We start from the raw sequence: 57,671 nt of genomic DNA, 5'->3' as shown, positions 1-57,671 counted from the left end.
TTAATTGCATTGCTATTTTTGCTATTTTTATCCCTTCACCTTGGTAAGGTGCGTAGTCTGCACCTTACTTTAATTTTACTTTAAATGGATTTCAAAATCTCATCATCGACAGAAAAATCTATCTCAGCTTTGTCACGTCCTGAAACGAGATAATCATTGTGAAAAGAATCTTTCAATCCCGAAACTAAGTCAAATTCCGGCTGCCAGTTAAGCTCGGTGACAGCTTTATTAACTGAAGCGAAAAAGTGCTGCAATCTCATCGGGAAAGCTTTCTTTTTGCCGAAGTCAAATTGTTTCGGATCGTAGTGTACAATCTTAATCGCATCGGGCGATTTGCCTGCGGCTTGAATGCAGGCGCGGGCTAAACCGTCAAAGGTGACAAATCGATCGCCCGAAACGTTGTAAATTTGCCCGATCGCCCTAGAGTTGCCCAAAACCGCCGCCATTGCTTTAGCCAAATCCTGACAGTGCCCCAACTGCGTGAAGTGCATTCCGTTACCGGGAATCGGAATCGGTCGATCGCGCGCAATGCGATCGAAAAACCAAGCCTCTAAATCGTTATAATTTTGTGGGCCGTAAATGTAAGTCGGGCGAATCGAAGTCCAAGGCAAACCGGACTCGGCCAAGTAATTTTCGGTTTCGCATTTACCCAAATGCCGGCTTTTAGGATCGGTAGCGTCCCCTTCAATATGAGGCATTTGATCCGACTTCAAATAAACCCCCGCAGAGCTCATGTAAACAAAGTGCTGCACCCGCCCTTTAAATATTTCAGCTAAAGGCTTTGTATCGCTGAGTTCGCGGCCGTTGTTGTCAAAAACGGCGTCAAACTCGACCGTCGATAACTTTTCTTGCAGTTGTTCGACATTTGTGCGATCGCCCTGAATCTGTTTCACGCCCGCAACCGGTACAGGCTTGTTGCCCCGGTTAAACAACACGACTTCATGCCCTTGTGCTGCTAAAATCTTAGTAAGATAAACCCCGATAAACCGAGTACCGCCCATCATTAAAATTCGCATTATTTTCGATGCTCCTTACAGTTAGTGTAAATATCTTACAATAAAGTTATGCCCTAGGCAGAAACCGGGTTTTTTACCAAAAAACATGGTAACAGCCATTGGCCCTGGTATAAAAACCCGGTTTCTTGAGCTTTTGTGCGCAATTCCTGAAAGTCAGTCCTGTGCTTTACTAAAAATGTGCGATAGCTCAAAATAAACATATAGCAATCCCTAAGACGATTAACACTTTCTCAATTACTAAAACCCTTGCTTGTCTTCCTTCTTCCTTCTTCCTCCTTCCTTCTTCCTCCTTCCTCCTTCCTTCTTCCTCCTTCCTTCTTCCTTCTTCCTCCTTCCTTCTTCCTTCTTCCTTCTTCCTCCTTCCTTCTTCCTTCTTCCTCCTTCCTTCTTCCTTCTTCCTTCTTCCTTCTTCCTTCTTCCTTCCGCTATACTTTCAATTTGCCTAAAATAGCCCTATGCAAGTTCCCCGGCTGCATCCAGAAACAATCGAAGAAGTCAAACAAAGAGCCGACATAGTAGATGTCATTTCCGGTCGCGTCGTGTTGCGTAAACGCGGGAAAGAATTCGTAGGTTTGTGTCCATTTCACGACGAAAAATCTCCCAGCTTTACAGTCAGTCCCGGCAAACAAATGTACTATTGTTTCGGCTGCGGTGCAGGGGGCAATGCTTTTAAGTTTCTCATGGAATTGGAGAAACGCCCTTTCAGCGAAGTAGTATTAGAACTAGCTAAAAATTATCAAGTTCCCGTCAAAACAGTCGAACCGGAACACCGACAAGAATTGCAGCGCCAAATTTCTCTGCGGGAACAACTGTATGAAATCTCAGCACTAACAGCCAAGTTTTACGAACACGCTTTGCGGCAAACCCAAGGAGAAGAGCCCTTAGCATATCTCAAATCAGAGCGCAAGCTGGGCGAAGAAACTATCCAAAAATTTCAATTAGGTTATGCACCCCAAGGTTGGGAAGCACTTTACACTTATTTGGTAGAACAGAAAAACTATCCGGCGCAATTAGTAGAACAAGCTGGATTAATTGTACCGCGCAAATCAGGAGGCAGCGGCTATTACGATCGCTTCCGCAATCGCATTATGATTCCCATTCGCGATACCCAAGGCAGAGTCATCGGTTTCGGCGGCAGAGCTCTCGGCGACGAACAGCCGAAATACCTCAATTCTCCCGAAACAGAACTGTTCGACAAAGGCAAAACTTTATTCGCCTTAGATACAGCAAAAACAGCCATTAGCAAAGCCGATCGCGCAGTGGTGGTAGAAGGGTATTTTGATGCGATCGCACTTCAGGCCGCCGGCATCTCCAACGCCGTCGCTTCCCTCGGCACAGCGTTAAGTTTAAACCAAGTGCGGCAGTTATTGCGGTACACTGACTCCAAACAAATTATCCTCAACTTCGACGCCGACAAAGCAGGAACTCAAGCAGCAGAACGCGCGATAGGAGAAATAGAAAAACTCGCTTATCAAGGAGAAGTGCAACTGCGGGTGCTCAACATTCCCGACGGCAAAGATGCCGACGAATATCTCAAAACATACTCCCCAGAACAATATCGAGAATTGCTCGAAAATGCTCCGTTGTGGATCGACTGGCAACTGCAACAAATGCTCCTCAATCAAGATTTGAAGCAAGCAGATACTTCCCAGCAAGTTACAAAAAAAATCGTCAAATTATTAACAAATATCACTGACGACAATCAGCTAGCACATTACCTGCAAAAGTGCGCCGAAATTCTCAGCAAAGGAGATTATAGACTCACCAAAATGCTCGCAGAGAACTTGCTCAATCAAGTAAGCAGCGATTGGGCCAAGCGGCAGAGTCAAGACGAATCTTTGACAATGCCCCTGTTAATAAGAAACAAGCTGAAGCCGAACAAACAATATAAAAAGCAGCGTGCAACCAGCGAAAATACAAGCTCAAAATCAAGCTTATCTGCCGTTGCCCGCAGTCTTTTAGAAGAAGCAGAAGCGCAATTATTGCAAATTTACTTGCACTGTCCAGAACACCGCCAAGATGTCAGGGAAGCAATAGAAGCTAGAGACGTGCAGTTTAGCCTTTCTCACCACAGATTTTTGTGGCATCAGATTGTGAATGCAGAAATATTGCACAAAATGTCTTTACAAGTAGCGCCTTCTGAGTTAATATTAAAATTGCAAGATAGCTTCATTGAATATCCCCATCAACTCCATCAAATTTCTCATTTATTTCACTTAAACGAGTTCTCACAAAGAAACGTTTATCGCGCCCCTCTAGTAATTAGATCTGCCCTCGCCTGTATCGAGCAAATTATCAGCATGAAGCGCCGCCGGATTGCACTCAATATGTGGGAAAAAGCCAAGGCCGCTAGCAGTGGCGAAGAGGCTATAGAATATCACCAACAATTCTGTGCCGAACAAGAATGGCTCAAGGAATTAGAGAGGCTGCGTCAAGTTAATTTTTACGATTTAACATCCGTACCTTGGGGAGGAAATTTCTAGGAGTTAAGGACTTTAGTCCTTGTTATGAACCAAAATCAGCTACGAACGAAACAGCCAGAAGATGGAAATGGAAGCAAACTTAGATGGGATATACGATCGCCCTTAGCACCGTTGTTGTTCGAGGATGACGAGTGGTTAGATCCTTCGGAGTCTGGTGCGGTGGTTGTCCAGGTTTTGTCTGCCACTCCGGCGAAACGGAAAGCTTCAACAAAGCATACTTTGGAGAAGTTTCCCGTTCAAAGTTTTCGGACATTACTGACTAATTTATCGACGATCGCTAAAAATCGAGTGCAGCCTAAACTAGCGGGTGTTTCAGTTAGTTTCGACCTGACTGCCCCAACTTCTTTACAGCAGAAAGCCTTCGATTTGCTGGGGGTTTCGCTGACATTCCAGTCATGTATCCGGCGGGGGCTAAAGCCCGATCGCCCTACTGATGGGGGCAATACTAGGAACTTTAAGATCGCGCGGGGGAAGTTCCGTTTCAGGTGCCGTTACTCTGAGGTAATCGGCGATAAACTCACCATACGTTTTCTTGATTTCGTCAGGGAGAAACTTATATCCAAGGATCTGCGATCGACATTCAGGGGAGCCACAACAACATTCTGGAATGGCAAGGGAAATATACTCCGTTGTCTCGTAATAAATTGGGAACCAGAAGTTAAGTATTATTAATCATATAATCCTGTTACTCTATCTGTATTAACTACTTCTAGAGTATAACCATAGTCGAACCCAACCATAGCCCTCTTCTCATTTTCTTTTTTAAGAGGAGTTACTCGATGCAATACTTGATTTGCTCTCATTAAATAGGCGTCACCTGGAGCATGGTAATACTCCTGAACTAAATGTTTTTTTCTACATTTTTCTACATAATTCCCTATTGGTTCATTTTGCTGATAACCCATTTTTTGAGCATAAGATACCCAGTTAGGAATACATTCCACAGTTCCTCCGTTACTTTTTGATGGAGCATAAAATATCATGATGAGTATAAAAGGGTTATCATCTAAGTGCCATCCATGAGTATTACCCGTTTCTAATAGATAATGTAAACCTACAATTTCTTCATTAGTACTATGATAGATAGGCCCATCAGTTATTTCTTTAAGTAAGGTTCGCAGTTCATGATGAGTATAAAGTATGCTAAGTGCAGGAGATTTTTCAAATACCTTCATCCCACCAAATACCTTCATGTTACGAGCAGTCTCTATTCCGTTTGTCTGATAGTTTTTATGTGTAGCAAATTCTTCTAATCTATCAACCTCCGATCTTAATATAGAAAATATTGTTGGAGTAAACAGATTGGGTAAATAAACATACTGATTTTTAGCAAACTGATGACGTAATTCGCAAAGCTGCGATGTTTGTTTGTATTCATCATTTAAAATGAATTGGTTGATTAAAGGTTTCATGCTTACTCCTTATGTATAAAATTTCTGTTGTAAAATTGTGTTGCAAGAATTAAAACAAATGATAGCACAAAAAACTTCTACTCTTGTCAAAAAAATTAATCACCTCGTGGCTCTCCAAAAATAATCTGGATTTTCTAGCAGTGCAAAGTGCTGTAAGAGAAGGCATTCTGGAAACCTTGCAGTGGGTACTGCCCATCAAAGCTTTGCAGTCTAAGCAATTCGATGAGGGTGGGCAATACCTACCCTACAAAATCTCAACAAGATGTTTCTCACTCAAGCGAGAAACACTATATTTATTTAATAGCCAAATCCTTCATAGGGAAACTTTCACGCTTAGTTACCTTGAGGTAATCGGCGATAAACTCACCATAGTTTTTCCTGATTTCGTCAGGGAGAAATTTATATCCAAGGAGCTTCGATCGACATTCGGTGGAGCCACAACAACATTTGGGAATGTCAATGAAACTGTACTCTGTTGTAGAGTAGTCCCAGGTAAGTTCGCTTCCAGAAGGAATATCAACCAATGCCACGAAATCGTAGGCTCCGAATTGATTATTCCTCACCCCTGTGTTTGGGCTACAAGAATGATTGATCAGTGATCCCGGTTCATCTGATTCTATATGCAGGTCAAAGTCCATCTGAAAGGTGTGAGTAGTTCTTTCGGGCAAGATATCGACTCGGCGTGCAACCACCACAGTCTCACCTTTACGGAAGCCTCGGCTGGCAAAAACGCCTCTACCTTTCTCTGTTTGCTGGATAAAAATATCGAAACCCATTTTCCTCACTCTTAATACAAATTACAAATCTAATTCTAATTGCACGAGGTTACTCTGAAGCGACACGGGAGCGTTAATGGGCTCAGTATCCGAATCTGGCAGCGCTGCGACTATCGACTCGTTAACCTGGATTTCGCCATTGTGCTCAGCGTCCTGAGATTTGCTTTGACCAAAAACCATTGCCACCAGTACAAAAGCTGCGCCAATCAGACCGCGTACTCCCAGTTTCTCTCCCAGTAGTAGAAACGAGAAAACCGCTGCGAAAATCGGATCTAGGGTATAAATTAGCGCCGTCTGGTAAGCGTTAACCCATCGTTGAGCTAATACTTGAAGCACAATCGTAGCAGCAGTATCAAATAAGCCAATGTATAAAAGAATACCAAGATTCGCGCCAATTGCTTCCTGTTGTGTAACCAGATCTGGAGCGGCCCAGATTAAAGAAAATATTGTTATCACCCAAAGCTGGATCGCGGCAAGTGGCAAAATGGGATGGCGCAACGTGGTGGACTCAAGCTTAAGAGTGTAGATCGAGTAGAGGAAGGCGTTGCCCAAGATCAACAGATCGCCGATCGCGAGTTGTTCACTCTCCCAACACATCACTCCAATGCCAAAGATGGCAAGTCCTGCGGCGAGGAAAGTTTTTAGCAACACCTGCCGACCTAGCAGTTGCCCTAGCAGAGGAACTAGGAGGACGTTGAAACTGGCAATGAATGCAGCACGATCGGCAGAAGTCGTCTCAAGGGCAACGGTTTGGAGGACTGATGCAGGAAACAGTATGAGTGATAAGAAGACTCCATCCCGTAGCAGGGAAAAATTCAGGAAGCGCAAATAGGGGGTAAACGGCAACGCTGCTATTACGTAGCGGGTTGCAAATATTGCAGAAGGAGAAAGACTGCTGAGAGCTCCCTTGATAACCGGATAGCTTGTACCCCAAATTAGGGTGACGACAAGCAACACTGCTATACCCCAAGCATGGAGAGTGTTTGGCGATCTTTGAGAACCGCTATTTAATTCTGTAGTCATTGAGCAGCCTAATCCATTAGCAATTGAACTAAATTCCCGTTAGTTAACCGTACAGAGGTTGACTAGAGTAAGAAATCTCAATATTTTAAACTCGAATGCAGCCTAAACTAGCGGGTGTTGCAGTTAGTTTCGACCTGACGAGTCCAACTCCTTTACAGCAGAAAGCCTTCGATTTGCTGGCGGTTTCGCTCACATTCTAGTCATGTATTCGGCGGGGGCTAAAGTCAGATAGCCCGACTGATAGGGCTTTAAAACTAGCGTTTCAAAGCCTGTGGGGTAAGTTCCGTTTAAATGTAAGTTTGCTATACTACTAATTGAACTGCGAAATGTTGGAATTCAAATATTAGTAGAACAATAACAAATAAAATCAGATATTTGGGAATTACCAAATCCACACAGGATTCAAGGCTGCAACGCCAAAAATTGATAAAAGTTAAGCGTAGGAAAAATTAGTAATGCAGCTATAAACCACATAATGCAGCCAATAATAATGTCAAGAATTCGCCACGCAGATGGACGTTGGAAAAATGGCGTTAGCCAAACAGCGCCATATGCAAGTGCAAAAAACCAGATAAAGGAAGCAAGAATTGCGCCAAGTGCGAAAAAAATGCGTTCACTCACCGTGTATTGAGCTGCCAAACCACCAACCAGTACCACAGTGTCAAGATAGACGTGTGGGTTTAGGAGGCTGAGTGCCAGCGTCGTCAGAACAGTGCTCCAAAGACTTGTTGGTTGAATATCCTGTTCATTTATATCTATCGCTGCTGGAGCAAAAGCAGATTTAAATGAATATAAGCCATAAAATAAAAGAAACACCACGCCAGCCCATAGAGCTATATTAGTTAGTTCTGGAATATTCGAGCTTAGTGTACCGAACCCTATAGTACCGATGATAATTAGAGTGGCGTCACATAGGAAGCAGATGCTTGCAGTCGCGAAAACATGTTCGCGTTTGAGACCTTGACGCAAAACGTAGGCGTTTTGAGCACCAATGGCGACAATTAGTCCAGCAAATAAGGTAAACCCGTTAAGGAATACAATCGGGAAAAACTCAGACACTTTACACAATCTCCTTTAGCATTTGGACTTTGGACAAAAAATATTACGTTCGTCGCGTAAATTATGATTCTGTTGGCGAATTGCAATATATCTCTGGCGTCTGCCCTTCGGGCAATCGCTATGCTCAACCCCTTGAAATATCATAGCCGCTCACACCAGAAATTGCGGTTTACATGAATTCGCCAACAAAGTCAAATTATCCACGAACTAGGAACGATTACTCGTAGCTTTTTGAAATATTTCCACAAATAAATCGAAGTATGACACGCTCAAGTATTCAATCTTATGACGAATGGGATGATGAACTTTATCAAGATTATGTACCGCTACACTAGGATAGAGATGATGTTCAACATGATAGTTATTGCCATTTGTAATGTAACTAATGATTGGATGAGTTTCAACAGAACGAGTATTTAAGAAAACATCTGTTGTCGTCTTATTGCAATATATATGTTCCGGTAACTCTATAAGAAAATGAAACAATTCGCCAAAAACTAACCACGGTATAAACCAGATTTTGAGAGGTATTAAGGACACGTTAAACACGGTAATAGAAAACAGTGTTAGAAAAATTGTGACTAGCACAAGATATTCAATTAAAACATCCTTTTTAGCCTTGTCAGTAGAAAAAACTTCTGGGTATTCACCTTTCATTAAGCTAAATAATGTCGAGAAAAAAGTTGGTATTCTTGCAAAATTCCAAGCTCTAACGAAGAGTTTATTGAAGCTTTCTAGTGAAGACTCATCATAGTCAAATATCTCAGCATTCTTTTCTGTGCCTAAATATTTATGATGGTGTAGATGCTGGACTCTGTAATGGGTGTATGAAACAAGCATTGGAACACCAAACAAAAAACCGAAAAAGCGGTTTAATATCTTTGAATTGAAAAAATTGTGATGAAGACACTCATGTTGCAATTCTAAGCCATGAGCAAATGTAATTCCCAACACTAATTGGAGTATAATAATTAATTTCCAATCCTGAAAAACAATAATTCCAACACTCAGAGAAACTAGCAAAGCAAAATAAGTTAATAGCTTTGCAAAAGAGCGTATATGGTCAACTTTAGATATGCTTTTTAATTCAATACCAAAGTTTTCAACCTTCTGAGAAATTTCGGCAGTACCGCTGATTTTTTCCATTACTAGCACCTATCTAAACTATTAAAACATTTTCGTATCCGCTCAATAATCCGGGGTAAATCGCTCAACGATGCACCTCAAATGACGCAAAATCCTTCGTGAGTGGGTAGTCCGCCCCGAATTATTGAGCGGATACAAAAATATTATACACAAAATTGGAGTATCCCAAAAAACTTAAGTTATAGCGATTGGCAGCCTCCGCCCTCTTCCCATCTACGATTGTCATTTTTATTGAGACAATTTTAAGTATTTTAACTGATTGACAAAATGTACTTTATTTTAATTTCTCACGATATGGTGCTGACAGTGGACAAAATGATTGCTGATGGAGTGAGAGTTTACATGGAACTTAGCCCCCACGCGGGGTAAGTTCCGTTTAATTAGCCTTTTAATAATCGCAAAAAAGAGTTTCGCGAGTATCTCTACCCGTCACCGGATTAGTACCTTTTGCCACTTGACAAAGTTTTTCTATCATATCGTCTCGCAGCAGTGTATCAGTAAAATCAGCACCGTCAATAACAGCTCCCTCGAGTCTGGTATTGTAAGCGAAAGCACCCTCAAGGATAGCATTAGTTAAATTTGCTTTCATCATGCGAGCTAAATCTAAAGTAGCACCCGTTAAATTAGCGCCTTCAAAATTTGCCTCTTCCATATTGGCAGCAAAAAAGCTGACGCCGCGCAAATCTGCATTAGTAAAATTGCTGTTGCGAAGATTAGCTTTATTAAAACTGTCGTCAGTCAGAACTTTGCCAGTAAAATCAGCGCCGACTAGGATTTCTTTGTCGCGATCCAAAGCGAAAGCAGGTGCGGGATTAATGCCGATCGCCCCAGCGGCAATTACTGCTAAAATAACAAAACTCAGCAAGAAAGTATAAATATTTTTGCGATGTTGGCGAATTCGAGAAATCATCATACAAGTTCAAGCTAATGGGCAGTCGTGACAGTTCAGAATTGAATTCTACCAGAAAGCGCGTCAAGCGTAGCTATCCCGTAGGGAATCGCACGATCGCCGCGGCCCACTCCAATTCCCCCCAATCCCCAAACTCTCGGGATATCGGCACATTAGGAGAAAACTTAGTCGCCGAGTGGTTGCAGCAGCAAGGTTGGGAAATCCTGCACCGCCAGTGGCACTGTCGGTGGGGAGAGATTGACATCATCGCACTCGGAAGAGATGAAGAAAGCGAAATCAACAGAGGTAACGAAAATTCCCCATTCCCCATTCCCCATTCCCAAACATTAGCATTTGTAGAGGTAAAAACTCGCCGCCTGGGAAATTGGGATGCCGGTGGAATGCTAGCTGTTAGTACCACAAAACAAGCCAAACTTTGGCAAACAGCCGAAATATTTTTAAGCACTCGTCCAGATTTAGCAAATAATTCTTGTCGCTTTGATGTCGCCTTAGTCAGATGCGAACCTTCACGACCAAACACTAAGCAAACATTACCACCATTAACAGCAGCGAACTCTCAATCCGCCGTTGCAGAAAACTACCGACTCACCCTGCAAGAATACATTCGATCGGCTTTTAGCAATTAAAAATATCTAATTAAAAATTAGAGGGTACAACTAAAAAGCAATGCCACTAGGTAATTTTTAATTGTTAATTTCCCTAGGCTGTGGCGCATTTCTCTCTTCATCTTTAACGGACGTGAAAAAACCGTTAAATCTTCTCCCCCTTTCCCCTTCTCTCCCTCTCTCCGTCTGTCATAACACTTAATTTACATCAGTAGCAGTCTAGGCGAGAGTTTCCGGGCAATATCCCAGACCCTTGACAAACTGCTGGCGAAACGCTTCAATTTCCTTGCGGTCAGGGCTGCCGTGACAAACCACGGCCACTTGGTAGCGGCGCATCACGCTCAGCGGCGACTGTCCCGTTTCCAAACTCCAAAGTGCCATTTGCAAGCGAATTTCAGGATCGTAAGGAATCCCGAGTTCGTTCATAAAAGCCCGAAAATCCCCGTGCATTTCTGGAGTTAAATATTGGCTCATTTTCACCTTTACTACCCAGCCGTCAATTTGGTGAATAACAGTGATAAATTGCAAGGGAAGATGACTGGCCATGCGCAGGTAATCCACGACTCTGAGAGTGAGGCTAGTATTGGCGATGTAGTAGAGGTATTCCATAACTATCCTTTGAGCAAAGCTGATGCTACACCTCTATCCTCGCGGGCTATATCCGCTACCACAAGGGGAAAAGCACCCGACTTTGGATGGGGGTTTTTACCCAATTTGTTACCTAGTTGACAGATTGATTTGATAGGAATTCACTCGATGACAGAGATGGACTGGTCTTTGGACGGCTACGACTACGAACTCCCGCCCTCGCGCATTGCCCAAAATCCCGTAGTGCCGAGGGACAGTTCTCGCTTGCTGGCTGTAGATTCTCCCAGCAGCCACCAACACCGGATTTTTAGGGATTTACCCGATTTGCTGCAACCGGGCGACTTGCTGGTACTGAACAACACCCGTGTGCTGCCAGCGAGGCTCTACGGGCACAAACCCAACGGCCCGGCTGTGGAGATATTGTTGATGGAAGAACGGCAGCACAACTGCTGGCTGGCTTTGGTGAAACCGGGGAAACGCTTAAAGTTGGGGTCACAAATTGAGTTTGACCCGATCGCCCCTGCCTGTGAGGACTCCACCACAGCTCCTTGCTGTTGCCTTCCCGATGCCACGATGCCCAATCATCGTCGTCGATTGACTGCAACAGTTATAGAGAGGGACGACGCAACAGGGGGACGGCTGCTGGAGTTTGACATCCCCACAGATGAGAATCTGGTGAAGTTTTTGGACGAATACGGCCACGTACCCCTGCCGCCCTACATCGAAAATTCCCAAGCTTCAGCGGAACAGTACCAGACTGTTTATGCCGATCGGCTTGGGGCGGTGGCGGCCCCCACAGCAGGCCTGCACTTCACCGAAGAATTGTTCAGCCGCTTGGAACAGCGGGGAATCGAAAAAACTTTTGTCACCTTACACGTCGGAGTAGGGACGTTTCGCCCGGTGGAGGTGGCAGACGTGACAGCTCACAAAATGCACGGCGAATGGGTGGAAGTACCCCCCGCCACCGTTGAAAAAATCCGGGAAACTAAAGCCAGAGGCGGGCGGATCATTGCCGTGGGTACCACAGCAGTGCGAGCTTTAGAGGGAGCCGCAGCCGCGAGCGGCGATTTTTCCTTGCAACCTTTTTGCGGCCCGACCAATTTGTTTATCTACCCTGGTTACAAGTGGCGGGTTGTAGAGGGGATGATTACCAATTTTCACTTGCCCCGCTCTACTTTGATGATGATGGTAAGTGCGATGATTGGAAGGCTTCGGCTGTTGGATTTGTACCGAGAAGCGATCGAGCAACAGTACCGCTTTTATTCCTTTGGCGATGCGATGCTGATTTTACCAACAGCAAAAAAGGATTGATCGATCGGGCATCGGGTTCGCCCTATGCCCGGTATTCCGTTTCTATTCTTCCTCCTCTTCTTCATTGCCGGGATACACGAAGCTGTTGGAACGCCCAGTCAGAACAGATTTGCCCAGAGACAGAGCTTTCTGAGCTGCCACTACAGCTTTGCGCTTCCATGTGGCCTTACGCATATTCTTCTTGGATTTGGAGGTTTTCTTCTTAGGGACTGCCATGACGCTAAATACTTTTTGCTTGCTTATATAGACAAACAAACATTCTAGCCGATTTTGCCGGCAATGCTTACTCGAAAAACGGCAACAACTGCTCGGTCAGCAATATCAAGTAGTAGGGTCCGTCAGCGATTAGCTTCTGGAAAAATAGACAAAATCCCCTAGGTAACGCACCTGCAGCAGCTAAAGTTCGTGAAAGTGGTAGATCACGACGCCAGTTACGGCATCGTTCTCGATACTCACATAACCCGTTTTGAGCATTGCCGTGAAAGCCTCTTCCACTTCGGCAAAAGTAGCGCCGGTTGCCATCACCCCTTGGGTGACAGATAATCTTCCGTTCTTGGTATAAGCCGCCTTCAGGAGTTTAACCCCTAACTGGTCTGGAGTTTGCTTGGGATATGTCGCGGCGATCGCCCCGCTGACTGGATATAGCGGTATACCTTCGCGAGATACGCCGAGTTTGCCCCTGAGACTGGCATTGCGTTCGTCCACCATGTTTGGTAGCAGCAGCAAGTCAAACAATTGCCCAAACCCAAACAAACCAAAGGTAAACAGCCACAGCAAACCCGTACCAATCTTGCCGTTGTAGAGGCGGTGGAGTCCGAAGGGGCCGAAAAAACAAGCTGCCCATAAAAGGTAACTAACACCTAAATTGCTCATTTTCTGACCGTCCTGCCTGATTATTCTAAGAATTGGAGTCCCTTTATACATTTTGTACTTTCTATCTGCTGTTTAAACAGCTTGACATGGGAATTTATTTGTGTGGTACCCTAATAAACTGACAAAAGGCAGTATTTGGTTTCCCAATACCTTGTCTGGAAGCCCATGAGTAATTTTGCGTAGCAATTCTTAACGCCAGCAACATATTTTCGCGGGCGAGAGCTTGGTAAACTGGAGGGCGTGGAAATTACAGCAGCTTAGACCGGGATTCCACACGGAGCGCCAAACGAAGCGCGCCGCCAGCCCTGGCCGGACATACACGAGCGCGATCGCCCGCAGTACCCGACAATTGAAACAAGCGAGTAGTTATAAGCAGAAATCCAATAAACATATGGTAGATTCCCTCAAAAAACCCACTTTTGAAGAACTGCGGCCGGGAGTGAAAGCCCCAGCCAAAGAAACTATTCTCACGCCGAGATTTTACACAACAGATTTTGACGAGATGGCCAAAATGGACATCTCGGTAAATGAAGCCGAACTAGAAGCAATTATCCAAGAGTTCCGCGTTGACTACAACAAAAACCACTTCGTGCGGGATGAAGAGTTCGCTCAATCTTGGGATCACATTGACGGCGAAAAACGCCAGTTGTTCATTGAGTTTCTAGAACGTTCATGCACCGCTGAGTTTTCTGGGTTTTTGCTTTACAAAGAATTGGGACGCAGGCTCAAAGACAAAAATCCAGTGCTCGCCGAGGGTTTCAACCTGATGTCGCGGGACGAAGCGCGGCACGCCGGATTCCTTAACAAAGCGCTGTCCGACTTTAATTTGTCCCTGGATTTGGGTTTCTTGACAAAGAGCCGCAGTTACACATTCTTTAAGCCGAAGTTTATTTTTTACGCGACTTACTTGTCGGAAAAAATCGGTTATTGGCGCTACATCACGATTTACCAGCACTTAAAAGCGCATCCTGAAGACCAGATTTATCCGATTTTCCGATTCTTTGAAAATTGGTGCCAGGATGAAAACCGCCACGGAGATTTCTTTGATGCGGTGATGAGAGCTCAGCCTCAGATGTTGAATGATTGGCGCGCTAAGCTTTGGTGCCGTTTCTTCTTGCTGTCAGTGTTCGCGACAATGTATCTCAATGATATCCAGCGCGCCGGTTTTTATCGATCGCTCGGTCTCGATGCTCGCGAATACGACATTGAAGTGATTAAAAAGACCAACGAAACAGCAGGCCGCGTATTCCCCGTGATGCTGGACGTGAACAACCCAGAATTTTATGAACGCCTGGATGTTTGCCTCAAGAACAATCAGCAGTTGACTGCAATTGTTGCTTCTAATACTCCGAAATTCTTGCAATTCTTCCAAAAATTGCCTTTGTATTTGTCGAACGGTTGGCAGTTGTTGAAGCTGTATTTCATGAAGACGATCGAATCACCTTCAGTTGAGGGTGCAGTCCGTTAATTTTTGATTTTTCATCCTCTGTGACGGCGGTTCTGCGACAAGCGGAGCCGCTTTTTTTTGGTATGATGTTAGATTAGTTTTCATGGGCGGGCGTGCGATCGGGTTTCAAATTCAATTAAGGAACTTTATGAAGGAGTTAATTGTGAGATGAGGAATGAGTGATATGAGTTCGGGAAGACGCAACTCTTTTGCAGACTACAAAGCAGATGGACAGAACTGGATCACCTTGACGGCCGGAGAATACTATCCCGATATATTGCAGGAGGCTTGCCAACTTTACGAACCTGTTCTAGTAATGTTTGGGCAATTACTCAGGACTTCTGAATCATCGGTGCGTCTATTTATACAGATTTCAGAGGTTCCCAGCACATGGATGCGAGTTCAACTTTTTAGGGTGTTTCGCAAGTATGTCAGCCCTGAGCTTCCCGTGGAAATGCTCAGAAGGAAAAAAAAGGCAACGGAAATTTGCAATCAGTTCGGAGTACGTTTTAGGTCTGTTCAAGAAGTTCAAGCTGCTTATATGACTCGTCCAATTCCCGATGAGGCACTGTCGGCTTTATTGTGGGAATACAAAAGTCGCGGAAAAAAGGGATACGACTTAACTGAAAGATTTTTCTCCTTATTCCGTTTACACTTTCCCTACTTGGCAATCAGAGGGCCAGAGCGAGCTGGAAAAGATATCCTGATGGGAAATGTCTTCGCCAACTATCCCAACCCGAAACGTCCTGTTGATTTTGTGATTTACGATATTAATGAAAATGACTTGCTGGCAATAGGATTGGCAAGATATGATTCAGATAGAGGCGGTGGACAAGAAGACGACCGAACAGGTGGTTATCGTAGCTGCGCTGATGAAATCCTCAGCTATACACAAAATCATAACTTAAGAACTAAAGTAATTTTCCTGAATGATGGGCCTGGTCTCTTACTCGGATCGATGTGGGATGACTACGCAAATATTGAAAATAGCTGGCAAGATAAGATTATTGTATTGACACTGCGTATGGTTCCCGATCGGATTACAGTGGAATGGCTGCGTTCTTGAAAATAGGAGTGACAATGGCTACTGGTATTTCAAAAAAACAATCGCAGGGTCAAGCTGCATCTAATTTTAGTGAAAGCCAATTAAACAATAGCTTGGATGCGTGCTTTTCCTATCCAGGAAAAGTGCCTGCAAGTGAAGTTTTAGACACTCATCAAGCTGAATGTGTAAAACTGTGGTCTAGCAATGAACAGCTAAGTCTGGCAAATGAAAACCGTCTTTACTATGGTGATAATTTACCAATTTTAGCATCTTTACTTAAAGATAGTTCAGTAAAAGGTAAAGTAAGATTAATTTATATAGATCCGCCTTTTGCAACTAAAAGTGTGTTTCAATCGCGTTCTCAGACTGCGGCTTATTCTGACTTATTAGGAGGGAACAGTTATATTGAATTTATTCGTCAGAGGTTGATACTATTGAGAGAGTTATTAGCTGATGACGGCTCAATATATGTCCATCTTGATGATAAAATGGCATTTTATATCAAGGTGATTATGGATGAAATTTTTGGTCAACGAAATTTTAGAAATTGGATTACTCGCAAAAAATGTAATCCCAAGAACTACACAAAAAAGACTTACGGCAATGTTTCAGATTTTATCCTGTTTTATAGTAAATCAGATACTTATGTCTGGAATCGTCCTGTTGAAGAATGGACAGATAAGCGCGCCAACAAAGAATATGAATATATTGAAAAGGAAACTGGACGGCGATATAAAAAGGTTCCGATTCATGCGCCGGGAGTGCGAAATGGCGAAACTGGAAAGTCTTGGCGAGGGATGAATCCGCCACCGGGAAAGCATTGGCAATTTCCACCTCAAACACTAGATGAAATGGATGCTAGAGGGGAAATATATTGGTCTGCAACAGGAAACCCCCGTCGCAAGATATATTTGGATAGCAGTAGCGGGATTCCCGTACAAGATATTTGGCTAGAGTTTCGCGATGCTCACAATCAGAATATAAAAATTACAGGTTATCCAACTGAGAAAAACCGTGATCTAGTTAGTAGAATTATTCGAGCTTCATCAAATCCTGATGATTTAGTGCTCGATTGCTTTGCCGGTTCGGGTACGACTTTGAGTGTTGCTTCGGAGTTTGGGAGGAGATGGATAGGAATTGATAATAGTTCTGAGGCGATCGCAACTACTTTACGCCGTTTTGCTAAGGGTTGCGAACGGATGGGCGATTTTGTCAGCCAGCAAACATCGCTACACCAGAATCCACCGGATGACGAGTCTCGCCAATTATCGCTTTTTAACTTAGATGAATCTCTATTTCAAGCTGAGTTTCCCTTAGCAAAAAGCGAGATGATTAATAATTTTGGTCTTTATGCAATTAATTCGTTTGCTGGGGAACTAGAAGATATTGTGAGCCAATGGATAGAATGGCAGTAGCAGCGTACAAAAAAATCACAAAAAGCATTCTGCCACATCGCAAAAATTGGCTCGACTATTACCATATAAGATTTATCAAAAATTAACCTGACTTAATATCATAACTGTTTTCCCTAAAATTTATCGCCATTCCCCCTGAAGCGTAAAAGCCGCCCAATAATAAGGAGAACGCCACTCTTCCTGCTTCCACATTTCCAGTTGTGCCGCCCTCAATGCTGCCGCTGGCGTTAACCCTTTTTGCAGCATTCCCTGATAGAAACTCGACATTAACGTAGCCGTTCCTTCATCGTCCACACTCCACAAACTCACCACCACTCGCTGAGCGCCAGCATACATAAATCCCCGTGTTAATCCTACCATCCCCTCGCCTTGAACGATCTGCCCCATTCCGGTTTGACAGGCACTTAACACTACTAAATCTGCTGCTAACTTCAGATTGAAAATATCAGTAAGTCGCAGGAATCCGTTTAAAGGATTGCCCTTTTCATCTACCAATGACAAGATGATTCCCGATAGTTCCGGGTTAGTGCTATTCGCTAAACCGTGAGTGGCAAAATGAATGATTTTATATTGGCTTAAATTGTGACTGGTTGCTGCGGCGCGGCTGGCTGCAAAATCCAAAGATTCGGTGCGAGAATTGGCAGGAACTAATGCTTGAATGATTTGAGCTTCTTGGCGAGTGAATTTTAAACGGCTCAACTGTAAGTTATTGTCGCGGCTAGAGCGGCTTAAACCGAGATTTACTGATTCTATTGCTTCCCGATTGGTGGCGGTTGACTGGTTTTTGAATCGTTCATCTTCCGGGCTAAAAACTGGATCTGCGAGCATTGCTAAAGTCCGAGTTGGGGGTTGTCTGTCATTGTAGTTTTGTCTTAAGATTCCCAAGGTGGAAGCGGAAGGCAGCAGCACAATTTCATGTTCTACTATTAAAGGCGAATTCCGATTTTTACCGGGTGTTTTGGGGATTGAGAGGGCCGCAAAGGGGAGGTAATTGAGAATGCCATCGCCAACTATCAGCAGGCGTTTTTGAGCGAGTTGTTCTGCTGCGGGCTGTAAAATAATTTGACTAAGCGTGTTGTTAGCTTCAGCAACTCGATCGGGAATTTTTCGGTAGCGCGGGTTAGTCACAGCATTGCGGAAATTGCGGGCGGCTTTTTCGATGTCGGCCCTAGGAGGCAATTCATAACTGGTGATACTGGTTTTAGTCACAGCCCACAGATAGCTGCGCTCTTTCCCTAAAGAATACTGGAGTAAAATTGTATTTTCATCGAGGATTTGTTGTTGAATCTGGGCCAGGGTTAAAGGTTGCGGTTGGGTGAGGGCGGCGTACCGGGGACTGGTGGAGCGGATTTGGGCTTGAATGTCCTGATATTCTGCTAGTAAAGTTTGGCGTTTTTGGTCTAATTCTGCTTTTTGTGCGGGGGTTGAATTGGGGCTGCTTGTAGTTTCGATTCGGCGTGTTTCTAAGGCATCAAGTTGCTGTTGTAAATTGCGTTCTTGCTGCAATAATTCCGGGGCGACACCTTGGCGAATATCGGCGTTTGCTTCTTGAAGAAGTTCGAGGAGGCTGCGGGCACGGGAACTTTCGCTGGCTTCTAAGGCTTTAATATCATAACCCGAATATGGTTGCGTTTTGTGCAGTTCCATTAACAGGTGAATGTAGAACTGGTAATAGTCTTGTACCGTGGCAAAGTATGATATGCGGAGCTCGTGGTTGGTAATTTTGGTGCGGAGGTTTTCGATGATTTTGATGGAGGTTTCAATGTCAGTGAGGGCTGCGATTAAATTGCCTCGATCGCCTTTGATATTAGCCATATTGTAGAGGGTGAGAGCTTCTCCAGGACGATCGCCCACAGCGCGAAACAGCGGCAGGGCTTGGTTGAAATATTCTTCTGCTTTCTGCTGTTTTCCCAATTCTGAGTAAGTAGTACCTGTATTGTTGAGGGTGAGGGCTTCTCCACGCCGATCGCCCGCTTTTTGTCTCAAATCGAGGGCTTGTTTGTAGTAGTCGAGGGCTGTTTGTTTTTCTCCCAAATCTGAATAGACTAAGCCAATATTGGTGAGGGTAGTTGCTTCTTTAGCCCGATCGCCCACAGCGCGGAATAAGGGAAGGGCTTGGTTGAAATACTCTTTTGCTTTCTGTTTTTCTCCCAAATCGTTGTAGGCTAAGCCGATGTTGTTGAGTGTGGTGGCTTCCGCAGTGCGATCGCCCAAAGATGTGTCGCTGTTTGCGGGTATGTTCGAGATGTTGCTGAGGTTGATACTTGCTTCAGGGCGATCGCCCATTTCCCGAATTAAGGAAAGGACTTGGTTATAGTAGTCGATGGCTTGCTGTTTCTCTCCCAAAGCATAGTAGACGGCGCCGATATTGTTGAGGATGACGGCTTGTTTAGGGCGATCGGCTACAGTCTGATTCCAAGAAAGGGCTTGCTTGTAGTAGTTCAGGGCTTGCTGTCTGTCTCCTAATCTATTAGTAATGAAGCCCATTTGATGCAGCGTGTAAGCTTCCTTCTCCCCATTTCTAAGCATTTGATAAAGCGAACGCGCTGCATCAAACTTTTGCAATGCCTCCTGGTAAGATGCGGCTGTTTCCTGAGCCAATAGTCGCTTAGCTTCCTGAAGCAATCGCTCTGCTTCATCTGTTTTTTGATTTAATCGTTGTTTGTTTTTCTGAATTAAGCGATCGGCTTCCCCATCCGGGATTGGATTTCTACTGAGATCGAGGGTTGTCAGATTTACCAATCCCGCTAAAGGTTTGGCATCTGCGATTTGATTGCTACTGAGGTCTAGGGCTGTCAGATTTGTCAATCCCGCTAAAGGTTTGACATCTGCGATTTGATTTGATGCGAGGAAAAGCAGTATCAGATTTGTCAATCCCGATAAGGGTTTCACATCTGCGATTTTATTCCCACTCAAATAAAGAAAATTTAACTCAGTCATTCTCGATAAAGGTGTCACATCTACAATTTGATTAGATGCGAGGGACAGCCCTGTTAGATTAGTCAATCCCGCTAAAGGTTTTACATCTGCGATTTGATTGGCTTCGAGGAAAAGTTGTGTCAGATTAGTCAGTCCCGATAATGGTTTCACGTCTGAGATTTGATTGAAATTGAGGACGAGAAATCTCAGATTAGTCAGTCCCGATAAGGGTTGCACATCAGTTATTTGATTTAAACTGAGGTTGAGCTTTCTCAGATTGGTGAATTTTGATAATGGTTTGATATCGACTATTTGATTGCGAATTAGGGAAAGTTCTGTGAGATTAGTCAGGGTTTGTTGAGCGCGATCGCACTCTTGTGTTTTTGCTTTTGATAGCAACACCTCCACCGTATGTCTGGCTTCAGGGGTCAAATTCTCTTTGTTGGTACAGAAATCAGCAAAACTTTCAAATGTCTGGGGATTTGGCGCGGCGGCAGAGCCCATCAGGATAGTCGCACCTACAGCTAACCCCCAAGGCCCCCAAATCGAAAGTATGGGATTCATAAGCACTCGCTCAAAAAATACCTAATTAGCTGCTATCATAATCTATCGCACCTTGTGATGCACCCTTTTCCTTCCTGCTTGCCAATTAGATCGGGAGCATTTGGTGAAACAATAGTCGCTACTGCTTCTCGCTGCACTCTCCAAGCATTATTAGAAACCGGGTTTAAGAAACTGGGTTTTTCCCAAAAAACTGGTTTATTATCAAAAATTCGGTTTCTGCACAAGTCCTATTTTACGTTACTCTCAAATTAGGAATTTTTAATTAGCGATCGCCCTCAAATTTAGTATCTATTATTTGCTGCTGTTTTATGAAAATCAAGAAAAAACAATTTAACAAATCGAATGTTATTTTTTCCCTAGCAATGCTCGGTGTCTTCCTCCTATCCTTAACTCTCCGCTTTTGGGAACTAGAGCGATTTAACAATTTAGTATTTGACGAGGTTTATTACGCTAAATTTGCCAACAATTATCTCACAAAAACTCCTTTTTTCAACGCTCACCCACCTCTGAGCCAGTACATAATTGCGATCGGCATTTGGATCGGCACTCACCTTCCCTTCGGACAAACAGCCGTCAACACTAAGGCTGGCTCCCTGCTTTCCCCTTGGGATTACCGCTGGCTGAATGCTCTCACAGGTTCCTTTATTCCCCTAGTTGTGGGATCACTAGCTTATCAGCTAGTTCGGCGCCACACCTTTGCTTTTATTGCTGCTTTATTTATCGCTTGCGACGGTTTGTTTTTAGTGGAGTCTCGCTACGCGCTGAACAACATTTATCTAGTTTTATTTGGAATTTTAGGTCAGTTATTTATTTTAAAAGCCGTAGAAGCAGAAGGCAAAAAACGCTGGCTTTGGCTGGTATTCGCCGGAATAGGCTTCGGCGCATCTGCAGCTATCAAATGGAACGGATTGTGGTTTCTTTTCGGGACTTACCTAATTTTAATCTGTGCTTGGGCAGTTCGTTTAATCCAGGGGAACAGAAGAAATGAAGAACAAAGCCGCGAGGTAGATTCACCTCTAATTCCTGCCGAAAGTCCCGTACAAAAACTGACTAAACTCAATTTTATAGAACTCTCCTTAAGTCTAGCTATTATTCCTATTCTAGTTTACAGCATCTCTTGGATTCCTCACCTGCACTTTAATCCAACTCCCAATTTCTGGCAGATGCAAACGGAAATTTTGACTTATCACCAGCGGATTAAAAGCGGCCCAGATGTACATCCTTACTGTTCCGCGTGGTACAGTTGGCCGTTGATGCTGCGCCCGATAGTTTACTTCTTCAAAAAAGCTAGCAACAATGCCCAACCAGATCCGGAGTTGCCGCCTTTACCTGAAGGTGCAACTCAGGCAATCTTTGACGTTCACGCAATGGGAAATCCATTGCTTTGGTGGCTGTCAACCTTAGCTTTACTGCTAGTAATAGGAGTTTTAGTTCACCGGGTTTTGGTGTGGCTGCAAACGCGCAGCGAGGCTTCTGTTGACACGATAGAACAGCAGCAGCCGATTTTGTTTCCGCCGACTGCCCAAATGTGGCTGGCGTTATATTTAATAGTTAATTGGGCCGCTAATTTGCTGCCTTGGGTGAAGGTGACTCGCTGCATATTTCTGTACCATTATATGGGCTGTTCTGTGTTTGCAGCTTTAGCACTTGCTTGGTGGGTTGACAGGTGGCTGCACAGCCCTCAAACTCGACTCCGAGGGATGGGGGTAACAATTATTTTTCTAGTTTTGGGTGCTTTTATTTTCTGGATGCCTATCTATTTGGGACTGCCTTTATCGCAAATAGAATGGCAAATTAGGATGTGGCTGCCGTCTTGGGTTTAAGTTAGATAAGACTTACGCACAGACTTTACTTGTAGGGTGCGCAGTGCGCACCTTACGACTTCGAGCAAGTAGATTACTTGGCGGTGAGATAAGATAGCATTATTTTTGATAGAGTGCTCTATAAACTGGTTCGCCCCGTTTCAGAGTGGCAATTTCTCTTTCAGTAGCCACAGGCAGGGGATTTTCTGCTAGCCAATTATCGCCGTTTAGACGTTTAAAACTGGGGTGAGATGAAAAGCGATCGCACATTTCCCTTTCTACTTCCTCAATATCAGATTGAATAAAGACTTCGCCGCCAATTGCCAGATAAATTGCCAATTCGTTGACTAATTCCTGCTGCACCACCCGCCGTTTATGGTGCTTTTTCTTGAACCACGGATCGGGAAATTGAATGCTAACTCGTTGCAAAATACCTGCGGGTAAAGTTTCTAAAATTGGTTTCAGAGAACTATTCGCATTGCAAAACAAATAGTGCAAATTTGTCAAGCCTTTTTCGTCCCGCCAAAGATTCGCCTCCTCTACCAGCGGTTCCCGAATTTCTAATCCGAGAAAATTCCAGTCTGTTTGGATTTGCGCCATGTGCCACAAAAACCGTCCTCTGCCGCAGCCGATATCTAAATGCAGCGGTAAATTTAAGTCCGCATAGATTTTAGTCCAATCCGGGGGACTTGCAGATGCTTGATATCTAATTGATAGGGGATTGACGTGTTCCCGCACTCTTACTCTTGCCAATTTTGCTGTCTCCTGAATGTAATTTTTAACCGCTGATGAAGGCAGATTAACGTGGATTAACGCAGATAAATATTGATTTTTCCGATGTTGTTCAATACTTTTTAATTAATGAGCAATCTTAAATTGCACAGGGACAATTTAAAATTGCTCATTATTGCATTATGCCTCTGGTTCAATGCCTGCTGCTCTTAATTGTGCAGCTAGTCGATCGGCTCGCTGCCTTTCCCTTTCTACCATCTCTGCTCCCCACAATAACATCTCTCCGCTTTCATCCCACCAGCGCAACCAATATCCGGTTCTTTCGGCCTTTGTTCCCTGCCAAACCCCCAGAAACAACCCAACTCCTGCGATCCAATAACGGCCGTTTAAATCTGGTGGTTGTACTTCATACTTTCCTGATGAATCCAACTGGTAGACTTCTAACACTCCAGCGGCTGGCTCAAAAAGTGCATAGATTGGAACTCGCAATACTTGTCCGTAAAAAAACCATTTTCCAGGCGGATAAGTTTGTTTACTAGAATATTCATCGTTGGGACTAGCTGACAAAAATTCCATCACGATCGCCGGAATGTCTCCTTCTAAGTTGGGAGTGTAACTGCGGCGAATTTCTTGACTAGAAAGCGGTTGTACGTTGCGGGCATAAAACCAATCTGGAGCTTTGATAACTAGCTTGCCGTTTAATGTAGCGCAAATTCCCATGTTTGGGGCAACTAATATTCCTGTTAAAATTAGCCCTGCGATTTCTAAGATTTCGCGCAAGGCGGCGGCTAGCAAGGGTTGGTCTATATTTTCCACAGGTTCCTCGTCTAAAATGAAATCGTCTGGCAATTTTTCCCAGGTAATTTTTAAGTCGGCTGTACTGACTGTCATTGTATTTCACCTCTCAATGAGATTACTGGAGCGCGACTCGCAATACTTCGCGATGAAAGAGCGATCGCTCTACTATAAATTTTATCCTGTCTGGCGATAAGGCGTCGCCGTTAGCATAGTGTTCGATCCAGGTTTTGCTGATTAAATAAGGATCGTCTGGCAATTCCGATAATAAGTATCCAGGCATTTCTAGCTCTTCCATTAACTGGCTGACTTTGGGATCGTAGCTGAGGGCAAAACAGCGGCATTCTTCGGATGCTGCCATAATTAAACTGTGGTAGCGCATCCCGATCGCCATTTCGACTCCCCGGAATACTCCTTTCAATTTTCTCGGATCGTCTAAGCTGAGGATGCGGCTCCTTTTGGGCAGGGCTTCGTGCAAATGTTTGGCAATTTCTAAGTCGTGAGACGCTTGAAAAGGCAGCAGTAAAATCAAGGTGCGAGTTGCTTTTTGAAAGTCAACTAAAGCTTGAGTTAAGATTGACAAACGGGCGGGAGTTAGTGTAGAATGAGAACGCAAACAAACAGCAACTCTCGGCGCAGGTAAATCCCACAAACCCGACACGGGGGAATTCTCCAAAGCCCACACGGGATCTGGCGCTAAAGTAAAGGGAATTTGCCAATCTGCAAGTAAAGTAGCTGAACCTTTATCCCGGACGCTGACGGCGGTGCATCCAGCAAAACAGCGCTGAGATAACTTGCGAGTGATTTCGCGCTTCAAAGGGCCAATTCCCTGGGCCCAGGCAACAGTTTTTAAGCCCATTCGCTGCGCTATTCCCATCAAACCACCATAATAGAAAGGGCTCGCAATGCTAGTAGCGTCTTGGATTAAACTGCCGCCGCCCCAGATTAGGGCGTCGGAGGTGCGGAGTGCTTCGAGAACTTGAAACGCATTCATGCGATCGCGCGCAGCTACCCCGTACCGTTGATTTGTCTCGACAGGATTGCCAGACAGGACGATCGGCGTCACGCCATCTGGTAACATTTGCAGTAGCGATGCCAACAGCGCCTCGTCGCCGCCGTTGCCTTTACCGTAATAGCCGCACAAAATTGCTCGCATTTCTACTCTTTTCTTTGTTTGTAATGGGGAATCTAACGATTTTAGATTTTAGGTTTTTTTGATATTTGAGATTTGAAATTTGATGCTACTACCAAAAAAATGCTACTGTCATCAAGCTTCAAGGCTTTACGTCATCATTCAGCTCAAATCGCAAATCTAATAAAATCTCGAATCGCTAATCTAAAATTGTATGACCAGCCCAAAAACAGGTACAAGCCCCGACTTAAGTCGTGGATGCTCCTAAAATTTTAGACCAAAGCTCAAGCTCCAAGATTCATCTGTGGAGTAAATCTAAAATCTCAAATCTCAAATCTCAAATCGACTGACTCATCATACTTTATATGACAGTTGCCTAAGTCCCGATCGATAAATCTTCCATCTTCGTTATCGATAAATCTTCCATCTTCGTTCAGAATACAAAAAATGCACGTTTTGTCAATTCCCACCTGGATTATTCACGTCTCTAGCGTCGTCGAGTGGATTGCCGCCATCTGGTTAATTTGGACTTACGGCGAAGTCACTCAAAACCGAGCTTGGTGGGCCCTTTCCGCCGCAATGCTGCCCGCTCTCGTCAGCGCTATGTGTGCCTGTACGTGGCACTATTTTGACAACTCTCCCGCCCTAGAATGGATCGTTACCCTGCAAGCGGCGATGACTCTCTTCGGCAATTTTACTTTATGGGCGGCGGCTTGGTGGATTTGGCGATCGGCTCAGCCAGCAGAGAAAATTAAAGATTAAAAAAGGGAGAAACTAAGTGAAAAATAGCACTATTTGGATAAAATTTGTCGCAAGTTTGCTGTTGTTGACAGCCGGATTTTTGCTTCCCAGCAAAGCCAGCAACATTCCCGTACAAGTCGCCCAACAGCCTAACTGCAAAAATCCTCAAACCACGCTAGAGATGAATGTCTGTTCCAGTCAAGAGTTTGAGGCTGCCGACAAAAAGCTCAATCAAGTCTATCAGCAACTGCAAGCAAAAATCAGCAGTAGACAAAAGCAGAGATTGACGGTGGCACAGCGTACTTGGATAAAATTTCGAGATGAAAATTGTGATTATGCAAAAGGGCAGTTTGAAGGCGGTAGTTTGGCTGCTTCTACCTACGGTTATTGCAGGGCAAGAGTGACGCAAGAACGGATTAAAGATTTGGAAGGTTATTTGAAACAAGCAAATTTGTAAAAGTTCGATCGCGATCGAGAATAATTTACCCATTCAATCATCAATACCGCGACAACCTCATCTTTTGCACTTTTAGAAGCCCCAGCTCAAACCAGCTCAAGATTGATATAAAGCTTTGTTTTTTATTTTACGCTTTGACACGCCGATGGTGTAAAATCTAAATTCTCAAATCTTATATTTTAAATCCCTATGTCCTTCGTTGGTTTGCACATTCACAGCGATTATAGCTTACTAGATGGGGCTTCTCAGCTACAACAGCTCGCAGAACGGGCGGTGGAATTGGGGATGCCCGCGATCGCCCTTACAGACCACGGGGTGATGTACGGGGCGATCGAGCTAATCAAAGTTTGCCGAAATAAAAATATCAAGCCGATTATTGGCAATGAAATGTATGTCGTCAACGGCGACATTGAAGTAAAAGTTAGAGGTAGAAGAAAATACCATCAAGTTGTTTTAGCTAAAAATACCCAAGGTTATAAAAACCTCGTCAAACTCACCACAATTTCCCATTTAAAGGGAATGCCAGAAAGAGGTATTTTTGCCAGACCCTGCATCAACAAAGAACTGCTAAAACAATACTCCGAAGGTTTAATTGTCACCAGTGCTTGTTTGGGCGGCGAAGTTCCCCAAATGATTCTGCAAAACAAGCTAGATGCTGCCCGTGAAGTAGCCACATGGTATAAAGAAGTATTTGGGGAAGATTACTATATAGAAATTCAAGACCACGGTTCCCCGGAAGACCGGATTGTTAATGTTGAAATCGTCAAAATTGCCCGCGAACTCAAGATTAAAATAATTGCCACCAATGATTCTCACTATATTTCCTGCAACGACGTAGAAGCACACGATGCTTTGCTGTGCATTAACACCAACAAACTGATTGAAGAAGACAAGCGGATGCGCTACAGCGGTACTGAATATCTTAAGTCTGCAGAGGAGATGGCGCAACTGTTTCGAGACCATTTGGACGATGAAACAATCAAAGAGGCGATCGACACCACTTTAGAAGTAGCAAATAAAGTATCGAGATACGAGCTCACAGGAGAAGTTCGAATTCCCACAATTCCAATTCCCCCAGAACATACAGCCGATACTTATGTAGAAGAAATATCCTGGCTGGGACTGTTAGAACGCCTCAAAGCCCGCACCAGAAATGAAATCCCCCCCGTCTACAAACAAAGACTAGAATACGAACTGAAAATGCTTCAGCAGATGGGATTTTCGGAATACTTTTTAGTAGTTTGGGACTACATAAAATATGCTAGAGACAACGATATTCCAGTAGGGCCAGGACGCGGTTCTGCCGCAGGTTCTCTAGTTGCCTATGTCCTCAAAATCACCAATATAGACCCCGTACACCACGGACTACTATTCGAGCGATTTCTCAATCCCGAACGGAAATCTATGCCAGATATTGATAGCGATTTCTGCATAGAAAGGCGGGACGACATGATTAAATACGTTACGGAAAAATATGGTAGCGACCGCGTAGCGCAAATTATTACTTTCAACAGAATGACATCAAAAGCTGTTTTGAAAGATGTTGCCAGAGTGTTAGGTATTCCCTACAAGAAAGCAGACGAAATGGCAAAATTAATTCCCGTGTCCAGGGGAAAACCGGAAAAACTTAAAGTGATGATTTCCGATGACACACCTGCACAGGAATTTAAAGAAAACTATGAAAAGACAATTTGCATTAATGAAGAAACAGGGACAGAAGTCCCCGTTCGTCAGTGGATTGACATGGCAATTCGCATTGAAGGAACCAACAAGACCTATGGAGTTCACGCGGCAGGTGTAGTAATTTCTTCAGAGCCGTTGGATGAAATTGTACCGCTGCAAAAGAATAATGATGGCGCTGTAATTACCCAATATTTCATGGAAGATTTGGAATTTTTGGGGTTGCTGAAAATGGACTTTTTGGGATTAAAAAATTTAACAACGCTCCAGAAAACTGTTGATTATATTAAGCAAACCCAAAATCAAATAGTCGATCCAGAAATGCTACCTTCGGATATAGAGCGCAGAGCTCAAGAAACTTTTGGCAGAATCAAAAAGTTACCCGATGATGTAGATAAAACTTATAGACTTTTAGAAAGAGGAGATTTAGAAGGTATTTTTCAGCTAGAATCATCTGGAATGCTGGATGTAGTGAAAAAACTCAAACCTTCCTGTCTGGATGATATTTCTTCTATTTTGGCACTTTACCGACCTGGGCCGCTGGATGCAGGTTTGATTCCTCAGTTTATTGACTGCAAGCACGGTAAAACAGTTGAGTACGATCATCCGCTATTAGAACCGATTTTAAAAGAGACTTACGGAACGCTTTGCTTTCAAGAGCAAATTATGCGGATGGCTCAAGATTTGGCGGGCTATTCTTTGGGTCAAGCTGACTTGCTGCGGCGCGCAATGGGCAAGAAGAAAGCTGATGAAATGCAGAAGCAAAAAGAAACGTTTATCGACGGTGCAACTAAGAATGGAGTCAGTCAAAGAATTGCTGAAAAGTTGTTCGCGCAGATGCTGCAATTTGCGGAATATTGCTTGAGCTATGACACGAAGATATTGACGGTGGAATATGGGCCGATGGCTATTGGCAAAATCGTTGAGGAAAAAATTGAATGTACTGTTTATAGTGTTGATAGCAACGGTTATATTTATACACAGTCAATTGCACAGTGGCATCGCCGGGGGCAGCAGGAGGTCTTTGAGTATTGTCTGGAAGATGGCTCGATAATTCGCGCCACAAAAGATCACAAGTTTATGACTGTTGGCGGTCAAATGCTGCCCATTGACGAAATCTTTGAACAAGGATTAGACTTAAAACAAATCAACTCTAGCTCAGATATATAAAATGTATCTCGACTACAGGCAGCTAAAATCGGAACACAAGGAACAAATCATTTCTGCTTTTAATCAGGGCATGGAGTGTCGAGACATTCCTAACTACCTTGGTGTGAGCGAGAGAGCAGTTTTAAGGGTTTTAAAAGAAGCGGACATTAATACTAAGCGGCGAAACCGCTATACTTTAAATGAGAGCTATTTTGATGTAATTGACTCTCAAGTTAAAGCTTATTTATTAGGATTGATAGCTGCTGATGGCTGCGTTACTCAAACTAATTATGTAGCTTTTGAATCTATTGACAAAGAACTCACAGAAATGCTCAGCATAGAGCTACAATACTCTGGTGAGATTAGAATTGTTCAGCCTCAAAATTATGCTCCTCACTACCGAATAAATTTTTCTTCAGAAAAGCTGGCAAGCTCTTTACAGGGCTACGGCATCATAACAGGAAGAACTTTTTCAGAAGTTACCTATTTCCCTAACTTAAAATATTTAGGGTCTTATGTGTTAGGCTATTTTGACGGTGACGGTTGTGCTTATGCAAACAAAGGTAGAAGTGGCGGTTTAGTCTGCATTGTTGGTTCCTTTGAATTTGCCCGCGAACTAGCAATGCACCTAGGGATGGGTTCTGTACAAGAGCATCAATTAAAAAAAGTTTATTATTGGAGAATCTTTAGTCGAAAAAATATACAAGCATTCTATGATTTTGTGTATCAGTATCCTCGATTGGGGTTGCAACGAAATAAAACTAAAATAGAGGCTATTCTCAGGAGTTACAAACATGGTTAAAATTATTAGTCGAAAATCACTAGGAACTCAAGAAGTCTATGACATTGGCGTTGAACGAGAACATAACTTTATCCTAGAAAATAGTTTGGTGGCATCTAACTGTTTTAATAAATCCCATTCAATGGCCTATGCCTATATCACTTATCAAACGGCCTATTTAAAGGCGAATTATCCTCTAGAATACATGGCTGCACTGCTGACTGCTAACAGGGGCGATCAGGATAAAGTACAGAAATATATTGCCAATTGTCTCAAGCTGGGTATTGAGGTTGAGCCGCCGGATATTAATAGCTCTGAACTTACTTTTACACCGCTTCCCAAACAGATGACTGGCTCCGCAAAAGATAAAATTTTGTTTGGGATTTCGGCGGTGAAAAATGTGGGAGAAGCGGCAATTGAAAATATTTTGGCGGCGCGGCAGGAAGGTGGTAAGTTTAAATCGCTGGCTGATTTGTGCGATCGCGTAAATCTCCATTCTGTGAACCGCCGCGCTCTAGAAGCTTTAATTCAATGCGGTGCTTTTGATAAAATTGAAAACAACCGTCATCAATTAGTAAACGACCTCGAAGGGGTGATTAAATGGGCCCAAGAGCGCAAAAGAGACCGAGAAAGCGGCCAAGGTAATCTTTTTGACTTGTTAGGTGCGAATAGCTTTGGCAAGTCAGTCAATACCTATGAGTCGGCACCGAAATCTAAATTAGTAAAAGATTATGAAAAACAGGATAAATTGCGTTTAGAAAAAGAACTGCTTGGCTTTTATGTATCAGAACATCCCCTAAAGTTTCTCATGCAAGTAAACGAAGACCCCGATGTGGTGACTCTCGAACAGTTAGCAGAGAAAAAGGGTAAAGTATCAGTTATTGTCATGCTCAGCGCTATCAAAATGGTAGTGACTAAAAAAGGCGATGCGATGGCAATTTTGCAATTAGAAGATTTGACAGCTCAAATAAAAGCTGTGGTGTTCCCCAAGGCTTACGAACAAGTGAAACCTTACATTCTAGAGAATGCGATCTTACTGATTAGTGGAAAAATTGAGAAAGATGGGGAGGAAATTCAGATAATTGTAGACACTGCCAAGCCGGTTGAAACAGTACAGGTTGCAGAGGAAATCGAGAGGGCGGAACCGGAAATAAACAACCCTTGGCCGGCGGAACCAGTCAACGTTGTACGATCGACAAAACCTGTGGAAGTTTTAGAAATGGTGATTGTCAAGCTTACACCGCAGCAAGTACAAGACGGGAAAAAACTTAATTCTCTCAAAGCGATTTTACAAGAACTTTCCAATCGTGGAGAAGGTGCTAGCGTTTCTGTGGGGGGAATTGTTGTCGGTGAATATTCCTGTCAACCGCTTCGTATTAGCCCTCAATTGTGGGTGCAAGATGGCGAGGGAACTGTTAGCCGTCTCAAGTCGGCTGGATTTGATGCTTTGGTTTTTCCTCTAGGCAATCGCGGGGATGCTGCGGTGTTTCGAGAAATGCGATCGCAACTTAATGTACATTCTTGGGCCAGTCGCTTACTTGACACTAACACCGATCGCCTTCACCAGTATGTCACTTATCTCGCCCAACTAAACAGACGCCCGCCAAATTAACACTTCGCCGCCATCCCCACCGGTGACTAAAGTTTGACCGTCAGGACTAAAAGCCACCGGATTGTACCCAGCAAGAGAGCACAAACATTCTCCTGTTTCCAGGTTCCAGAGTTTCACCGTACCGTCTCGACTGCCGCTAGCCATAGTTTCGCGATCTGGACTAATCGCCACCGAAATCACCGCATCAGAATGCCCCCTCAAAGTATTAATCAATTCCCCTGTATCGGCATTCCACAGTTTAACAGTAGCGTCGGCACTTCCACTGACAATCATCTTGCCGTCTTGACTAAATGCGATCGCATAAACCCAATCTGAATGACCGACAAAAGTCCGTATACTCTCCCCAATACCTACAAGCCACATCTTGATAGTTTTGTCAGCACTCCCGCTGGCAAGCATCATACTTTGAGGCCGAAAACTAACAGATAAAACCTTGTCAGAATGTCCCGACAGTTTTTGAACCAATGCTCCGTTGCGCTGGTTCCACAATTTAATACTCTGGTCCCCGCTAGCACTCGCGATCGCTCCAGAGTCGCAACTAAAAGCCACCGAGTACACGGAGCCGTATCGGTGACTGTACGGCGAACCAAAATCGCTGTAAAATTCGCGAATCATCGCCTTTTTATCCAGCTTCCACTCAATAACTTTTCTGTCAAAACTGCCGCTAACCATCATTCTCCCGTCTGGGCTGATTGCCACAGCATCAACCGTTGCGGAATGGCCGAAAAAAGTATGGATGAATTCACCTGTTTGCAGATCCCACAGCTTAATTGTTTTATCGTCGCTGGCGGTAGCGAGAATATTACCTTGAGGATTAATAACCACAGCATTAACCGGGGCTGAATGACCGTGGAGAATGCGATCGCACCGCCAGTTATTAGACGGCAATAATGTCGGATTGTTAGCGGATGGTACAACATGAATCTTCTGGGGCGGCGCGGTCGAGACGGCGGTTGCTGTATTGGGCTGCGAGTTAGTTACTGGCGAATTAATAGCTATTTTAGTTGGCGAATTATAACTGATTTGAGAGCGGGGATATTGCCCAAAATTTACCAAGTCTTGCAACACTTCAGCAGCGGATTGATATCGCTCTCGTACCGAATCTTTGAGCAATTTGTTCAAAATAGTTGCTAATTTTTGGCTGACTTTTATGCCTTTTTGCGCCAAGTGCGATCGCCAAATCCATTTGCATTCCAAAGCATCGAACAAATCCTTCAATACCGCCCCAGTTAGCAGGTGAATGCAGGTGACACCCAAACTGTAAAGGTCGCTCGCCGGATACGCCTTGCCGCTGCGAATTTGTTCGATGGGCGCATAGCCAGCAGTTCCAGTTATCGTCCCAGTTTGCGCCTCAGAAAGGCCGGTAATGTGCTTAGCAACTCCAAAATCTACTAGCACAAACTGACCCCCCCTGGCTTTCCCCTGTACAGCAGGAGATTCAGCGACAATTATCCCTTTCATACCACCAGAAGATTGAGGTAAATTTACCCCTCCTTTTTCTTTACCAGGAGTTGAGGTGCCATATCCCGCTGCTGCCCACAAAGTTTGGGGAGTTCTCCGCACAATATTTTCCGGCTTAATATCCCGATGAATCACCTGCTGCTCGTGAACAAATTGCAAAACAGGCAACAAATTGATCAACAATTCCCAAATCTGTTCCTCGCTAAAAGCTCCCCGCTGCTGCAACTCCTGAAACAAATTATTTCCCTCGATTAACTCTTCCACAAGATACAGACGTTTGGCTTGTTCAAAAGAAGCCAGCAAACTTGGAATCTGCGGGTGCTCTCCGAGTTCGTGCAGTCGGTGAGCTTCTTGTTTGAACAGTGCAGTTGCCTTTTCTAATTCGGCCTTTTCTTGAACTTGGGGGAAAAATTGTTTGATGGCGCAGCGAGTTTTCAACCTATCTTCATCGACAGCTAAAAAAGTTCTGCCAAATGTTCCTTCACCGATAGGTTGAATGGCGCGGTAACGCTCTTTCAGTAGCAATTTAGAGCCGCACGCCAGACAAAAATTGGTTGAGTCAGCATTCTGCGGCTTTTGGCAATGGGGATTGAGGCAATAGCTCATCTTTTTTCCGGCCTGGAGATTCCCACCACAGCTAAACTTAGCAACATGGTAGTCTGTTTCCACTCACGTCCAGAGCACCATTCTCGATAATACCTGAGAAACTGGCTTTCTTAACCCAAAATCTCGGATCTCAGGTTGATCCCGTGGCAAGAAACCAAGGTGACGACACTAGAAGTGCTTGATGTGAGTTTCCATATATTGTAATGCTTTCCTAAAATTTGGCAGGTTGGCCGATCGCAAACTGGTATGTCAACCGTTAACTGTTAACTACGGCTATTCTGGAGCATTTATGCGGAGAGTAAATATCAAACTGAGACGATCCCGGCTATTCTCCCCCATCTAAAAGACACCCTTGCTCCTCGCCGCCCTTCTGTGAGGATGCTTTGGCTTTAATCACCGCTTCTCTAAAGCCTAAAACTAATAAAATATTGGCAAGTGTTAAGAATAGTTCCGCAGAACCGTGCAGCCAATCGACATTTGCCAGTGACTCGTTGTAGGCAACTTTTGCGTAAATTGCGGCGGGAATCGTCACCGCTACAAAAACGAGAGTCCCGTAAAACCCCATCAGAGCTAAACGGGGTGTTTTTCCCGATCGAGTCAAAAACCAGAGAAATCCCAAGTAGGGAAAGAGAGACAGAACAAATAAAGTTTCTTTGGAAATCATTAGTAATTGGTGAGCGACCAGATACTATGATAAATTAAAAGCTCAAAAATTAGTGTGAATAATTTTTAACTTTAAATGTTGAGTTTTTAATATTTAATTAGACAGATGCACCCGTTTCTATCGAACCGCTATAGAATCACCCAAGACCATAGCTCTTAACCCAAGCCGCAGCAGGTCGGCATTATTCAAAACCCCTCACCCACGCGGAGACAAAACCCGTAACTTTTCCCCTAACACCGTTTTTAACATAACACATTTTTAACCGTGCCAGTCTGTTAATTTTCCCTCACTCCCAAGCTACCCAGCAATTAGAAATAGAGACGGTTCCAAAGTTTTTTGTCTGCTAGGCATCAAGCAAGCATCGTTCAAAACCTCTAAATCCAAGCCGTTATTTCTATCTGCTGCCCTAATTTCCTTGAGTTTAGCATCAAAATCAAAACACGGCCCGCAATCCCAAACTTTGAGTTCCAACCGTCCGTTAAACACCCTAATTTCGAGTTGCAAAGGAGTTTCTACTGGCAGATTTTTGTGAGCGTGGCGAACTGCATTAGTGAAACCTTCAGCCAACGCCAACTGAAACTTACACCAAACCTCATTGGGGAGCGATAAATCTTTCAACTGCTCAAACCACAACAAAACTTTAGTTAAAGCATTGACATCTGTATTGACTTGCAGGCTAATGTGTTGAACACAACTTTCATGCAGCTCTTCTTGCTGCTGTGTTTCAGTCTGCCAATCCCAGGTGTTTAATAAATTCATTAACCCCTCTAAAACGCTAGCCTTTTTTATATTTTGGGATCGATTGCGACCTTCTACTTCATAAGTTTTGCTCAGCGACAAACAGTTTCGACCGTCGAAAGTCCGGGTGTAACTGAGCTCGTCTGCAATCTGCCACATGAGTTTGATCCCCCTGCCACCTTCTGCAAGTTGATCTATGCTGTTCGACATCTATTTTCCTCGTCTGAAAGTATTAGCTGTACCCTATTTTCTCACCCGCCGAGACATTTGGTATTTTTTTTATACTTGCTTGCTCGGTATTATTTCGGGGATCACACGAAAATGGTATCTTTTTTAGAGAAGGCAGCGCATCAGCAATATGTCTTAAGAGTCTAAGCTAATTGGCTTATTTACCGATCGCCTGTACGGAGAACGATCGCCCTCGGCAGCAAAATCCAACTGCATCGATTACAAATACTTATCCGCTGTCGGAGTCAGCCACTTGTTCCAGCCGTCGCAAACTCCAGAGTCCCTGGTATTCAGCGCCGGCTTCGGGCCGTTGGGAGCTGGAAGCGATCTCATCCCCAAGCCGTAAGTAATATCCGTGAGGGCGATCGAACCTTACACCGTCGAGTCACGTCCATCCACTAGACTAGGACTTACGCAAACAACTCTGTTTCTGCTTAGAATATTGGGTTTGACAGCGAGGAATTAACGAGGAAACCGGGTTTTTGGTCCCCCGCGCGTAAGTCCAGCAGACAAATCGGTGATGAAAGGCAGTTACAGGACTTACCAAGACTATGACCAAAATCAAACTGAAAATTCTGACGGCAGCGATAATGCTACTCCCATTTTGCGCCGCACTTCCCTTACCTGCTCAAAATCTGTCTCTAGTCAAGCGGCTGCTAGAAACCAGAGGATGTCCCGGATGCGACTTATTTGGCGCTTCCTTGAGCCGTGCAGATTTGTTTGGCGCTTCCTTGAGCCGCGCCACTCTCAACAGGGCCGACTTAGTTGATGCCGACTTGACTGCGGCTGACTTAATGGAAGCTAATTTAAACAACGCCAACATGAGAAACGCCTTTTTGGCAAACGCCGACCTCAGCAAAGCCGACATGAGCAGGGCCGACATCAGGGGAGGCAACTTAGAAAATGCTAACCTCAGCGAGAGTTTTCTGCGAGACGCATCGCTCCAGTTGGCTAACTTAAAATGCAGTAATTTGAGCGCCGCTAAACTAACTCGAACCGACCTGAGAAATGCCGATTTAAGCGGTGCAAATCTGACCGGTGCAGACCTGAAAGAAGCTGATTTAAGCGGTGCAAATCTTAGCGGTGCAGACCTGAGATTGGCCGACTTGAGGGATGCGAGATTGAACAAAGCTAATCTCACAGATGCCAATCTCTGCGGCGCCCGGATGCCGAACCAAAAAACATCTCGGCGAGGCTGCGAAGTTAACAAAGAACAAGCGATAAACACGAACAATTACTGCAATTACTGCTATGCCTTGAATGACTGGTGGCTGAATGTATTAAGGTTCTACTAAGCAGTCTCGTCGCGATAACTGCTCTGTTTCAGATATGTACTGTTAGAAAAAAGTGCGATCTGGCGGTACAGATATCAAATTGAACCTGTTACCGCCAACAGCTTTTATCTAGTTTGAAGAACCTAAAAATTGGCTCACTATTTGCAGATATTCTGCGCCCCCGATCTGTGCCACATTGGTGTGACCTCCATCAGGAACTATGTAAAGCTGTTTGGGCTCAGGTGCTGCATCAAACAGTTTTTTGCTCATTTGGGCTGGAACTACACTGTCAGCAGTGCCGTGAATAAACAGCACGGGCATTTGCAGGCGATCGACTTTTGAAAGAGAATCAAACCGCTGTGTCAGCAAAAAATCGATCGGAAACATCCAAAACAAGCCTTTTTGGAAATCCACCATCGCCCGCGTCGAAGTAAAAGAGCCTTCTACAATTAACCCCGCCGCCTCCGGGTGGCGCACTGCCAGATCGATCGCGATCGCCCCTCCCAAAGAATGACCGTAGAGATAAATTTGATTCGGGTTAATCCCCCGCTGTTTCACCAAATAATCCCAAGCAAATTGAGCATCCTCATAAACCTGAGATTCACTGGGAAAATCGCCCTGGCTTTTTCCATAACCGCGATAATCGATCGTAAATACCGACAAACCTAACCCATGAAATCGATGAGCGTGTTCGACATTTGATCCCACATTTGAAGCATTGCCGTGCAGGTACAAAACTACCCTCCCCAACCCCCCCTTATTAAGGGGGGGAACCGGAGCGACTGCCCGTCTCTCACTTTGCGGGGACGTTCCGACTCCTCTAGCTCCCCCCCTTGGCAAGGGGGGGCTGGGGGGGGTATCCGAGTCTGCGGTGTTAACAGAGGGAACAGCCTCTCCCTTTCTCGCTCCCCCCCTTGCTAAGGGGGGGCTGGGGGGATTTTCCGAGGCAGGAATCCACCACCCGTGAACGCTTTCCACCGCGCCTGTTTTAGTTGGAATTGGCAGCCAAACATCTTGATATTTCAACTGAAAATCATCTGGCGTAGTTTCGATCGCCCGCGCGGGAAAAAAGATAAACTTACCTTGGGCTACAAAGAGGAATACACAAGCAGCGGAATAAGCGACCGCCAAAACTATCCCAAAAGCTATAACCGATTTAGACCAAAGGAATACTAGCAACTTGTTCATAGATAGAGCACGCGGGAAATTAGAGATCGGTCAAAAGCTAATGGCCAATGATTAATTCAGACAATTAGCCAAGATCGATTACTAACTTCCGCCGCCGTATTCCGCCGATTTTCAAAAATTAATCCAATTCCGGGTGGTGCAAGTGCCAATTCGTAGACTGTTCGTAAGCGTGAGCCACTTGAAACAGGCGAGATTCTTGCAAAAGATTGCCAATCAGTTGTATGCCCACCGGCATTCCTTTATCATCAAATCCGCAAGGCAAACTCAAAGCTGGCAAACCAGCAAGATTCACCGGAATAGTCATCAAATCTGACAAATACATACTCAGGGGATCGTTAAATTTTTCGCCTGCTTTAAATGCGGTAGTAGGGGCAGTGGGACAGACTAAAACATCAACTTGAGAAAAAGCTTTTTCAAAGTCTTCTTTAATCAAAGTCCGAACTTTTTGAGCTTTTAGATAATAGGCATCGTAATATCCCGCCGACAATACGTAAGTGCCGATCGCAATCCGGCGTTTAACTTCCGCGCCGAACCCTTGAGACCGAGTTTTGGCATACATATCCAAAAGATTATCGGGGTCTGGAGAGCGGAAACCGTACTTGACTCCATCATATCGCGCCAAATTCGCCGAAGCTTCTGAGGGAGCAATAATGTAGTAAGTGGGCAAACCGTAGCGGAACCGGGGACAAGAAATGACTTGAATTTCTGCGCCCAATTGTTGAAATTGTTCGATCGCCTTAGTAACGGCTTCTTTAACCCCCGAGTCCAACCCTACACCAAAAGTTTCTTTAATTACACCAATTCTAATCTGACCCTTAGGTCGCAAACTGGGTCTCAAAGCTTGGGCGTAGTCAGGAATTGGAACATTCAGACTCGTAGAATCTCTCTTGTCGTAACCGGCGACGGCCCCCAACAAAATCGCCGTATCCTCAACACTCCGGCCAAAGGGCCCGATTTGATCGAGAGAAGAAGCATAGGCCACCAAACCGTAGCGAGAAACTAACCCGTAAGTGGGTTTCAGGCCCACCAAACCGCAAAAAGAAGCAGGTTGGCGGATCGATCCCCCAGTATCCGAACCCAAACTCACGACGCATTCTCCAGCGGCTACCGCTGCGGCAGAACCGCCAGAAGACCCTCCGGGCACGCGCTCCAAGTCCCAAGGATTCGCGGTAACTTGATAAGCAGAAGTTTCTGTCGAGCTCCCCATTGCAAACTCGTCCATATTCGCCTTACCCACAATCACCGCACCGGCTGCTTGGAGTTTCGAGACGACTGTTGCATCGTAGGGAGGCACAAAATTCTCCAAAATCCGAGATGCACAGGTTGTGGGAATGCCCTCGGTGCACATATTGTCTTTAACGGCGATCGGGATGCCGGCCAACAGGCCAATTTGCTCTCCGGCTGCGATTTGAGCATCCACTCTATGGGCCTGCGCCAATGCTCTGTCTGCCGTCACGCACAGAAAGCTTTTCAACTTCGGCTCTAGCTGGGTAATTCGGTCTAATGCTTCTTGAGTAATTTCCACAGCAGAGCGTTCTTTATTGACCAGTTGTCGGTGCAACTCGCGGATGGATGCCATGCTCTTACCTTTATTATTTCTACTTTGAGACAATACAGTTAATATAGCTGGCAATTGTACCTGCTTACAGCCCGAAGGCAAAGTCTGCTATTTTTGTGGCGAAAGTTCGAGCCTCGAAGAGGGCTCAGCTAACGCGCGATCGGTCATTTTATATACAATAGATTAAATTCCCAAAATCCCACCGGACACAAAATAGCGATCGACTTTTTCACCTACTCTTTAAAAAAGAGAACTATGCCCTAACTCTGCAACGATTAATATCGCTTTTGCTTGCATCGGAATCATAATCTTTCGAGTGCAGCGATAGGAGTGCAAGCTCGCGAGTTCTATCTTCTTCGGATGTAAGCAGCGCTCAGGTTTATCTCGCGAGCTTCTCGCACGCACTCTCGGTATTATTGGGATCTAACCGGATTTTATATAACCTCGGCAATGTCCAGGGACTGAGGTAACAAATATCGATCAAATCCTTCAATAAAAACTCGCAAACCGTCGATTGTTTATAGTAAAAAATACTACTTGTTTCCCACTAAAATTTTCCAATCAAAGCGGCACAATTCAAACATTTGCCAGACATATCTTTGTTAAAAACAATTGATTTTTAAGCTTAAATATAAATGGTGTAAAGCATAAGTTTACTGAGCGAAATAAAAATTGAGAAAAAAATCACCGCAACCTTAAAGTAATTACCGATATTTTTGGCTATATATATGAGTAATATGTCCAGATTTTATTGGTATTTTTGAACGGTAAAAATTACCATTTTCTCGATATTCGATCGTTTTCAAGCATATTCAGAAGCATATCTAGCAGGTTTTAACTGGGATTACCCGCCTAACACCCCAGAACCAACAGAAGAAGAAATAGAGAATTATGAATAAGGAATGAGAATTAAATAACTTACAATGCGTGATGTTCTTGTGGGATGGGCCCATCCCGCCCGTCCAGAAAGGGCGGGCTACGAGATCCCACCCCACTTTCAAGAGTGTAAATTATTTAATTCGCGATCCTAAGAAGGTATTAGCTTCTGGCTGCAAATTCAAAAAAAATTATGGCTAGATTATGAAGAACACTATTTTAGTCAAAAATTACTGAAAGTTATCAGTTATCCGATTGAATAAATGGCTGCGGCGCGATCGGAGAAAATAGCGATCGACATTCTCCCATCGGCGTTGATTGGGGGACGAGCCAAAAAGCCTGTGAGAAATTTGCAGTTCACAAAAAAGGTCGATCGCCCGTTCATCGATCGGAACAAAAGAGCATCGCGCTTACTGTAGCCTATTGGTCAGAGGTTTAGCTGCCGGGACGATCGCAGCTTGTCGGAGTTGCGACGGATCGGAACGCTCACAGCCACGCGGACGCCTCTTGTTCCACACATGCAAAAAAACAGCAGCCCTTCTTCAACTCCGTGCATCTGCGACCAAAAAAGCTACGCATTTGCCCCAACGATCCCCAGCCTCAAAATTTCATCCGGAATTATCCCCAAAACCAAAGATATATGGTAAGAAGTTCCCGATGCCCCGTTGGAGGAATGCCACCTAAAGCTCACTTAGAATCCCACCTGACGGCAGAGGAACTCAAAATTCGCTACCGGCAGGCACAAAACACCACAGAGTCGCGCCGCTGGCACTTGCTGCTGTTAGTTTCCCGAAATTGGACGATCAAACAAGCAGCCCAAGTCGTAGGCCTCAACTACGACTACGCCAAAGAAATTGTCCAGCGCTACAACCGAGAAGGGCCAGACTCTGTGAGAAACCGCAGCGGAGACCGTCAGCCCCCTCCTGCAAAATCCTTGCTGAATCCAGAACAGCAAGAAGAACTGCGACAAGCGCTGCAAGGCTCTGCCCCCGACGGCGGAGACTGGACAGGCCCCAAAGTAGCTCGCTGGATTGCCGAAAAGACCGATAGCGCTCATGTCTGGCCCCAACGCGGCTGGGATTACCTCAAGCGGTTGGGTGCTGACTGGCGGCGGCGGCGCAAAAAGTAGATAGTTTGCAATATTTAGAGGGGGTTGATTGCCTTCACGCGATCGCTCCCTTTATTTTGGTTATTTTGCCGCGATCTAACTTTCCGATTTCACATTGTAGATTGTAGATTTGTTCTGTAATCTAAAATCTAAAATCTAAAATCTAAAATCGTTTGACTCCTGTAACAATAGCTGCTTATATTGAATTTGGTTGTGTTGAGGATGTTGAATATGCGAGAGTTCAAGCGTTTTTTGTCGATCGCCAACAAGATGGCGGCAGTAGTATTCGGCATTGGACTGGTTCAGATGTTAACCATCGCAAGTTCATTCTCTCAATCATCAAACCCGCGTTCCCTAGACGAACTCTACAAAATTCGCGATCGGCTGATCGCCGAATTAGAACAACCCTCCTCTCCCTCGCCAGAACCAACCCTGCTCTCGCGCTTAGTTCCCCTCGCCGCCAATCCTCAAGAACAACTGCTACAGCAGTTGCAAGCGGTGGAAGCTCAAATATTAGTAGAACAGAGGGCTAACGATAACTTACAGCAAGCAGTCCGTTTAGCCAACCGAGCCGTAGAAACTAAACGGCAGCAAAATAAGTCGATCGAATCTTCACAGCAAACTCAATTTTTGTGGAACCAGGCCCTCAACAACTTGCAGGAAGTCCCTCAATATTCATTTTTAGCTTCCCTCACGGCCTCAAAAACTCAAGAATACCGGGAAAATTTAACAGCAGCAACCTTTCAACTGCAGCAAGCAAAATCTGATTTTTTGGCTGCGGTTGCCCGGGAAAGCGGCTTGTCTGAGAAAGCTTCGATCGGTGTTTGCAACCTTTCTAGAGAATGCGTAAACCTCCGGGGTGATGTGCCTCCTGTCAGTCCGGCCAGCTTAATTAAATTGCCGATTGCTGTTGCCCTGATGCAAAAAGTCGAAAAAGAAAAAATTAGTCTAAACCAGGAAGTATTCGTCAGTCGCGGTAATTTTACCGAAGACGCATCGGCAAAGATTACCTCCAATCGCAATTACCCGCTACAGCTACTGTTAGAAGAAATGATCGATCGCAGTAGCAATATTGCCACCAATCAACTAATCGATTATTTGGGTTCGGATTACATCAATCAATTTTTAGATAATCGCGGCTATGAAGTCACCCGCGTCAATTTCAAATTAATGGGGGAAAAGATTATGCCCTCCAACCCCGGTTCGGGTCGCAACCGCGTGACTGCTAACGAACTCACCGAAATGATGGTGCAAATTTACAACGGCGAAACACCCGGTGCTAAACTATTAATAGAAACTCTCAACCGCCAGTACGATCGCGCTCTGGGATTTGCCGCCTTGGAAGGAACTAAAGCTCAGTGGTTGGGCGAAAAAACAGGCCAAAATTCCCTGGTTCTGGGCACAACTTTAGCGATGAGCATTGATGGCGAAGCCTATGTGATGACTGTGATTGACACCCGCAGCAGCGATCTGCAAATGCGCCAGTCTATTTCTAAAATTGCCGATTACATTAGTAATAATCCCAGCTTTTAACGCTTGGAACACACAATTTATAGCGGGGGACGACGCACCCCCCAAACAGTTAAAAAATGGCGCATCAAAAACTAAGCGTTTCCGTCAAAGGCGAAGGGTTTCCGATTCTCTGCTTGCACGGTCATCCAGGTTCCGGCGATTGTATGTCCGTCTTCACAGAACACTTATCAAAGCGGTTCCAGACGATCGCCCCCGACTTGCGCGGATACGGCAACAGCCGCACTTCAACTTTCTTTGAAATGACCGACCACCTCCTCGATTTAGAGGCACTGTTAGACAGATTGGGAGTCGATCGGTGTTTGGTGCTCGGATGGTCTTTGGGAGGGATTTTAGCCCTGGAATTAGCCATGAAATATCCAGGGCGAGTCACCGGTTTGATTTTACTCGCGTCCGCCGCCAAACCGCGAGGAAGTCACCCTCCCATCTCTTGGCAAGATAACCTTTACACAGGTTTAGCCGGAATTATCAATTGGGCGATACCCGGTTGGCAGTGGAATATCGATACTTTTGGCAGGCGATCGCTCTTTCGCTACTTGATACAGCAGCATAACGCCACCCCTTACCGCTACTTAGCACAGGCAGGTACCCCCGCCTACCTCAAAACTTCCAACACGGCCACCAAGGCTTTAAATACCGCTCTGAGGGCCGGATACGATCAGTTACTGCACCTCGGCGACATTCAATGTCCCTGCTTGGTGCTCGCCGGAGAGGCCGATCGGCACATCACCTCGGCATCCAGTTTAGAAACAGCCCGCCACCTCCACGAATGTCAGTGGCAGTGCTATCCAAATACAGCCCACTTGTTCCCTTGGGAAATTCCCGATCGGGTACTCGCAGACATCGATCGCTGGATTGAATGTTTCCCCGAAGCAGTTGACAATTGCGAGTGTTGAGTTTTTAGTTTGTCAGAAGCAATTTATGCCCAACAGTCAAGAGTTTTGGATTTACCACCCAAAACTCAAAACTCCCAACTCAAAATTCCCTCTGCTTCTACTGACCGCTCAAAACAGGGAACAGCCCTCCCTCACCAAGCTTTCCCAAATCATCTGCCACCGTTAAAGTAATAGGTTTGCAGCGGTGAATCGAAACACTAATACCTTCTGCACCTTCATTTTCTATGTCTTCTACATATCCTGCTTTTGCACCTTCGGCCTCTTGAGAAGTCAAGAACGGGCCAAAATAGTAAATGCACCGCGGCGCTGAAGTTTTAACTTCAACCCACCAAGCCAATCCGAAGAAGTTGAGCAAGCTAATCAAGAGTTCTTTCATGTGATTTTGTAATGTATTTTACGGTTTTTTCAGAGTGGTGCAGGCAAGGCCGAGACCTTGGTTATGCACACTTTGTTATACTGTGTTGCATTCTTTTTTTCAATCACCGAAGATGGGAAGCTTGGGGGGCAAGAAACCCCCGGCTTTAGGAGGTGGGGCTAATTACCCTTACGATCCGTGTACGTGAAACTTTTTGGGCCCGCGCTGGCGGTAAATTTCGTATAGAGCCATCCCCGTGGCTACGGAGACATTAAGGCTAGGAGTATGGCCCCTTAAAGGAATTGAAACTAATCCGTCACAACCGCGCTGTATCAAAAGGCTCAAACCGTCAGCTTCACCACCCACCACTAAAACAGTGGGTCCTGAGAACTTGACTGTCTCTACCGATTGACCGACGCCTGCTGCAGTGCCATAAATCCAGAATCCAGCCTCTTTCAATTCTTCCAGCGCCCGGTTAAGATTGACAACCCTTGCCACTGGCAGGCTTTCCAATGCTCCTGCTGCCACTTTTCTCACTGCCGAGGTAATCCCAACAGCCCGCCGCTGCGGAATCACCATGCCCTGAGATCCCAATGCTTCTGCGGTGCGAATAATCGCCCCTAGATTGTGGGGGTCGTTGAGTCCTTCTGCTACCACAATTACTGGATCTTCGCAAGCAGACTTAGCCTTCGCGATCAGTTCGCTCAAATCCAGGTATTCGTAAGCTGATACTTGAGCTGCTACGCCTTGGTGGTTTGCTTTGCGCGTGATGTAGTCGAGGCGCAAATCGTCAACTTCGTCAATGATGCTGCCGTTGGCCTTGGCTTCGGTTAGCAAGCTGTGAAAGCGGGGATCGTAGCGCAGGTGCGGGACAACCCAGATCCGGTTGAGCACTTGGTTTGTTTCTAAAGCTGCTTGCACCGCATGGCGGCCGTAAATCATGTCTGTGTCTGTGTCTGGTTGCACGACTGTATTCGAGGCACTGTCAACAGGGCGAGTGTCTCTCTCTTTGTCTCTGTCTCTGAAATGGTGGCCCCGGAATTCCTGCGGGCTACTGTCTTTGTCTCTATCTTTGTAATAATTGCCCCGCGATTGCTGGGGGCTGCTGTCTCTGTCTCTGTCTCTGTCTCTGAAATTGTTGCGGGCCGGCTGGGGGCTGCTGTCTCTGTCTCTGTCTCTGTTTCTGAAATTGTTGCGGGCCGGCTGGGGGCTGCTGTCTCTGTCTCTGTCTCTGTCTGTGAAATTGTTGCGGACCGGCTGGGGGCTGCTGTCTCTGTCTCTGTCTTGGTAATAATTGCCCCGGGATTCCTGCGGGCTACTGTCTCTGTCTTGGAAAGGATTATTCCTGCGAAGGGACGGTTGGCTGTCGGAATCGACTCTCCGTTTGAAAATTGCTCGCACGGGCATTTCTCGGGATTGGGGGGAGAAGGTCGATCTTTTTTGAGGCGCGTCTATTCCGCCAGTGTCGGGACGGGGCTTGCGTTCAAAACGGGGAGACGATGGTTCTGAGTCCTGACGGCGGCCTTCGCTTTTGAAGGGCTTGCTGTCGGAATGCGATCGCGAGGAGTTTGGTTTGGTAAATTTTCTCATGGGTTTCTTGTGGCAGTCAAAACGATTTTCGATTTTCGATTTTCGATTTTCGATTTTCGATTTTTGATTGAAGAATTGACGGAGCAATCTTGGGGATGTGAGATTTTAGATTGGCTGGAGAGGAAGCATTGATTGAATTATTGAAGAATTAACGGATGAATCTTGAGGCTTGGAGATTGTATATTGGCTGGATAGGAAGCAAGGATTTTACTGTGATCGAGTTGCTAATTAATGGCTGATAAATCCTGTTTTCCCGATCGAGATTTTTGCTGTTTTATGTTACCCGCCGTGCCAGGATGGTTAATTAATCCTCCCCATTCCCAACTCTTAACTGCTACAACATCCTTTAAGTCTCAAGTTCTAAAAGTGCCAAAAGTTCGGTCAATCTTTCGGGATCTGTGAGGTACAAATATCCGACCAACGTTTCTAAGCTGCTGGCTTGTTGGTATATTTCTGGATCTGCTCGCTTAGAACGGCCCGATGCGGCATTGCGGCCGCGCTTGACAATTGCTAATTCTATACTGTTCAAGTAAGGAGATATCGATCGCAAGTGACGCGCTTGAGTTTCGGCTCGTACTTGCCCCACCACCAATTCGTGATAAGCTTGCAATCTTTTGGGCGGCACTAAGTACGAACTCCGAACGTAGAGTTCGTACACTGCATCTCCCAAATATGCCCACGCTGCGGGCGAAATCCTTTCTATATCTGCTGGTGTAGCCCTCGCAGGATGCTGTCGATTTAAACTGATATCAGTCAGACTCAGTTTGAGCCCGTCATCTGCGATCGGCGACATACTTTTTTAAATAAAACTTCCGCACAGCTTGGTTTTTCTAGTCACTTACTTGTTTCGTCTTTCGTCACTTCAGCAATTATAGCGACTGCACGGCTTTGTTAACGCGATCGCTACGTGCTGGTTCCCTACTTCTTATAGCATTTTTCCGCGTGTTTGCCACACATTTTTTACTGGCTATCCACCGGATATCAAAGCATCGAGGGAAATAGCGGTTTGTGCGTGTCCCAGCTTCTGGGAAAATCGGTATTGTTATACCAGCACAACCATAAAAATTTGCTATCCAGCGTTGATAACCGGATAGCTAATTAAATCCACTTTTCGTCAAGCATCCTTGACGTTTTTTACCGCCTCATCAACCGAAGGCTGCAAAGACAAAAATTTCTCTAAGCGAACCAGTTTAACAGTCTGAGTTACGCGAGGATTTGAGACAATTTGCAATGTCCCCTCCAAGGTTTGGGCTTTCTTGACAAGTTGCACAAGTGCACCCAAGCCTGAACTGTCCACAAAATCTATCTGAGACAAGTCCAAAACTACGTGTTTTGGGCCCTCGTCAATACATTTGCTCAGTACCTTCCGAAAAGTTGCCTCAGAAAAAGCGTCCAGCAGGCCAGTCAGGCGAAATAACTGATAGTTATTCTTGACTTCGCGAGTGCCTCTGAGGCTAACGGTCAGGGTCAATGACTCAGGAATGACACCCTCCTAGCTAGATATGGCTTAAAGTCGAGGCTTCATTATAGGAGTTTTTTGGTCTTTTGTCTACAGTTTTTTTAGTCAGCGGTTTTTAGTTTTTTTTCAGGCAGCAGTCATTAGCGGACTGCTGACTGCTGACTGCTGACTGCTGACTACTTACTGCTGACTACTTACTGCTGGCTGCTGACTATTTACTGCTGGCTGCTTTCTGATTGTCTCGCATTGACTGCACGAATCGATCGAATAAATAGTCGGCGTCGTGCGGGCCGGGACTGGCTTCCGGGTGGTACTGGACTGAGAACAGCGGCAGGGTTTTGTGCTTCAATCCGGCTACGGTGCGATCGTTCAAGTTGAGATGAGTAATTTCTACTTCGGGGACTAGGGAATCCGGGTCGATCGCAAAACCGTGATTTTGGCTGGTAATTTCTACTTGCTGAGTTAAACCCGCTGGATGATTCAATCCCCGATGGCCGAACTTGAGTTTAAAAGTTTCTGCACCCAAGGAAAGTCCCAAAATCTGGTGTCCCATGCAGATACCGAATACGGGTTTGTCCGACTTTAACAAAGCTTTCGCAGTAGCGATCCCTTCCGTTACCGCCGCCGGATCTCCGGGGCCGTTGGACAGAAAAATGCCGTCCGGGTTGTATTTGAGGATTTCCTCGGGCGACGTGTCAGCGGGGACAACGATGACCCGACACCCGTAACTCGCCAAACGCCGCAGGATGTTGCGCTTGATCCCAAAGTCTAGCGCTACCACCGTCCACATTTGGCCGTTAGCAGGTTTGACTTTAGGACTGAACTCCCAAACCGAGTCCGTGGCTTCAGACCACTCGTAAACCTCGCGAGTGGTGACTTCCCGAACCAGATTCAGCCCGTCCATGCTGGGGGCATCTTCCACTAGCTCCAAAAGCTCGGCCCGATCGAGAATCGCGGTCGAAATGCCACCGTTGATCGCTCCCACCGTGCGAATTTTGCGAGTCAGGGCGCGGGTGTCGATCCCGTAAATTCCGGGGATATCGTACTGTTTCAGGTACTCTTGCAGAGATTGCGAGCAGCGCCAGTTGCTGGGGCGGCTGCATACGTTGCGGGCGATCGCACCCCGAATTTGCGGGCGCGAGGATTCTTCGTCTTCGAGATTTACCCCGGTATTGCCCAATTCTGGATAAGTAAAAGTTACAATTTGACCGCAATAGCTGGGATCGGTCAATACTTCTTGATAGCCCGTCATTCCCGTATTAAATACTACCTCGCCAACGACCGTGGCGTCAGCGCCAAACGACCAGCCGCGGTAAGCAGTACCGTCAGCCAGGACTAGGAGAGCGGGTTGTGCAGTTGAAAGTGACATGGCATCCTTAATTACTTTCGTTTGGTTTAATTCTTACCACTGCCAGGGATTTGACGCTAGTCGGCAATATACAGATATTATTTTAATTTGTGCAAGAGTTCGGCAAAGCAAGGCACTTAGGTCACACGCAATCAAAAAGCAGCAACAAGTGCAAATTCTCCATCTCCCCCCGCGCCAGCAATTTATCTGCCAGTAGCTTAGGAGGCGGGCGGAAATTCTATATCTATACCAAAAGGCAGTTGCCGCTGTTACGATCGAGCTACAGCGTTTAACCAAACTATGGCTAGCAAATCTCCATTGCCTTTAGTCTCAAACTTATACAAACATCTACTGAACGCTCAAAAATTGCGCCAACCGTTACTGGTTGTAACAACTATTATTTCTCTGAGCGGTTCAATTTTAGTAGGGACTGTTGCCAACTCCTCGCGAGCTGCGGCTCAAGAAAGTGAGGGATGCTTCATGCGGAGCTCGTCAGGCAGAACCGTCAACCTCAGCCAATCAGTCTGCGGTTTTCTCCCCGAACCATTTAATCCCCCTACTTCGCCCGCGGCGAAGTCTGGAGTATTTCAGGCAAAAATTAAACGCCGAGAGGCTAATATCCCCGTCATAGAAGTCACGTTCAACGGCAAACAAAAGTTCGAGATGATGGTAGATTCTGGAGCTAGCGGCACAGTAATTACACCAGCAATGGCTAAAGCCTTGGGCGTTGTTCTTCAGGGAACAGTGCAAGCACAAACTCCCAACGGAGTGGCTACTTTTCCCCTCGGTCGCCTGACTTCTATTGAAGCTGGGGGTCTGGCGGTTCAAAATGTAGTTGTTGCCATCTCGCCATCCCTAGATATCGGACTTTTGGGTCACGACTTTTTTGGTAATAAAGATGTGACTATCAAGCAAGATGTCATTGAATTTCGATCGCGCTCTTAAAAAAAACGAATAAGTCCGAGGGAAGAAGTAAAGAAAAATTGAAAATTCAATAATTTTTCTTGTTGGTTAGTTAAAACAAAAAATTCCTTCTTCCTTCTTCCTTCTTCCTTTTTCCTTCATCCTTCTTCCATCCGTTACATCCGTTACATCCCGTACATTGCTCGTTGCCGAACTTCCTTCATTTCAAAAACTCAATCAACTGCTGCAACTTCACCCAAGATTCGCCGCTCAATAAAATGTCCTTAGCCAGAGAAACTCCTGCTGCGTGAGAACCCATAGGAATTGCACCTCCCACCTGAAAAGCCAAAGACGCATTCAAAGCTACAACATCCATTTGTGCGGGCGTACCTTTGCCTTGCAAAACGTTCCGCAAAATCTCGGCGTTTTCCTCAACATTTCCGCCTTTTAACAAGCCGATCGCACTTGGTGTCAATCCTACCTTTTGGGGGTCTAAAGTAGTGAGTTCCACTTTGCCATCCGACAAAACCGCCAAATCAGTCACATCCCCCAAACCCGCCTCGTCCAATTTTTCTCTGCCGTGAACGACTACAGCTAACTCAGTCCCCAACTCGCCCAAAGCTTGAGCAATAGTTGATACCAGACTGGGATCGAACACCCCAATTACCTGCCCTGTAGGGCGCATAGGATTGACAAGGGGCCCTAAAAGGTTAAAAACAGTCCGTACCTTCAAAGTGCGCCGGAGCGACGCTACAGCCTTAAGTGCTGGATGCCACCCAGGCGCAAATAAAAAGGTGATCCCTACTGCGTCTACCGCAGATCTCACCTTCGCGGCATCGGCGTTGAGGTTGACTCCCAGTGCTTCCAACACGTCAGCAGAACCAACTTTGCTCGATGCGGAGCGATTTCCGTGTTTCGCGACTCGAACTTTGCCGGCGGCGGCCACAAAAGCTACAGCAGTGGAAATGTTAAACGTGGAAGCGCCGTCACCGCCGGTGCCGCAAGTATCAATTAATTGGAGATTGGAGATTGGAGATTGGGAATTGAAAACGCTCTCGGATTCGCCTGCAAGCGACTGAGAATGCAATACCTGAGCCATTCCTGCCAATTCTTGGGCAGAGATGCCTTTGGCTTGGATGGCCGCTAAAATTGCTCCTGAGAGGACGGGGGGAATAGCTTCTGCTAGCCATCCCTGCATCAAGTCGGCTGCTTGGGCGTGTGAGAGAGATTGTCTGTCTAATAGTTGTTGCAGGAGGGCTGGCCATACAAAAGAATCGGCCGTCTGGATTGAAGCAGGGGAAAACTCTGGCGTTGCTAGTAGAGGAGAATCTTTCATTTATTAGTTCTAGTCAAATTTAGCCCGATCGAGCTTGGCGGCCAAACCGAGAATCGATCGGGATTTTACCAGACTTGCCGACCACATTTTGCGCGATCGGGCGCAGATTTTTGCCCAAATGCCAGCACCGCTACAGAATTTTTCCGCCCGCAGTCGCCGAATATGAATTTTTTGATACAACAATTACCCTCTTGTTATGCCAACTTTACAGAGAAACCCCCGATCGTACAACTGCCAGAAGTCTGCTGTATTATCTATCAGCAAGAATACTTAACAGTAACTCTGAGCACCCAAAGACCGATAAAAGTTTCCGACAAAAGTTGTGGAGAGCAAAAAATTTTAGAAATTAGGGAGCCCCAGATTCATCTGTGGAGTCAATTCTTTAATCTCAAATCTCAAATCTCAAATCGACTGACAGCACGGACAGCGAGCCTTTAGCTCGTGCAGGCGGGTTAGTTGCCTCGGGTAAGAGCCGATCGAACTCTCACTCACAGCCTAAAAATAGACTCTTGCGGTTGTAGAAGTCGCAGCCTTTTATTATAGTAACAACAGCCTTGCCGCTAACTTATTTCAGGGTATTCAACTGCTAATATATTCAGGGAGATTTCAACGAGCGGATTTGGCTCGGATACCTGCACAGCAGGCCGATCGATTTGCCAATGCGATCGTGACAGCCAGTCAAGTCTCAAATCAAGACAGAGCGGATAAACTAAACTTCCATCAGCAGCAACTAACAACTAACAGCTCTGTATGACAGATGAATAAACACATTCGTATCCGGCTGTGCCACAGCATCTTTCTGCCTGATTAACGGCTCAAATTTAACAGGCGGTAGACCAAAAATATTCAACTCAAATCCAAGAGCAGGGTATTCAAAAGTGGGAAATCAAAAATTAGAAAATAAATCGATAGAATGCCTGAATGTCGCGGAGGCACTGCACCAAATGGAAGCAAAATATTACAGTATGTTTGAAAATGCTGTATCGGGTATTTTTCAAACAACCCAATCCGGTCGCTACATCAGCGCTAACCCAGCTTTGGCTCGCATCTACGGATATAATTCAGCAGCAGAATTGATGAGCTGTCTGACTGATATCAGCGACCAGCTTTATGTCAATCCGGAGCGGCGCGATCAGTTTATTTCTGCTTTGCAAGAACATGGCGTGGTATCTGATTTTGAGTCGGAGATTTATCGCCGAGACGGCACAATAATTTGGATCGCTGAAAATGCGCGGGCTGTCTGCGATGAAGCGGGTAAATTGCTCTACTACGAAGGTTTTGTAGAAGATATCACCCAGCGCAAGCAAGCAGAATCGGGACTTCGAGAAAGTGAAGAACGCCTGCGCTTAATAATTGAAGGTGTTAAGGATTACGCTATATTTATGTTAGATACTGACGGGTATGTAGCTAGCTGGAATTCTGGTGCGGAACGCATTTTTGGATACAAAGCTCATGAAATAGTCGGCAAGAATTCGGAGTGCTTTTTCACAAAAGAAGATATTGAAATCGGCAAACCCCAAGAAAAATTAACCAGGGCGCTGGCAGAAGGTCGCTACGAAAATGAAGGCTGGCGGTTTCGCAAAGATGGGTCGCGATTTTGGGCGAATATTATTGTTACTCCTTTGCGCGATGAAAGGGGAGAGTTGCAGGGGTTTTCTCAAGTAATGCAGGATATTACCGAGCCAAAGCGGGCGGCTGAGGAAAAGATGCAGTTGATTGCTTCTTTGCAAGCGTCGGAAAAAAAGTTTCGCACTTTGTACGAATCGACGGTTGATGCGGTAATGCTGCTAGACGAAGAGGGTTTTTTGGATTGCAATCCGGCTACTTTAAAGTTATTTGGATGCAGCACTGAATTGGAGTTTTGCGGCAAGCATCCTTCGGAATTTAGCCCGCCGTTGCAACCGGAAGGACAAGATTCTATAAGTCTTTATCAAGACCGAATTAATACGGCTGTAGAAATGGGGAATTGCCGTTTTGACTGGCGGCACTGCCGTTTGGACGGTTCTGAGTTTCCGGCGGAAGTGCTGCTAACTTCTATGGATATCGGTGGCAAAATGGGGCTGCAAGCCGTGGTGCGCGATATCACTTATCGGGTGCAGGCTGAGGAGGCCCTGAAACAGGCTAACGAGATATTGGAATGCCGGGTTAAAAAGCGGACAAGTCAGTTGGAAGAGGCTATTAAAAAGTTGAGATTGTCGGAAGAAAAGTTTTCTAAAGCTTTTCGATCGAGTCCAGATCCGATGATTATTACTACTTTTGCTGAGGGTCGTTTTATTGAAGTTAATGATAGTTTTTTGTCGATGACTGGTTACGCTTTAGAAGAAACGACCTGCAATACAGTACCGGGGTTAAATATTTGGGTAAGCCTTCAAGACAGACTTAATTTTAGGCAAAGGTTGCACCAACAAGGTGTTGTTCGCAATCAGGAATGCGAGTTTCGGATGAAGTCGGGATCGGTGGTGGTTTGTTTGCTGTCAGCGGAATTGATTAATTTGGACGGCGAACTCTGTATGCTGGCGGTGATGACGGATATTACCGATCGCAAACAGGCGGAAGAAGCCCTACGGGAAAGCCAGCGGGCTTTGGCGACGCTGATGAGCAATTTGCCGGGGATGGCCTACCGTTTTCGCAACGATCCCGATCGCAGTATGGAGTTTGTCAGCGAAGGTTGCTATCAGTTATCCGGCTATTCTCCTGAAGAATTTATCGGCACTCGGCAAGTTTCTCTCTCGGAATTGACTCACCCGGACGATCGCGATAATTTGTGGAATGCCGTGCAAGTTGCCTTGCAAGAAAATCGACCCTATCAGCTCAATTACCGAATAACTTCTAAAAATGGCGAATTAAAATGGGTTTGGGAGCAAGGTTTGGGAGTGTTTTCAGACTCGGGAGAATTGATAGCTTTGGAAGGGTTAATTACTGATATTTCCGAGCAGAAACGCAGTGAAGAAGCTTTGCTGCGATCGCAAACAGAGTTAACCCAGCAAAAACTTCAACTCGAAAATACTTTGCACGAATTGCAGCAAACTCAAGCTCAATTGATTCACACTGAGAAAATGTCTACTCTGGGTCAAATGATAGCCGGTGTCGCTCACGAAATTAACAATCCCGTTAGCAGCGTCTGCGGCAATCTCGTTCACGTCGGCCACTACACCGAAGATTTGCTGAAGTTGCTCGATATGTACCAGAAGCACTGCCCGCAGCCGCCGGCAGCAATTCAAAATAAAATTAAGGATATTGAATTAGAGTTTCTGCTAGAAGATTTGCCGAAAGCAATGTCTTCGATGCAGGTTGGGGCCGATCGCATTCGGGAAATAGTGCGATCGCTGAGAAATTTCTCCCGCAAAGATGATTCTCAAATGAGCAAGGTTAATCTGCACGAAGGGATTGAAGGAACGTTGCTGATTCTGCAAAGCCGCCTGAAAGCCAGAGGTAACTATCCCGAAATTTCGGTAATTAAAGACTATGGCAATTTGCCTTTGGTTGAGTGTTATGCCGGGAAAATCAATCAGGTATTTATGAATTTGATCGGAAATGCGATCGACGCGATCGAGGAATACAACGAAGAGCGTTCAGTTGACCAAGTCAAAGCTAACCGCAGCAAGATTAAAATTAGGACAGAAGTCGAAAACTCCAATGCTGTAATTCGGATTTCTGACAACGGCCCGGGTATGCCAGAAGAAGTTTGCCAGCAGTTATTCGAGGCTTTTTTTACCACCAAACCTGCCGGCAAAGGCACTGGTTTGGGCCTGTCAATTTCCTACAAAGTTGTCCGAGAACACGGTGGCCAACTTAGCTGCGTCTCTGCACCGGGCCAAGGAGCCGAGTTTATCATAGAAATGCCGATCGAACAAATTAGCGATCGTTGACCGACTGAACCGGGAATTAGATGATACTGAGCCAGACGCGACAGCAGGACTGAACTTAGTCAGGCAGAGGCGATCCATATTTTCTGAAAACGAGATAGTGATGCAGTTTTTTGCTGCATTGAATAATAGACTTCTTGCAAAATAATTTTGTGCTAATATGGAAAATTTAGCCAATTTTATAATCTAGCAGGTCCGGCAAGTTTAAGGAGATGCCAATCAACCCAATAATTCAAAGTTTGAGCTAAACTAGAGCAAACTTTTAAGGATAACACATATTTTTTTCAAGAGGTTTATTAAGTTATAAAAGGCTAGCTCGTGTGTGTCTTGCATCTTTCTCAATAAGGTTTGAGAAACCGGGTTCCTCTACGCAAAATCTGGAGTTTCAGGTAAGGGCAGTTGCAAGAAAGTAGTTTCTGGCTCTGGTGCAAGATGTGAGTATACACAAAAAAAACAAGGTATGTCAACGAATGTTTTGAGCCTAAAATCTTCTTCCCTTCTGCCTTCTGCCCTATGCCTTGCCTTAACAGTAAATATTAATGCCGACCTACTTAATTATCTCTGGGCAAATTGTCGATCGAACACAGACTTCAGCTTGCTGCGTAATAACCGTTGAATATGTAGATGCTTGCCTGGTTTCACCCGAGTCATGGTTCGGATAACCATATTGTCAACATCAAAATTTTCTAGTCCTTCAATTCGCGTGGGTTCCAATACTTCTGGGCATTCACTCTGAAGCTGCCGTCCGGCCTCATTAATTAAGGCATACACTGCATCTAGATCCAAACCTGGTATAGCTGGAACATCTACCTTGGCATAGCTGTATCGCTTGGAGTAATTGACGATTGAGCCGATTTCTCCGTTGCGGATAATCTGTAACTGTCCGTCTGGGTGACGAACATGAGTAGTACGGAGTTCGATGGCTTCAACTTCTCCCTCCAAAATCCGATCTTCTTCCTTCCCTGCCTCAATGTAGTCGCCTACAAGATAGTAGTTTTCAAACAAAATGAAGAAGCCGCAGACAATATCGTTGATTAAGTTTTGCGCCCCAAACCCCACAGCTAAACCGATTATACCTGCTCCAGCCAGAATGGGAGCTGGATTGATGCCGACTAAATTGAGAACAAGAATTCCTCCGACAAAATAAGTCAGATACTTTAAGATACTTTTGAATAGGGGAATGATAGTAAGACGCCGCTGCCGCTGCAAATCGGTAAGATGATCGGTTTTGAGGACTAAATCTTCTAAGATGATATTAGTAAATTCAATAAATACTCCGCACAGGAAATAGAGTCCAATTATCTGGATGATTTGACCTGAATAATTCGTAATCCAAGCGATGGAGTCGATGTCTTCAATAATTAGAGTTGCGATCGCAACATACAAAATGTATTCCAGCGCCTTCTTCAGTCCTGGCATTAAGTGTCGAAAGCGTTCATAGTGACGCAATACATTTTCGCTGCTGGAGTAACGCAGACTCAGAGCATCCAGCGTGTCGATCAGCACAGACAGCACTTTGATGAGCAACTGCCCTAGAGAAACTGCCAGATAAGCTTTGAGTCCGACTCTGAGATACTTGGTGACGACAGCGGGTGTGTTCAGAAAATCGCTGCACAAAATCAAAGCCAGCAGCCAAGTTCCATTTGATACAACCTTTTTGAGCGAGTTGAAAAATACCTCAACGCTTTCGTCGTTGGCGGTGATCTGATCCGAGCCTTGAGCCAGCACGCTGCCCCGATCGAGTACCTGTAGTAGAGAAGGTAGACTGAGCTTGACCAGCAATAGTAGGCTAATGCACTTAAACAAGGAGATCGCTAGTTGGTTCCAAACCCGGCGGGGAATGCTGCTGAGCAAACCCAGGTAAAAGGACAAGACACTTTTCCCCTGAAAAATCAGTGTCCCATTCACTCCTGCCACCACCAAACACAGAGTGACGCAGGTCACGAGTAAGATGACGCTGATATTTTGCTGCAGGTTCGTGACTTTTGGAGAGTGATCCCGAAACCGGGTTTTCGCCAGCGCTTTCAAGCTAAAGCCAGCCAACCAGTTCAAAAACACGAACACAGCCACAAGACCAACAATGCCGCAAAGGGTGATGGCTATATCTACCACCATGGGTAGTTGATGACTTCCAAACATTTGACTTTTTCCTGCTCTAAACTATCTAGACTGGTAGGGAAGTACCCGACTCTGACAATTCCCTCACATGATTGGGTGAGATAAAGATTATAGAATGAAGGCATCGCACAACACAAAACTCCACAATTTGGCGAGGTTTAGTTGCAAGATTTTAATAGTTAGTGAAGGGTTAAAGCTGACGGGGTAACACAGGGAGCTACAAAGCAGACAGAATCAGGGACATAGCCCGTTGACCCCGTTGATGCTAAAGCTGAGGCGCTCGATCGAGTGCTTTTTGATAGTTGTGGGTGCCGAATGTAGGTAAGAACAGGGTGGCAAACAAGTGAGGAGTGAGGAGTTAGAAGCAAATACTCTCCCGAATCACCAGTCCCTAATCCCCTATTCGTCACGGGCAAAGCGGCAAAACAGGAAGTCGAGGGCGTAATTCCCCAGGTCGTAGTATTTCTGGTCTTCCATAATGCGATCGCGTTGGGGCGGACGTTCAAAGGGAATATCCAGTACCTCACCAATGCCTGCAGCGGGGCCATTGGTCATCATGACTGAGCGGTCGGCTAAAAATAGTGCTTCACCGATATCGCGGGTAATCATCAGCACGGTAACCCGGTGTTCCCGCCAAAGTTGCAGCAGTTCTTCTTGCAACTCTTCTGGCGTGATGGCATCAAGCGTCCCGAACGGTTCGTCCAAAATCAAGATTTCCGGACGAATGGCTAAGGCACGCGCGATCGCACATTTGTCTGGAAAGTTTTGGGCGTGTCTTTCTATCAGATTCGCAATGTTTTGGCTCATTTTTCTACGATCGCTGATGTAACCTCGTGCGGCTTTCCTGTACTTTTGGCGATCGGCAACACTAATAGCTTCTGCCCAAATAGCAGTTAATTAAGGATTTCCCCACTTCCCACTCACCACTCCTCAAAACCGATTCATGAATGGGATGACAACTTGCTTAGGTAGTTGGCACAAAGAATACTTTTACCAAACAACTACCAGTTTTTGCAATATATAGTTATTTCAAATAAAAATGAGACACACTCGTTGCACAATAAGCGCGAATAATCACATCAAGAGATGTGGCAGA

The 57,671-nt window shown here is 45.2% G+C and carries 46 protein-coding genes and 1 pseudogene; 19 read left to right on the top strand and 28 right to left on the bottom strand.

From position 1 onward, the window contains the following. Nucleotides 1-80: 80 nt before the first annotated feature. Nucleotides 81-1,016: an NAD-dependent epimerase/dehydratase family protein gene (locus tag QUA99_RS18795; RefSeq protein WP_333239674.1), complete on the bottom strand. Its 936-nt coding sequence runs from the start codon at nucleotides 1,014-1,016 to the stop codon at nucleotides 81-83. 455 nt (nucleotides 1,017-1,471) lie between these two features. On the opposite strand from QUA99_RS18795, the gene dnaG reads away from it, so the two are divergent. Continuing rightward, nucleotides 1,472-3,499, top strand: a complete 2,028-nt coding sequence (gene dnaG / locus QUA99_RS18790) for a DNA primase (RefSeq protein WP_333239676.1) — start codon at nucleotides 1,472-1,474, stop codon at nucleotides 3,497-3,499. A 24-nt stretch (nucleotides 3,500-3,523) separates the two neighbouring features. Further along, nucleotides 3,524-4,171, top strand: a complete 648-nt coding sequence (locus tag QUA99_RS18785) for a hypothetical protein (RefSeq protein WP_333239678.1) — start codon at nucleotides 3,524-3,526, stop codon at nucleotides 4,169-4,171. Here QUA99_RS18785 and QUA99_RS18780 read toward each other — a convergent pair. The 6 genes from QUA99_RS18780 to QUA99_RS18755 all read right to left on the bottom strand — a co-directional run bounded on the left by QUA99_RS18780 (nucleotide 4,168) and on the right by QUA99_RS18755 (nucleotide 9,828). Further along, nucleotides 4,168-4,911 (bottom strand): HalD/BesD family halogenase, encoded by a 744-nt coding sequence (locus QUA99_RS18780; protein ID WP_333239680.1) that lies wholly within the window; start codon nucleotides 4,909-4,911, stop codon nucleotides 4,168-4,170. The two genes, QUA99_RS18785 and QUA99_RS18780, sit on opposite strands and share 4 nt — an antisense overlap. 293 nt (nucleotides 4,912-5,204) lie before the next feature. Further along, nucleotides 5,205-5,687, bottom strand: coding sequence for an SET domain-containing methyltransferase (locus tag QUA99_RS18775; protein ID WP_333239682.1), 483 nt, complete (start codon nucleotides 5,685-5,687; stop codon nucleotides 5,205-5,207). Between the two features lie 21 nt (nucleotides 5,688-5,708). Then, on the bottom strand, nucleotides 5,709-6,710 hold the full coding sequence (locus QUA99_RS18770) for a DMT family transporter (protein WP_333239684.1): 1,002 nt from the start codon (nucleotides 6,708-6,710) through the stop codon (nucleotides 5,709-5,711). 402 nt (nucleotides 6,711-7,112) lie between these two features. Then, on the bottom strand, nucleotides 7,113-7,769 hold the full coding sequence (locus tag QUA99_RS18765) for a LysE/ArgO family amino acid transporter (protein WP_333239685.1): 657 nt from the start codon (nucleotides 7,767-7,769) through the stop codon (nucleotides 7,113-7,115). Nucleotides 7,770-7,976: 207 nt separating this feature from the next. Beyond that, nucleotides 7,977-8,915, bottom strand: a complete 939-nt coding sequence (locus QUA99_RS18760; protein WP_333239687.1) for a fatty acid desaturase — start codon at nucleotides 8,913-8,915, stop codon at nucleotides 7,977-7,979. Nucleotides 8,916-9,303: 388 nt separating this feature from the next. After that, nucleotides 9,304-9,828, bottom strand: a complete 525-nt coding sequence (locus tag QUA99_RS18755) for a pentapeptide repeat-containing protein (protein ID WP_333239689.1) — start codon at nucleotides 9,826-9,828, stop codon at nucleotides 9,304-9,306. A 14-nt stretch (nucleotides 9,829-9,842) separates the two neighbouring features. On the opposite strand from QUA99_RS18755, the gene QUA99_RS18750 reads away from it, so the two are divergent. Beyond that, nucleotides 9,843-10,451, top strand: a complete 609-nt coding sequence (locus tag QUA99_RS18750; RefSeq protein ID WP_333239690.1) for a YraN family protein — start codon at nucleotides 9,843-9,845, stop codon at nucleotides 10,449-10,451. A 198-nt stretch (nucleotides 10,452-10,649) separates the two neighbouring features. Here the strand turns inward: QUA99_RS18750 and QUA99_RS18745 are convergent, their stop codons facing one another. Beyond that, nucleotides 10,650-11,039, bottom strand: a complete 390-nt coding sequence (locus tag QUA99_RS18745) for a hypothetical protein (protein ID WP_333239692.1) — start codon at nucleotides 11,037-11,039, stop codon at nucleotides 10,650-10,652. 147 nt (nucleotides 11,040-11,186) lie between these two features. Between QUA99_RS18745 and queA the strand changes: the two genes are divergently transcribed. Then, the gene (queA, locus tag QUA99_RS18740; protein WP_333239694.1) at nucleotides 11,187-12,329 is read left to right on the top strand and encodes a tRNA preQ1(34) S-adenosylmethionine ribosyltransferase-isomerase QueA; all 1,143 of its coding nucleotides are present in this window, start codon (nucleotides 11,187-11,189) and stop codon (nucleotides 12,327-12,329) included. Between the two features lie 42 nt (nucleotides 12,330-12,371). Here the strand turns inward: queA and rpmF are convergent, their stop codons facing one another. After that, nucleotides 12,372-12,545 (bottom strand): 50S ribosomal protein L32, encoded by a 174-nt coding sequence (gene rpmF / locus QUA99_RS18735; RefSeq protein ID WP_006632406.1) that lies wholly within the window; start codon nucleotides 12,543-12,545, stop codon nucleotides 12,372-12,374. Nucleotides 12,546-12,725: 180 nt separating this feature from the next. Further along, on the bottom strand, nucleotides 12,726-13,202 hold the full coding sequence (locus tag QUA99_RS18730) for a TM2 domain-containing protein (protein ID WP_333239696.1): 477 nt from the start codon (nucleotides 13,200-13,202) through the stop codon (nucleotides 12,726-12,728). A 391-nt stretch (nucleotides 13,203-13,593) separates the two neighbouring features. Between QUA99_RS18730 and acsF the strand changes: the two genes are divergently transcribed. The 3 genes from acsF (at nucleotide 13,594) to QUA99_RS18715 (ending at nucleotide 17,109) form a co-directional block, all read left to right on the top strand. Beyond that, nucleotides 13,594-14,670: a magnesium-protoporphyrin IX monomethyl ester (oxidative) cyclase gene (gene acsF / locus QUA99_RS18725; protein ID WP_333239697.1), complete on the top strand. Its 1,077-nt coding sequence runs from the start codon at nucleotides 13,594-13,596 to the stop codon at nucleotides 14,668-14,670. 154 nt (nucleotides 14,671-14,824) lie between these two features. Next, nucleotides 14,825-15,715, top strand: coding sequence for a hypothetical protein (locus tag QUA99_RS18720; RefSeq protein ID WP_333239699.1), 891 nt, complete (start codon nucleotides 14,825-14,827; stop codon nucleotides 15,713-15,715). 14 nt (nucleotides 15,716-15,729) lie between these two features. Further along, nucleotides 15,730-17,109 carry a site-specific DNA-methyltransferase gene (locus tag QUA99_RS18715; protein ID WP_333239701.1) on the top strand — a complete coding sequence of 460 codons (1,380 nt, stop codon included), beginning with the start codon at nucleotides 15,730-15,732 and terminating at the stop codon, nucleotides 17,107-17,109. A gap of 120 nt (nucleotides 17,110-17,229) precedes the next feature. Here QUA99_RS18715 and QUA99_RS18710 read toward each other — a convergent pair whose 3' ends face one another. Next, nucleotides 17,230-20,592: a CHAT domain-containing protein gene (locus tag QUA99_RS18710; protein WP_333239703.1), complete on the bottom strand. Its 3,363-nt coding sequence runs from the start codon at nucleotides 20,590-20,592 to the stop codon at nucleotides 17,230-17,232. 308 nt (nucleotides 20,593-20,900) lie between these two features. Between QUA99_RS18710 and QUA99_RS18705 the strand changes: the two genes are divergently transcribed. After that, nucleotides 20,901-22,415 carry a phospholipid carrier-dependent glycosyltransferase gene (locus tag QUA99_RS18705; RefSeq protein ID WP_333239705.1) on the top strand — a complete coding sequence of 505 codons (1,515 nt, stop codon included), beginning with the start codon at nucleotides 20,901-20,903 and terminating at the stop codon, nucleotides 22,413-22,415. A gap of 99 nt (nucleotides 22,416-22,514) precedes the next feature. On the opposite strand, the gene trmB is transcribed toward QUA99_RS18705, so the two are convergent. The 3 genes from trmB to csaB all read right to left on the bottom strand — a co-directional run bounded on the left by trmB (nucleotide 22,515) and on the right by csaB (nucleotide 25,077). Continuing rightward, nucleotides 22,515-23,147 (bottom strand): tRNA (guanosine(46)-N7)-methyltransferase TrmB, encoded by a 633-nt coding sequence (gene trmB, locus QUA99_RS18700; RefSeq protein ID WP_333239707.1) that lies wholly within the window; start codon nucleotides 23,145-23,147, stop codon nucleotides 22,515-22,517. A gap of 159 nt (nucleotides 23,148-23,306) precedes the next feature. Next, nucleotides 23,307-24,017 carry a Uma2 family endonuclease gene (locus QUA99_RS18695; RefSeq protein ID WP_333239709.1) on the bottom strand — a complete coding sequence of 237 codons (711 nt, stop codon included), beginning with the start codon at nucleotides 24,015-24,017 and terminating at the stop codon, nucleotides 23,307-23,309. Between the two features lie 22 nt (nucleotides 24,018-24,039). Further along, nucleotides 24,040-25,077, bottom strand: coding sequence for a polysaccharide pyruvyl transferase CsaB (csaB, locus tag QUA99_RS18690; RefSeq protein ID WP_333239711.1), 1,038 nt, complete (start codon nucleotides 25,075-25,077; stop codon nucleotides 24,040-24,042). A gap of 423 nt (nucleotides 25,078-25,500) precedes the next feature. Here csaB and QUA99_RS18685 point away from each other — a divergent pair, with 423 nt between their 5' ends. The 5 genes from QUA99_RS18685 (at nucleotide 25,501) to QUA99_RS18665 (ending at nucleotide 31,473) form a co-directional block, all read left to right on the top strand. Then, entirely contained in the window at nucleotides 25,501-25,815 is a 315-nt protein-coding gene (locus QUA99_RS18685; protein WP_333239713.1) for a DUF2499 domain-containing protein, read from the top strand. 16 nt (nucleotides 25,816-25,831) lie between these two features. Further along, the gene (locus tag QUA99_RS18680; protein ID WP_333239714.1) at nucleotides 25,832-26,251 is read left to right on the top strand and encodes a lysozyme inhibitor LprI family protein; all 420 of its coding nucleotides are present in this window, start codon (nucleotides 25,832-25,834) and stop codon (nucleotides 26,249-26,251) included. 189 nt (nucleotides 26,252-26,440) lie between these two features. Continuing rightward, nucleotides 26,441-29,101, top strand: coding sequence for a DNA polymerase III subunit alpha (locus QUA99_RS18675; protein WP_333239716.1), 2,661 nt, complete (start codon nucleotides 26,441-26,443; stop codon nucleotides 29,099-29,101). 1 nt (nucleotide 29,102) lies between these two features. After that, entirely contained in the window at nucleotides 29,103-29,882 is a 780-nt protein-coding gene (locus QUA99_RS18670; RefSeq protein ID WP_333239718.1) for an LAGLIDADG family homing endonuclease, read from the top strand. Further along, nucleotides 29,875-31,473: a helix-hairpin-helix domain-containing protein gene (locus QUA99_RS18665; RefSeq protein ID WP_333239720.1), complete on the top strand. Its 1,599-nt coding sequence runs from the start codon at nucleotides 29,875-29,877 to the stop codon at nucleotides 31,471-31,473. Before QUA99_RS18670 ends, QUA99_RS18665 begins: the two co-directional genes overlap by 8 nt. Here the strand turns inward: QUA99_RS18665 and QUA99_RS18660 are convergent. The 3 genes from QUA99_RS18660 to QUA99_RS18650 all read right to left on the bottom strand — a co-directional run bounded on the left by QUA99_RS18660 (nucleotide 31,450) and on the right by QUA99_RS18650 (nucleotide 35,152). Beyond that, the gene (locus QUA99_RS18660) at nucleotides 31,450-33,540 is read right to left on the bottom strand and encodes a serine/threonine-protein kinase (RefSeq protein ID WP_333239722.1); all 2,091 of its coding nucleotides are present in this window, start codon (nucleotides 33,538-33,540) and stop codon (nucleotides 31,450-31,452) included. The two genes, QUA99_RS18665 and QUA99_RS18660, sit on opposite strands and share 24 nt — an antisense overlap. 325 nt (nucleotides 33,541-33,865) lie before the next feature. Beyond that, the gene (locus QUA99_RS18655) at nucleotides 33,866-34,204 is read right to left on the bottom strand and encodes a DUF3593 domain-containing protein (protein ID WP_333239724.1); all 339 of its coding nucleotides are present in this window, start codon (nucleotides 34,202-34,204) and stop codon (nucleotides 33,866-33,868) included. A gap of 297 nt (nucleotides 34,205-34,501) precedes the next feature. Beyond that, entirely contained in the window at nucleotides 34,502-35,152 is a 651-nt protein-coding gene (locus tag QUA99_RS18650) for an ATP-binding protein (protein WP_333239726.1), read from the bottom strand. Nucleotides 35,153-35,721: 569 nt separating this feature from the next. On the opposite strand from QUA99_RS18650, the gene QUA99_RS18645 reads away from it, so the two are divergent. Then, entirely contained in the window at nucleotides 35,722-36,465 is a 744-nt protein-coding gene (locus QUA99_RS18645; RefSeq protein WP_333239728.1) for a pentapeptide repeat-containing protein, read from the top strand. Nucleotides 36,466-36,573: 108 nt separating this feature from the next. Here the strand turns inward: QUA99_RS18645 and QUA99_RS18640 are convergent, their stop codons facing one another. Beyond that, the gene (locus QUA99_RS18640) at nucleotides 36,574-37,632 is read right to left on the bottom strand and encodes an alpha/beta fold hydrolase (RefSeq protein WP_333239730.1); all 1,059 of its coding nucleotides are present in this window, start codon (nucleotides 37,630-37,632) and stop codon (nucleotides 36,574-36,576) included. 118 nt (nucleotides 37,633-37,750) lie between these two features. After that, entirely contained in the window at nucleotides 37,751-39,211 is a 1,461-nt protein-coding gene (gatA, locus tag QUA99_RS18635) for an Asp-tRNA(Asn)/Glu-tRNA(Gln) amidotransferase subunit GatA (RefSeq protein WP_333239732.1), read from the bottom strand. A 1,528-nt stretch (nucleotides 39,212-40,739) separates the two neighbouring features. Between gatA and QUA99_RS18630 the strand changes: the two genes are divergently transcribed. The 3 genes from QUA99_RS18630 to QUA99_RS18620 all read left to right on the top strand — a co-directional run bounded on the left by QUA99_RS18630 (nucleotide 40,740) and on the right by QUA99_RS18620 (nucleotide 43,600). Further along, on the top strand, nucleotides 40,740-41,195 hold the full coding sequence (locus QUA99_RS18630; protein WP_333239734.1) for a helix-turn-helix domain-containing protein: 456 nt from the start codon (nucleotides 40,740-40,742) through the stop codon (nucleotides 41,193-41,195). Between the two features lie 210 nt (nucleotides 41,196-41,405). Further along, a complete protein-coding gene (locus QUA99_RS18625; RefSeq protein WP_333239736.1) occupies nucleotides 41,406-42,707 on the top strand; it encodes a serine hydrolase in 1,302 nt (433 codons plus the stop codon). A gap of 56 nt (nucleotides 42,708-42,763) precedes the next feature. Further along, nucleotides 42,764-43,600, top strand: coding sequence for an alpha/beta hydrolase (locus QUA99_RS18620; protein ID WP_333239737.1), 837 nt, complete (start codon nucleotides 42,764-42,766; stop codon nucleotides 43,598-43,600). A gap of 97 nt (nucleotides 43,601-43,697) precedes the next feature. Here the strand turns inward: QUA99_RS18620 and QUA99_RS18615 are convergent, their stop codons facing one another. From QUA99_RS18615 to carA, 5 genes are all read right to left on the bottom strand, one after another. Further along, nucleotides 43,698-43,976: a DUF1816 domain-containing protein gene (locus QUA99_RS18615; RefSeq protein ID WP_333239739.1), complete on the bottom strand. Its 279-nt coding sequence runs from the start codon at nucleotides 43,974-43,976 to the stop codon at nucleotides 43,698-43,700. Nucleotides 43,977-44,144: 168 nt separating this feature from the next. After that, the gene (gene rlmB, locus QUA99_RS18610) at nucleotides 44,145-45,545 is read right to left on the bottom strand and encodes a 23S rRNA (guanosine(2251)-2'-O)-methyltransferase RlmB (protein WP_333239741.1); all 1,401 of its coding nucleotides are present in this window, start codon (nucleotides 45,543-45,545) and stop codon (nucleotides 44,145-44,147) included. Between the two features lie 346 nt (nucleotides 45,546-45,891). Continuing rightward, nucleotides 45,892-46,338: a ribonuclease III domain-containing protein gene (locus QUA99_RS18605; protein ID WP_333239743.1), complete on the bottom strand. Its 447-nt coding sequence runs from the start codon at nucleotides 46,336-46,338 to the stop codon at nucleotides 45,892-45,894. A 321-nt stretch (nucleotides 46,339-46,659) separates the two neighbouring features. Continuing rightward, the gene (locus tag QUA99_RS18600) at nucleotides 46,660-47,016 is read right to left on the bottom strand and encodes an STAS domain-containing protein (protein ID WP_333239745.1); all 357 of its coding nucleotides are present in this window, start codon (nucleotides 47,014-47,016) and stop codon (nucleotides 46,660-46,662) included. A gap of 199 nt (nucleotides 47,017-47,215) precedes the next feature. After that, nucleotides 47,216-48,373 (bottom strand): glutamine-hydrolyzing carbamoyl-phosphate synthase small subunit, encoded by a 1,158-nt coding sequence (gene carA, locus QUA99_RS18595; RefSeq protein ID WP_333239747.1) that lies wholly within the window; start codon nucleotides 48,371-48,373, stop codon nucleotides 47,216-47,218. A gap of 279 nt (nucleotides 48,374-48,652) precedes the next feature. On the opposite strand from carA, the gene QUA99_RS18590 reads away from it, so the two are divergent. Further along, on the top strand, nucleotides 48,653-49,297 hold the full coding sequence (locus QUA99_RS18590) for a retropepsin-like aspartic protease (protein WP_333239749.1): 645 nt from the start codon (nucleotides 48,653-48,655) through the stop codon (nucleotides 49,295-49,297). 178 nt (nucleotides 49,298-49,475) lie between these two features. On the opposite strand, the gene trpD is transcribed toward QUA99_RS18590, so the two are convergent. Next, the gene (trpD, locus tag QUA99_RS18585) at nucleotides 49,476-50,591 is read right to left on the bottom strand and encodes an anthranilate phosphoribosyltransferase (protein WP_333239751.1); all 1,116 of its coding nucleotides are present in this window, start codon (nucleotides 50,589-50,591) and stop codon (nucleotides 49,476-49,478) included. 9 nt (nucleotides 50,592-50,600) lie between these two features. After that, nucleotides 50,601-50,771 carry a hypothetical protein gene (locus QUA99_RS18580; protein ID WP_333343481.1) on the bottom strand — a complete coding sequence of 57 codons (171 nt, stop codon included), beginning with the start codon at nucleotides 50,769-50,771 and terminating at the stop codon, nucleotides 50,601-50,603. A 698-nt stretch (nucleotides 50,772-51,469) separates the two neighbouring features. On the opposite strand from QUA99_RS18580, the gene QUA99_RS18575 reads away from it, so the two are divergent. After that, nucleotides 51,470-54,460 (top strand): PAS domain S-box protein, encoded by a 2,991-nt coding sequence (locus QUA99_RS18575; RefSeq protein ID WP_333239755.1) that lies wholly within the window; start codon nucleotides 51,470-51,472, stop codon nucleotides 54,458-54,460. Between the two features lie 552 nt (nucleotides 54,461-55,012). On the opposite strand, the gene QUA99_RS18570 is transcribed toward QUA99_RS18575, so the two are convergent. Both QUA99_RS18570 and QUA99_RS18565 read right to left on the bottom strand, forming a co-directional pair. Beyond that, nucleotides 55,013-56,596 (bottom strand): mechanosensitive ion channel domain-containing protein, encoded by a 1,584-nt coding sequence (locus QUA99_RS18570; protein ID WP_333239757.1) that lies wholly within the window; start codon nucleotides 56,594-56,596, stop codon nucleotides 55,013-55,015. A 378-nt stretch (nucleotides 56,597-56,974) separates the two neighbouring features. Then, nucleotides 56,975-57,328: pseudogene (locus tag QUA99_RS18565) on the bottom strand (nitrate ABC transporter ATP-binding protein); the annotation flags it as partial. Nucleotides 57,329-57,671 lie beyond the last annotated feature (343 nt).

The sequence above is a fragment of the Microcoleus sp. F10-B2 genome (genome assembly GCF_036704965.1).
Taxonomy (GTDB): domain Bacteria; phylum Cyanobacteriota; class Cyanobacteriia; order Cyanobacteriales; family Microcoleaceae; genus Microcoleus.
Note: the sequence above shows the minus strand (reverse complement) of the source record. Positions and strands in the feature narration are given on the sequence as shown.

Coding starts and splice junctions, on each gene's coding strand:
- QUA99_RS18795 (WP_333239674.1), bottom strand. CDS start 1,016: ATGCGAATTTTAATGATGGGCGGTACTCGGTTTATCGGGGTTTATCTT.
- dnaG (WP_333239676.1), top strand. CDS start 1,472: ATGCAAGTTCCCCGGCTGCATCCAGAAACAATCGAAGAAGTCAAACAA.
- QUA99_RS18785 (WP_333239678.1), top strand. CDS start 3,524: ATGAACCAAAATCAGCTACGAACGAAACAGCCAGAAGATGGAAATGGA.
- QUA99_RS18780 (WP_333239680.1), bottom strand. CDS start 4,911: ATGAAACCTTTAATCAACCAATTCATTTTAAATGATGAATACAAACAA.
- QUA99_RS18775 (WP_333239682.1), bottom strand. CDS start 5,687: ATGGGTTTCGATATTTTTATCCAGCAAACAGAGAAAGGTAGAGGCGTT.
- QUA99_RS18770 (WP_333239684.1), bottom strand. CDS start 6,710: ATGACTACAGAATTAAATAGCGGTTCTCAAAGATCGCCAAACACTCTC.
- QUA99_RS18760 (WP_333239687.1), bottom strand. CDS start 8,915: ATGGAAAAAATCAGCGGTACTGCCGAAATTTCTCAGAAGGTTGAAAAC.
- QUA99_RS18755 (WP_333239689.1), bottom strand. CDS start 9,828: ATGATGATTTCTCGAATTCGCCAACATCGCAAAAATATTTATACTTTC.
- QUA99_RS18750 (WP_333239690.1), top strand. CDS start 9,843: ATGGGCAGTCGTGACAGTTCAGAATTGAATTCTACCAGAAAGCGCGTC.
- QUA99_RS18745 (WP_333239692.1), bottom strand. CDS start 11,039: ATGGAATACCTCTACTACATCGCCAATACTAGCCTCACTCTCAGAGTC.
- queA (WP_333239694.1), top strand. CDS start 11,187: ATGACAGAGATGGACTGGTCTTTGGACGGCTACGACTACGAACTCCCG.
- rpmF (WP_006632406.1), bottom strand. CDS start 12,545: ATGGCAGTCCCTAAGAAGAAAACCTCCAAATCCAAGAAGAATATGCGT.
- QUA99_RS18730 (WP_333239696.1), bottom strand. CDS start 13,202: ATGAGCAATTTAGGTGTTAGTTACCTTTTATGGGCAGCTTGTTTTTTC.
- acsF (WP_333239697.1), top strand. CDS start 13,594: ATGGTAGATTCCCTCAAAAAACCCACTTTTGAAGAACTGCGGCCGGGA.
- QUA99_RS18720 (WP_333239699.1), top strand. CDS start 14,825: ATGAGTGATATGAGTTCGGGAAGACGCAACTCTTTTGCAGACTACAAA.
- QUA99_RS18715 (WP_333239701.1), top strand. CDS start 15,730: ATGGCTACTGGTATTTCAAAAAAACAATCGCAGGGTCAAGCTGCATCT.
- QUA99_RS18710 (WP_333239703.1), bottom strand. CDS start 20,592: ATGAATCCCATACTTTCGATTTGGGGGCCTTGGGGGTTAGCTGTAGGT.
- QUA99_RS18705 (WP_333239705.1), top strand. CDS start 20,901: ATGAAAATCAAGAAAAAACAATTTAACAAATCGAATGTTATTTTTTCC.
- QUA99_RS18695 (WP_333239709.1), bottom strand. CDS start 24,017: ATGACAGTCAGTACAGCCGACTTAAAAATTACCTGGGAAAAATTGCCA.
- csaB (WP_333239711.1), bottom strand. CDS start 25,077: ATGCGAGCAATTTTGTGCGGCTATTACGGTAAAGGCAACGGCGGCGAC.
- QUA99_RS18685 (WP_333239713.1), top strand. CDS start 25,501: ATGCACGTTTTGTCAATTCCCACCTGGATTATTCACGTCTCTAGCGTC.
- QUA99_RS18675 (WP_333239716.1), top strand. CDS start 26,441: ATGTCCTTCGTTGGTTTGCACATTCACAGCGATTATAGCTTACTAGAT.
- QUA99_RS18670 (WP_333239718.1), top strand. CDS start 29,103: ATGTATCTCGACTACAGGCAGCTAAAATCGGAACACAAGGAACAAATC.
- QUA99_RS18665 (WP_333239720.1), top strand. CDS start 29,875: ATGGTTAAAATTATTAGTCGAAAATCACTAGGAACTCAAGAAGTCTAT.
- QUA99_RS18660 (WP_333239722.1), bottom strand. CDS start 33,540: ATGAGCTATTGCCTCAATCCCCATTGCCAAAAGCCGCAGAATGCTGAC.
- QUA99_RS18655 (WP_333239724.1), bottom strand. CDS start 34,204: ATGATTTCCAAAGAAACTTTATTTGTTCTGTCTCTCTTTCCCTACTTG.
- QUA99_RS18650 (WP_333239726.1), bottom strand. CDS start 35,152: ATGTCGAACAGCATAGATCAACTTGCAGAAGGTGGCAGGGGGATCAAA.
- QUA99_RS18645 (WP_333239728.1), top strand. CDS start 35,722: ATGACCAAAATCAAACTGAAAATTCTGACGGCAGCGATAATGCTACTC.
- QUA99_RS18640 (WP_333239730.1), bottom strand. CDS start 37,632: ATGAACAAGTTGCTAGTATTCCTTTGGTCTAAATCGGTTATAGCTTTT.
- gatA (WP_333239732.1), bottom strand. CDS start 39,211: ATGGCATCCATCCGCGAGTTGCACCGACAACTGGTCAATAAAGAACGC.
- QUA99_RS18630 (WP_333239734.1), top strand. CDS start 40,740: ATGCCACCTAAAGCTCACTTAGAATCCCACCTGACGGCAGAGGAACTC.
- QUA99_RS18625 (WP_333239736.1), top strand. CDS start 41,406: ATGCGAGAGTTCAAGCGTTTTTTGTCGATCGCCAACAAGATGGCGGCA.
- QUA99_RS18620 (WP_333239737.1), top strand. CDS start 42,764: ATGGCGCATCAAAAACTAAGCGTTTCCGTCAAAGGCGAAGGGTTTCCG.
- QUA99_RS18615 (WP_333239739.1), bottom strand. CDS start 43,976: ATGAAAGAACTCTTGATTAGCTTGCTCAACTTCTTCGGATTGGCTTGG.
- rlmB (WP_333239741.1), bottom strand. CDS start 45,545: ATGAGAAAATTTACCAAACCAAACTCCTCGCGATCGCATTCCGACAGC.
- QUA99_RS18605 (WP_333239743.1), bottom strand. CDS start 46,338: ATGTCGCCGATCGCAGATGACGGGCTCAAACTGAGTCTGACTGATATC.
- carA (WP_333239747.1), bottom strand. CDS start 48,373: ATGTCACTTTCAACTGCACAACCCGCTCTCCTAGTCCTGGCTGACGGT.
- QUA99_RS18590 (WP_333239749.1), top strand. CDS start 48,653: ATGGCTAGCAAATCTCCATTGCCTTTAGTCTCAAACTTATACAAACAT.
- trpD (WP_333239751.1), bottom strand. CDS start 50,591: ATGAAAGATTCTCCTCTACTAGCAACGCCAGAGTTTTCCCCTGCTTCA.
- QUA99_RS18570 (WP_333239757.1), bottom strand. CDS start 56,596: ATGTTTGGAAGTCATCAACTACCCATGGTGGTAGATATAGCCATCACC.